This is a genomic window from Streptomyces sp. NPDC107517, assembly GCF_055582645.1.
Map to the genome: position 1 here is coordinate 226,247 of NZ_JBVJPM010000013.1, position 57,671 is coordinate 283,917.

Here is a 57,671-nt window from a genome sequence, read left to right on the forward strand (position 1 = left end):
GGTGGCCGGCTGCGCGTGGCCGATCGTCGGATGCGCGCCGGCGCGTTCGGCGAGCAGGGCGCACAACTGGGCGCAGCGTTCCAGGAAGCGTCCGTCGGGGTCGTGATGGAGGACGAAGACGTGGCCGGAGTCGAGGTGCCCGAAGAGGTCCTGCCGGTGACCGAAGACCGAGCCGGCGGCGCGGAGCACGGCCGCCGGTGAGACGTCGGGCGCCTCGGCCCCGCCCGCGGCGGCACGGGTGCCCAGGAGCAGCGCGCGGCGGGGCAGTGCGGGGCTGAAACCGAGTTCGGCCATCCGGGAGGACAGCGTGGCGGCGTCCACGAGATCGGGGTCGTAATAGGCGATGCCGCGCAGGAGGTCGTGGACGGCGCCCGCGTGCAGCATGCGGCTGCGAGTGGCGGCGGCTTCCTGGAGCAGGATCTCGGTCTGCCTCTGGACCACCAGGCCGAACTGGCGTACTCGGGCGGGTGCCCCGGTCAGGCCGACCGTACCGACCGCCTCGTCCCCGAGGAGCAGCGGAAGGCTGACGCCCGGGCGCACCCCGCTCAGCGGGCGCGCCTGGGCGGCGGTGTGCGCGGTGGGCCGCAGGGTGCGCAGCACCTCGAGCGAGGCTTCGTGCACCGCGCCCAGGCGCGCCGGGTCGCCGCTGCCGATGACCACGGCGTCCGCGTCGGTGATCAGCACATTGAAGCCGACGATGCGGCTGATGTCCTGGGCGATCTCGTGGGCGAGCTTCGGGGTCAGCACGGCCGAGGCGGCAACAGGCAGGGGGAGGCTGTCGGACTTCATCGTGCGGATCGTACAAGAGCGGCCTGCCGGTGCCTTGTCCGTCCTGGTCGATCCGCACGATGACCAGCGGGAGGGCCGTGACTACCTTCGTCTCCAGCGTTCGGCGCCGCCGACCGTCCCCGAACTCCTCCACCGCTGTCCTTCCTCCCGTCACCCTCTGTCTGCCAGGAGCTGCACATGGCCGCTTCACCCGGTTCCCCGGGCGCCGTCGCCGCACCGTCCCCGGGCGGCGCCTCCCCGAACAGTTCCCGCACGAGCTCGCGTGCCGGCCGGCTCATCACGCTGTACGCCGGCGGCGGTGAGTTCTGCGACGGCTACATCCTCAGCATCATCGGTGTCGCGCTCCCCCTGGTGACCTCGGCCTTCCAACTGGGTCCCGGCGGCGCGGGCTTGATCGGCTCCGCCTCTCTGGTCGGCATGTTCGCCGGCGGCCTCGCCTTCGGGTACGTCACCGACCGGATCGGCCGGCGCAAGGTCTACCTCGCCGCGATCGCCGCGTTCATCGTGCTGTCGGCGCTGCAGTACGGCGCGGACGCGGCCTGGCAGCTGGTGGTGCTGCGGTTCCTGATGGGCGTCGCGATCGGCGCGGACTTCGCGATCGCGGGCACGATCGCCGCGGAGTTCGCTCCGGAACGCTCCCGAGGACCGTTGATGGTCGTCCTCGTCACGATGTGGTCGGCGGGCGCCGCGGTGGCCTACGCCGTCGGCTGGCTGATGCTGCGCACCGGTCTCGACGACTGGCGTCTGCTGCTCGCGAGCAGCGCCGTGCCGGCGACGGTGGTTCTCCTGTTGAGGCTGCGTACACCGGAGTCCCCCCAGTGGCTGTTGAGCCGGGGCCGCGTCGAGGAGGCGCGGGCCGTGCTGCGCAGGATGGGCAGCGACGTCGGCGCCGCCGTGGCGCCGGTCCGGCCCGCCGTCACCCCGCGCTACAGCGACATCTTCCGCAACGGCTACGGACGGCGCACGCTGTTCGTCTGCCTCTTCTGGTGCTGCCAGCTGCTGCCGATCTACGCGATCACGACGTACGAACCGACCATCCTGGCGTCCTTCGGGCTCGGCGAGGGTACGGACTCCTACCTCGGAGCCGTCGCCGTGCAGCTGTTCTTCGTGCTGGGCTCGCTCTCCGGCATGCTGATGGTCAACCGGGGCCGGCGCGCCCTGCTGCTCTGGAGCTTCGGAGCCTCCGTCCTGCCGCTGACCGGCCTCGCCGCGGTGGCCGACCCGCCCGTCTGGCTGGTGGTGCTCCTGTTCGCCCTGTTCGGCGTAACGGCCTTCGCCAGCCAGTGTCTTCAGGCGCTGTACCCCTCCGAGCTGTTCCCCACCGAGGTGCGGGCCACCGCCAACGGTTTCGCCGCCGGTGTCAGCCGGATCGGCGCGGCGATCGGGACCTTCGGCGCACCGGTGCTCCTCGGCCACAGCACGCGCCTTGCCATGCTCGTCGGCGCGGGAATCGCAGCGGCCGGCTGGCTCGCCACGCTGCTGCTCGCTCCGGAGACCCGCGGCCTGTCGCTGGACGAAGCGGCCGCCTCGGGCGAGCCCACCTCGTCGCCCGGCCCGGCCCGCTCCCTCTCCACCCCCACGCCGGCCGGCGCCTCCGCCTCCTCCGTCCCCTCCACCCGTCCCACCGAAGTCACGGATCTCGCATGAACACCCTCCCCTCCCCCGCCCCGCAGTCCGTGATCGTCATAGGTGCGGGCGTCATCGGACTCGCCTGTGCCCACTACCTGCGAGAGGCCGGCCTGGATGTCACGGTCCTCGAACGCGACCGGGTGGGCAGCGGCTCCTCTCGCGGCAACGCCGGCGAGATCTGCCCCGACCTCGTGGAGCCGCTGCCCGCGCCCGGCGTGATCACGAAGGCCCTGCGCGGCATCCACCGCCCCGACAGCGCCCTGCACGTCCACCCCCGCCCCAACACCGAACTGGTCCGCTTCCTCACCGGCTTCGCCCGGCGGGCGAACCGCCGCGACCACCAGCACGGTGCGCAGGCTCTCGCCGGGTTCGCCAAGGACACCTTCGCGCTGTTCGAGGAGCTCGAGCAGCTCGGTGCGGACGGGGCGGCGCGCAAGGACGGCTATCTGTTCGCGTTCCCGTCGCACGAGGACGCGGGCCGTGCGCACGCCTCGTTCGCCGCGCTGGGTGCGCCGCTGTCGGCGGACGGTGTGCTGGACCGTGCCGGTATGGCCACGACGGAGCCGGCGCTCTCGGACACCGCCCGGGCGGGATTCGTCGTCGAGGACCAGTGGTCGGTCGACCCGTCCAGGTTCGTCGACGGCCTGACCACCCGGCTCCGGGACAACGGCGTACACATCGTGGAGGGCGCCCGGGTCACCTCGGTCGACGAGGCGGAGGGCGGGGTGCAGGTGCGGACCTCGGCCGGCACGTACAGCGCGGACCGTGCCGTGGTGGCCGCCGGCGTGTGGTCGCAGACGCTGCTGCGGGGCCTCGGTGTCGACCCCGGCTTGTTCCCCGGCAAGGGCTACAGCTTCTCGGTGCGCTCCAAGCAGCCGCTGCGCCGGCTCGTCCACCTGGGAACGGCACACGTGGTGCTCACCCCGCTGGACGAGACCGGCGAACGGATCCGGGTGGCCGGCACGATGGAGTTCGAGGCCGACGCCGACCGCTACCGCGAGGCCCGGGTCCGGGCCATCGTCGCGGCCGCCCGCCCCTATCTCGAGGACGCCGACTGGGCGGACCGCGAGGAGGAGTGGGTGGGAGCCCGGCCGCTGACGCGTGACGGACTGCCCTTGATCGGTACGGTCCCCGGCACCTCGCGGATCGTCGCGGCGGGCGGTCACAACATGCTCGGCCTGATGCTCGCCCCCGTCACCGGGCGCGCCGTCGCCGGTCTGGTGACCGGTGACCGCGCGGCGGCCGAGGCAACCCGCCCGTTCGCCCTGGAGCGGCTGGCCCGACGGCCTCGTACGAGGCGCCCGGCGCAACGGGCCTGACAGGGCACCGGCCGGCCACCGCTCCCCCCGATCGCTTGATTCACCCCCTACTTCAGCCGGGCGTCGTCGGGCAACGGTGCGGGGGCGGTGAGCAGAGCGCGTACGTCGGCGTAGCCGTCGCCCGTGTCGGAGGACGGGGTGTCGAAGACCCTGGTGACCGGGGCGCTGGAGGTCCAGGGCGTCCATCCGGGGCTGCCGTTGCGGATGAACGCGACCGCCGCGCCGTGGATATCTGCGGCAAGGGCTTCGGGCGGCTCGGCACCGGCTACGGCGGCGACCCCTTCGGCGTCGAGGCAGTCGAAGTGGAACGGCACGTCGAGGCAGTGCGTGGCCAGACCGAGGACGGGAGAGCGCCAGGCGAAGCGGTACAGCCAGGTCGGAGCGGCGGCGCGAGCCCGGGCGACCCGGAGTACCGCGCTGCGGAAGACGTGGTCCGTGACGTACTGGCCGACGACGTCGGCCGTGTCGAGGCCGGAGTGATCGGCTGCGTACGCGGCGGCGACGTTCTCGTCCACGCCGCACGCGGTGAGGACCCGGGCCGGCACCGCCGTGGCCAGTCGGTCCCGCATGGAGTGCAGTGCCATCGTGAACTCGTGGTCGGTGGCCCCGAGTACGAGTTCCTTGCCCGCTCCCACGCCCGCGGCGAGAGCGTCCGGAGTGGGCCGTGGGATCAAGTCGCCATCGACCACGGGGGCGAAGGGCAGGCTCTTGGCGACCAGGCTGGTGATTCCGGCCAGAGCGTCATCCGGCTGCGCGCCGCTCACGGTGTCGGCGTCCGCATCGGGGTCCGCCGCCAGGGAGGACGCCTGCTTCTGCAGATCGAGGATCCGTTCCTCGCTCAGCCGGCCCCAGCCGGTTCGCGTCGGTTGCACGCCGCCCAGCTCGGCCAGCCCGCGCCCCAGACGTTCCGCCTCGGTCATCGACACCTGCGAAACCGGGCCGGACAGACAGTGCACGCGGTGGAACAGGTCCTGCGCGCGCGGCATGCCCAGCAGGGTCAGCACGGCGGCACCGCCCGCCGACTGACCGGCGAGGGTGACCCGGCCGGGGTCCCCTCCGAAGCCGCGGATGTTGTCCCGCACCCATTCAAGGGCCAGCAACCAGTCACGGACGGCGCGGTTGTGCGGTGCGTCGGAGATCCAACCGAAGCCGTCGAAGCCGAGCCGGTAGCCGATCGAGACGACGACCACCCCGTCGCGGTTGAAGGCCGCGCCGTCGTACCAAGGGCTCGCCTGGGCCCCGGCGAGGAAGCCACCCCCGTGGATCCACACCATCACCGGCAGGCCGGCGTCCAAAGAGGGGTCCGGTGTGAACACGTTGAGATTGAGCGTCCCGTCGCCCGGAATGCTCGGCTCAGGGATGAAGGTGACCTCGGCCAGGGGGCGGCGCTGCGCGGTGGGTCCGTAGGCGGTGGCGTCCAGGACGCCGGACCAGGGCTCGGGAGGAACGGGCGCGGCGAACCGGAGTTCGCCGACGGGGGGCTGGGCGTAGGGGATGCCGAGGAATCGGACGCCGGTGTCGCGACGCTCACCGCGCACGGGGCCGTGGGCGGTGCGGACGACGGGCTGCTCCGCGGGGTGGACAGTCACTGGTTGCTCCTCGTTCACTCATGTTGTGGGCACTGGTGGGCAGTTGGACGGCTCAGCGCACGCTCCGGACGCGGCATACACCCAGCGCGCCCACGAGGGAGACGGCCGCGGCGACCGGGAACAGGGCCTCGTAGCCGCCGGCGGCGACGATCCAGCCGGCGAGGGTGGGGGCGAGTATCTGCGGTCCGGCGTTGGCGATGTTGATGACGCCCATGTCCTTGCCCACGTCGGCTGCGCGCGGCAGGACCTTGGTGATCAGGGCCATGTCGACGGCCATGTAGGCGCCGAACGCCAGGCCGCCGACGATGTTGTACGTGAGCATGCCGCCCTGGGTGGGCCACAGCACCGGGAGCGACAGGGCCAGCGCCGCGACGATGCCGGAGACGAACACGAACGGCTTCACCCTGCCGACCTTGTCGGCGAGGGGTCCGAGGAGGACGGTGGCGGCGACCGTGCACAGCGCGTTGACGACCATCAGGAAGCCGACGGTCGGCAGCAGCTCCTGGGGCGGGACCTTGATGTAGTCGGCGAGGAGGTACAGGTTGTAGGTGAGGACTATGAAGTAGCCCAGCATGACCCCGAGTCGCGAGACGAAGGCCCAGGCGAAGTCCGGGTGCCGGCGGGGGCTGACCCAGAAGCCGCCGAGGAACTCCCTGAGTGAGAACGGCTCGCGCGGCAGGGCACGGGCGTCGCGGTCCGGGGACAGGACGACGAACACGAGCGCCGCGACGACGATGACGGCGGCTATCAGGTAGTAGCCGTTCTCGCCGGCGAACCGGCCGCCGAATCCGCCGATGACACCGTCCAGGCCGAACTTGGTGCCGGGCACCCCGCCGATGATCAGTGCCGCGGCGATCGTGCCGAGGGGCACGCCCAGACCGACCAGCGCCGAAAAGGTTCCGTACCGGGCGACCGGGACGCGATCGGGCATCGCGGCGGTGAGGGCGGCCTGGTAGCCGTTCATGATGAACTGCACGACGCCCCAGCTCAGACCGAGCGTCGCGATGCTCGTCGCGTGCGCCTGGGCCACGAGGGCCAGCGCGCCGAGCAGCGCGCAGAGCAGGATCCACGGCGCCCGGCGGCCGAACCGGGACCGGGTGCGGTCGGACAGCTGCCCGAACACCGGGTTGCCGATCGTCGCGAGGACGGCTCCCGTGGTGCTGGCGGCGGACAAGGCGGATGTGTCGTTCGTGCCGGTGATCTGCGCGACCTGGATGGGCAACAGGAAGCTGCCCACGCCGAGCCACAACAGATAGAGCGCGATGTTGGCGGCGGGCAGCGTGACGTAGAGCCGCGCGAGGCGCCCGGGAGGCGCGGGTGCGGCGGCCTCGTTGTCGGTGCCGACGACGGCGGTCGCCGTCGCGTTTTCAGGAAGTGAATGGGTCATGGTGAGGCCCCTTGAAGAGCGATGCCGATGAATGCGGACGCGGTGGGGGCGCGCGTTGAGGAGGACAGTAGGTGACACGTGTAATCAGCGGAAGAGGTCGGACGGCACGAGTTGTGTTCGTCATCGGCTGCGGGATCTCTCAAGTGTTGAAAAGTTGAAGCCATGGATCGGCGCCGGAGCAACGCCTCCGTCAGCCACGACACGGTCACCGCGTGCGGTGACGCTGCTGCCGCGCCCTCTCGCCGACCGCCCCGGCTAGGCGGTTTCCCGGATCACCAGACCGGTTCGGAGGTAGGAGCGGGTCTCCGCAGGCGTGTCGGGGGCGCCGATCAGGCGGTCCAGCATCGCGGCGATCTCACGTGCGGGCGTGAAGTCCATGCGCACGGTCGTCAGCTTCGGGCGGAGCAGCCTGCCGATCAGCAGATCGTCCGCACCCACCACGGCCACGTCCTCCGGGACACGCAGACCGGCGTCCTGCAGGGCGCGTACGGCGACGGACGCGTACTCGTCGTTGTAGGCGAACAACCCGTCGACCCTCGTCTCGACCACCAGCTCGGCCCACCGGGCCGCCGCCCCCTCGTCGAGAGCGAGTTCCTGCCGTACGACGGTCACGGAAGGGTGTACCCGCGCGGCGGTCTGCGCACCGGAGAACCTGGGCTCGGCGAACCCGCGCAGCGACGCGTCGGCGGGCACGATCACCCCGATGTTCCTGCGTCCGACCGCCATCAGGCGCTCCGCGGCCACCGCGCCGACCTGCACCTGGTCCGCCACCAGGGCGTGCGCGCCGGCCACAGGCGCCGGCCCGGCGCTGACCACGACCCCGATCCCGGCCCGGTGCAGCACATCGACAGCGTGCTCATCCAGGCTGTCGTCCATCAACGACAGCACCGCGTCGGGCCGCAACTCGGCCCAGCGCCGTGCGGCCTCCGCGCCCCTGTGGCCCGTCGGGCCGTAGAGGACGGCCGTGTAACCGAGTTCCGAAAGGGCCGACTGCAGCTCGGCGAAGAACTGCGCGAACAACGGCCCCGCGGTCACAGCGGGAGCGGTGAGCAGGACGACCCCGCTGCGCCCCGCGCGCAGGGCCCGCGCCACGGCGTGCGGCACGTAGCCCAGCTGCCGGGCCGCTTCCCTCACCCGCTCCCGGGTCGCCTCACTGATGCGTCCGCCTCGGGCGTTGTTCAGGACATACGAGACGGTGGCCCGCGAGACTCCCGCGGCGCGCGCCACGTCCTCGCTCGTGGGCGGGGTACCGGCCGAACTCTGCGAGGACATCGAGGCCATGATCACCCATCATCGCAGACGAGACGGGTGTCAGTGGCGGTGATCGATCCCGCCTGACATCAGCCGGTGAGAAAGGCTCAACCCGTCTGCTGCGACGCGGACTCGCCGGGTCCTGGCTGCGACGTCAAGGCCTCGGCAAGGCGGTCGACGCCGAATCCGCTGATCAGTAGGCGCTCTTTACGGTTACCGGTAAGCAGTTGACTCCATTGAACGAAGCCGCCGTCGCCGACTTCCAGCTGGTGGCCTCCGACGCTGGTGACGATCTTGAAGCAGACTACGGTGTAGTAGCCGCGTCCGGTGGCCCGGTCGGGGTCCTCGCACACCTGTACTCCTGGCAGCCCGGCCAGGTCGTGGCGCATCCGATCGAGGGTCAGACCGGTCGCGTCCTCGAGAAAGGTCACTCTGATCTGTGTGTCCTGTGCCCCGACATCGGCCATGACCCGGGCGGCGAACCTCAGGTGCTCGGCCAGGTGCCCGTGTTCAAAGGCTCGGCTGCCGGTGTCCCGCCCGGCGGTCACCAGACCGAAGAGCTGGAAGTGGGCGAGGTCCTTCGGACCGTTGAAGCTCTGGGCACGGGCCACTCGCTGGCTGGCCGCCAGCCGGACCGGCGCATTCGAACGCGGATCGGCGGCCAGGGCCAGGGAGCGCCGGTGCGATGCCTCCAGCGCCAGTGCGTTCGTCGGATCGGCGGCCACCTCGCTGCCTCGAACAGTCGCGATCACCTTGCGTGGATCGACGGTCGCCACGGCCGAATGCGCGGCCAGAGGCACGACCGGGGCGAGCACGAGGACCTCGAAGCCGTCGGGCAACGCCGACACCAACGCGTCCTCGGTGCGGCGCAGTGCGGCGAACTCGACGGGCGCTGGGGCCACGAACCGATCGCTGCGATAGCGCGCCATCACCTGGGCCGGCGAGAGCCGGTCCGCCCGGCGCCGGAACACTTCCAGCAGCAACGTGGTCAGATCCGCGCCCGACATCCCGCCAGCCAGCAGTTCCAGCAGTTCCGGGCTGCCGGCCCGTGCCAGAACCCGACGCAACGCCGGGTTGACCGGGATATCTCCGGTGGGGTCATCGCGCGTCATGAACATCGAGTATCGCGGTTCAGAAATCCGCTGGACCAGTGAGTTTCCGGCACTTCGCCGCTCATGCCACCGCAGGCTCAGGACGCTCGACCAGGAGGCCGTTCTACAACCGGGCGCCCGCACGGACGGACGAGGGGCGACCAGCTCGTCCGGGCTGGTCTCAACCCGGCTGACACTGAAGGCGTAAGACCTCCGGGAGCGCTGCTCCCAGAGGCCGCGCGAGTCAGGAATCGCCTCATTCATGAGGGGAGGAGTCCCTCAGGCTGTCGGGACTGCCTCCCCTGTCGGGCCGCCGTCCTGCGGTGAGCTTCCCTCGGGGCCGAGCGGCCGGCCTTCCCACGCAAGCGTCTGCCAGCCGCGGTCGGGCGAGCCGGACAGGACGACGACGCCTGTGTTGCCCAGCGCGTGACTCGACGCGTACGCCACGTCCACGTTGGCCGCCCGCGCGGTCACCCACATCCGGATCGCGGCACCGTGGCTGACCATCGCCACCGTCTCCGCCCCCGAGCCGGCGGCCTCCGCAACCACGGAATCGAAGCGCCCCAGGGCCTCCACGCCGTTCTCGCCTCCGGGCATCCGGCGTTCTACGTCACCCAAGGACCAGGCGAACGCGGTGGACATGTACAGGGCGGCGGCCTCGTCGTCGCCCCGCATCTCCAGCTCTCCGGCAGCCAGCTCCCGAATACCGTCCCGGACCTGGACCTCCAGCCCCGTCGCGGCGGCCAGAGGGGCGGCCGTCAGCTGGGTGCGCAGCAGCGTGGACGCGTACAGGGCATCGATCGTCTCTCCCGCCAACGCCTGCGGCAGTGCGGCCGCCTGGTCCTGCCCCAAAGGCGTCAGTCCCGGGCCCGGCACCGCCGTGTCCAGCAGGTGCTTGAGATTGGACGGGGTCTGGCCATGACGTATGAGCAGCAGGCGCATGCGGGAACTACCTCCTCGGAACGGAACACGTCCTCCCACCCTCCCACCTGGACCTGTGCCCGACCGCAGGGGGAAGCCGTCCCACGCCCACTCCCCGAGCCGCTCGCGGGGATGACTCCGTCCCTGTCGCGGTCGTAGCCGCGGTGGGCGAAGGCCAGGTCAGGGGTCCCGCACGGCCGGGGCGACGACGCGGGCGAGGGGCGAGCTCTTGTCGAGTGGAGACCGTGGATGTGCTGATGTGCCACGTGTCACGGCTGATCACGCCGGACTTCTGGTTCGTCCGCCGCGCCCTTCCCGTTCGTCCTCTGCACCGACATGTCCTCCTCGCCGAAGCTGAGGGGAAGTGTCGGCTGGTAGCCGCCCGCGGAGATCTTGTCCACCATCTCGGCGAGATACCCGCAGGCCCGCGAGATCTCCTTCTGGGACTGGTTGCGTTCGCTCACGGCCGCCGCCACCAGCAGGGCGGTCAGCGCGGAGGAGCCGTTGAAAGCCTGCAGGGTGATCATGTTGACGAGCAGATCGTGACCGGCGAACGGGCCGGACCCCCGGGCGGCGGCGACGATCGCGAAGGTGGACACGGCCAGGGCACAGGGCGCGGCCCCGGCCAGCTGAAAGCGGAAGGCCGCCCAGATCAGCAGGGGGAAGCCCAGGAACATGAGGGGCACACTGCCGGAGCCGAGGAGTCCGACGCACGCGGTGGCCACGAGGAGCAGGAAGCCTTCCGCCCAACGGAGCGGCGAAGCGTCCTTCGGCCAGTGGGCGGAGCGGAGAACGAGCAGGACCGGTGTCACCAGCAGTACGCCCATCGCGTCGCCGGTCCACCAGACCGACCACGTCGGCCAGAACCCGCCGGCGCCCACCACTCCGGCGAGGGCAAGGGTCCCGCTGCCGATCGTCGCGCTGACCAGCATCCCGGCGAACGCGCCGAGAAAGATCAGCGCGAGCACATCCCGCAGACGGGACAGTTCGATGCGGAACCCCACGCGGCGGAGCAGCGCGTACGAGCAGACGGGGGCGAGCGTGTTGCCCGCCACGATGGCGATCACGGCCGGCGGCGACGGGCCGAGGGGGGCGTTGACCAGGAGCGCGCCGAGCGCGATTCCGGGCCAGACTCGCGGGCCGCGCAGGAGCAGGCTCGCCACGGCGATTCCGGTCGGCGGCCAGAGCGGGGTGACCTGGCCGCGCACCAGCTGCTGGAGCAGTCCCAGCTTGGCCGAGCCGTAGTAGGCCGCGGCCACGACACAGATCTCCAGAGCGGCTGCGGCGCCGCGCCGCAGCCGTTCCTGCCGGGCGACAGTCATGGGGACGGCCTCCGCTTCGACATCGCTCCGTGATCCATCATCCGCCGCTTCCCCGGGATCCTCCATGGCACCGTCGCGCCGGCCGTCCCGCGCGGAACCGAGGTCAGGCGGGCGGGGTGCGCAGGGCGAGCACGGCCATGTCGTCGTGACCGTCGCTGGGGTGGTGATCGGCCAGTGCCTGAACGAACTCCGGCAGCGGCAGAGCGGCGTACGCGGTGGCGAGATCGATCAGCTCATTGAGGCTCTCGTCGATGGACCGGGCAGGATGTTCGATCAGCCCGTCCGTGAAGAAGACGACGGTGGAGTCGGGCGGCACGGGCCGGGAGTGTTCGGGGCGGGGTTGTTCAGGGTCGACCCCGAGCGGCAGCCCCGGCTCGGCGAACAGGGATTCCGCCCGGTGCCCGGGGACGATCAGCAGCGGCGGAACGTGGCCTGCCGTACTCCAGTGGAGGCTCCAGCCCGATCCGGCCGGTTCGATGCGCGCCAGCGTTGTGGTGGTGATGGGGCTGCTTGTCATGGCCTGCAGGGTGCGGTCGAGCTGGGTGAGGACGGCACCGGGCGCACCGACCTGTTCGAACAGCAGAGCGCGCAGCATATTGCGGGTGGAGGCCATGGAGGCCGCGGCCTCCAGGTCGTGCCCGACCACGTCACCGATGACGACCGCCACGACGTTGCCGGGCAGCGGGATGGCGTCGTACCAGTCACCGCCGAGCTGACTGGGCTCGGCCGCAGGCCGGTAGATCGCGGCCGCGGTGAAAGGCCGCAGGTCGGGAAGCGTCGGCAGCAGCAACCGCTGGAACTGCTCGGCTCCGACCCGTACGTGCTCGAACAGGCGGACGTTCTCGATCGCGATCCCGGCAGCGCCGGCCAGCGCGACGACGACGTTCTCGTCGTGAGCGTCGAAGGGCTGTCCGTCATTCCGCTCGGAGAGGTAGAGGTCGCCGTAGATCTCGCCGCGGACGCTGATCGCGACGCCGAGCAGAGTACGCATACGCGGGTGACCGGGCGGGAACCCGGTGGACGACGGATGAGACAGGATACCCTCCAGGCGCAAGGGCTCCGGGTGGCGGATCAGATGCTGGAGGACCCCCTTACCGCGAGGGAAGCCGGTGTCGGCCAGATCAGCGCGTTCCTGTTCGGACAGACCGACGGCGATGAACTGCTCAAGATGGTCTCCGGACTCGTCGAGCACGCCCAGTGCCCCGTAGCGGGCGCCCACCAGATCCATGGCGGTGGTGACGATGCGGTTCAGCACCGCGGGCAGCTCCACCTCACGGCTGATGGACACCACGGCGTCCAGGAGGCCCTGCACCCGGTCCATGGCGTCCAGCAGAGACCGCAACTGCTCGTCGATCCGGCCGAGCTCGGCACGCAGACGTGCGTGCAGGTCGGCCGTGTGCGGCTGCCTCGGGTGGATGCCTCGCCCCATGCCCGCCATCACGAGCACCCGGGGGCGGCACGGCTGATCTCGGTCGCCTTCCGTCTGCAGCAGTCGCTCCGCACCGCTGCCGGGTCCGCCCCAATGATCGAGGAGTACATCTCGGCCTCCTGGCAGGACCCTCGGCAGTCGAGGTCGCGGCATGGCATGACAAAAAGGGCAATACGGTCATTATTTCAAATCTGTGAGCCCGGCGTCGTCGGTGCGTGACCGCACAGGTGCATGGCCGTACGGCTGACAGCGCGGACCGGCTGCCACGCCGGGCCCCGATGGTGGGCGCCACTGACCGCGCCCGCCCGTCAGGCGGCCGGCACCGCCTCCCCGGCGACCGCGGTCTCCAGGTGTCCCGAGTGGTGCAGCCAGGCCACCGAGACCGCGCACCCCAGACCGATCGCGGTCAGCGACACCCACGGCAGCCAGCCGACGCCGGTGTCGAAGAGTGACCCGACGGCCAGGTTCCCGAGCGAGATGGCGATGCCGGAGGCCGTGTTGTAGGCGCCGTAGTAGGTCGCCACAAGGCGGTCGCCGGACAGACGCACGACCATGTCCATCTCGAACGGGTACAGCAGCGCCCCGCCCCAGGCGAGCAGCGCCGCACACGCGGTCAGCGCCAGTACGCCGAAGGCCGGACCGGCTCGGCCGTCGGCCCGCACACCGGGCACGAGCGGCAGGAAGGCGATGCCCATCACGGCGAGTCCGCAAGCGATGGCGCGCGGCGCAGACATCGTGCGTTTCGCCCAGGCCGTCACCTTCAACTGACCGGACAGCGCGGCCAGTGCGGACACGGCGAAGATCGCCCCCGCGACCGTCCCCGTGCGTTCCCGGAACAGCTCGCGGGCACGCAGCGGCAGCGCCAGAGATTCGATGCGTTCTCAGCGGGTGGATGCCTGCTGGCGAAAGCCTTTTGGCGAAAGCCTTTTACGGGTCGAGCCCGTGCCATCTCGAAGAAGGAGCGGGAGGCGCAGGGGGACTGCGCGCCCTGCCGCGGCGCGAAGCCGCTCAGTGACGAAGGCTCTCAGCGACGAAGCACACTCGCGGCCCGGTACCGGGCCACCGTGATCGTGATGTGCCGATTCTGCGTCCCGGAGAGCGCCATGCCGCAGCCGGCTACTGGCCGCCGATGGAGCGGATCACCTCCGCCACATCCCGATTGCTCTTCAGGGCAATCTCCGCCGCGAGAGCCGCCACCTGCCCGGCCATCGCCATCAGCAAGCTGGGCAGAATGCACTCCACATCGGATCCGGCAGCGGCAATCCGTGCGTGAGACGCCCCCAGTTCGGTACTGAACCTCTCCTCGATCTCTGCCCCCTCCTCCTCGGGCGACCGGGCCTGCGGGAGGGTGATGGACTCCATGGCGAGGTCGGCCATCAGGCAGGCCAGCCCACGAGCCTCCCGATCCAGGGCGTTCACGTCGACGTACATGCGGGGCTCCTTCGCAGCGGCGGGTGAGTCCTGGATACCGTTGCCGAGACCGTAGTCAGGTCTCAGCATTCCGGGCATTTCGGCGCGGAAGGTCCGTCACATCACCAAAGCGTGAGGGCTTCGGCTTGAGTACGGTCTCTCGTTTCCGTCTGCCGCTGATGCGGCAGGGTTGCGCCACCTGCCCGCCCCGCCGTGACCTTGCGGCTGCGGCGGGTGGCGCGGGTCTTCTGGTCGGCTCCACGAGGCTTCGACACCAGTGCGGTGTCCCGGTCTCCGGCCACTCCGGTCCCGGTCGTGCGGGCCGCCGCGAGGGCGGCGAGGTTGCGGGCCGCGTTGTCGTCCCGGTCGATGACCAGGCCGCAGGCGTCGCAGTGGTAGGTCCGGACGTGCAGCGGCAGCTTGGCTTTCACCGCGCCGCAGCCGGAACAGGTCTTGGAGGACGGGTACCAGCGGTCGGCTGTGATGGTGCGGGTGCCATGCCGCTGGCTGGTCTTGCAGGTGAGCTGGCGTCGGATCTCGCCGAACCCGGCGTCGGCGATCTTGCGGGCCAGACGCCGGTTGCGGAGCATGCCGGCGACGTTGAGGTCTTCGACCACGACCGTGCCGTACTCGGCCGCGAGTGCGGTGGTGAGCTTGTGCAGGGCGTCGGCGCGGAGGTTCGTCACGCGGTGGTGCACCTTGTTGCGGGCGGTGTTGGCTTTCTCCCACCGCTTCGACGGCTTGCGCCCGGTCCTGCGGTCCGGTCCCTGGCGGCGGGAGACGGTGCGGGACGCGCGGCCCAGTTGCTTCAGCGCCTGGTCGTAGTGCCCGGGGTTGGCCACGGTGCGGATCTCGCCGGTCGAGTCGGCCATCACCGCGAGGGTCTTCACGCCGAGGTCCACACCCACGGCGGCTTCAGGGCGGGCGACACGTACGAGGTCCCGCCTGGCCTCGACTTGGAAGGAAGCGAACCAGCGACCGCGTTCGTGCCGGACGGTCGCGGACAGGATGCGGGCAGTCCCGGCCTGCACGCGGGCCAGGAGCTTGCCGGTGGGCTCGTGGGTGCGGATCGTGCCCAGCCTGGGCAGCGTCACGTGCCGGCCGTCGGCGTCGACGCGGATCGTGCCGGTGGTGAACCGGCAGGCCGGACGCGCCTTCCGCTTCTGCTTGAACCGCGGCACACCCATCTTCCGGCCGCGACGCTTGCCCTGCTTGGACTTGGCGTAGTTGTCGAACGCGGCAGCAGCGTTCGCCAGGCCGGTGTTGTACGCCTCCTTGGAGTTGTCCTCCCACCAGTCGGCGAACCTCGCATCGGTGTGCTTGGCGGCGTTGAACGCCTTCCTGAGGGAAGGCAGCGACCACGGCCGCCACTGCGTCAGCTCCGCCTCGGCCACGCCGTACGACGTCTCTGCGGCGCGCTGCCACCACGACGCGCTCACCCACGCCACGGCCCAGTTGTACGCCGCGCGCGCGGCGCCGCAATGCGAGCGCAGCGCATGCTCCTGGGCCGAGTTCGGGTCAAGCGCGAACCGGTACGCCTGCACCACGAACCCGGGCTGCGGCCGGAACTTCTTCACTCGGCGGCCTCGCCCATCGCCACGGCCACCGCACGGGCCGCACGGTGCTTCGCAGCCCGGCGCCCGTACAGGCGCGCGCACATCGAGGTCAGTACCTCGGTGATGTCCCGCACCAGGTCATCGGTGGTCTCGGTGGGGTCGAGGACGACCAGTCGCCGCCCGGACGCCGACAGGGCGGCTTCGAGGTGCTCGACACCGAACCGGGCCAGCCGGTCGCGGTGTTCGACCACGATCACAGCGGCGTTCGGGTCCGACAGGAGGCGGTGCAGCTTGCGACGCCGCCCGTTCAGCCCCGAGCCGACTTCGGCGACGACTTCGGCGACGGCCAGGCCCAGCCCGTTCGCGCCGGCCACGACCCGAGCCGTCTGCCGCTCAAGATCTGTCTTCTGGTCGGCGGACGACACACAGCAGTACGCCACCACGCGCTCGGACGGCTCGACATGGGGCTCATCGACCAGCCACGTCCCAGACGGCGCCTGGCGGACAGGGACGGGCATCTTCCCGTCCTTCACCCACCGCCAAGCGGTCTGGTAGCTCACGCCCTGCTGACGCGCCCACTCCGAAAGCTTCACGCGATCAACATAAACGACTACAGATGGCTATGAATGACTAGAAAATCTGTAGCAGTTGTCCCCCGTTATGTTTTCCGCGGCTCCGCAACGGGGCCGCTGGCCTCCGGGCCCGGCATGACTGTTGCCCCCTGTCGAAGGCATGACCTGGGGGGTGGTGTTCACCGGGCCCGGGAGGTGTCCGTCGGAGACGCTGATCAGAGGTCCGGCCACCGTCCGGTCCGGCGCAACGCCGGGCGGTTCGCGGGCGGCAGGTCTGCATAACGTGGATGCGCGAGCACGACACCCAAGCCAAGGCCGGCACTGTCAACACCCCGGAAAGAGAACGATGTTCGAGACCGAAGATGTGGGCGTGTTCCTGGGCCTGGATGTCGGTAAGACCGCCCACCACGGCCACGGGCACACCCCCGCCGGGAAGAAGGTCTTCGACAAGCCCCTGCCCAATAGCGAACCCAGGCTGCGGGCGATGTTCGACAAGCTGGCTGCGAAATTCGGCACCGTCCTCGTCGTGGTCGACCAACCCGCCTCCATCGGCGCGCTGCCGCTGACAGTCGCGAGGGACGCAGGCTGCCGCGTCGCCTACCTGCCCGGCCTGGCCATGCGCCGGATCGCCGACCTCTACCCAGGCGAGGCCAAGACCGACGCCAAGGACGCCGCCGTGATCGCGGACGCGGCCCGCACCATGCCGCACACCCTGCGCTCGCTGGAACTGACCGACGAGATCACCGCCGAACTCACGGTCCTCGTCGGCTTCGACCAGGATCTCGCGGCCGAGGCCACCCGCACCTCCAACCGCATGCGCGGCCTGCTCACCCAGTTCCACCTGTCGCTGGAACGCGTTCTGGGCCCCCGCCTCGACCACCAGGCCGTGACCTGGCTGCTGGAGCGCTACGGCTCCCCATCCGCCCTGCGCAAAGCCGGCCGCCGCAGACTCGTGGAACTGATCCGCCCGAAAGCCCCGCGCATGGCCCAACGGCTGATCGACGACGTCTTCGGCGCGCTCAACGAACAGACCGTCGTGGTCCCGGGCACCGGCACCCTCGACATCGTCATCCCCTCTCTGGCCGCCTCCCTGGCTGCCGTCCACACCCAGCGCCGGGCGATGGAAGCCCAGATCAACTCCCTGCTGGAGGCTCACCCTCTTTCCCCAGTCCTGACGTCGATGCCCGGCGTCGGCGTCAGGACCGCCGCCGTTGTGCTGGTCACCGTCGGCGACGGCACCAGCTTCCCCACCGCCGCCCACCTGGCCTCCTACGCCAGACTCGCCCCGACCACGAAGTCATCGCGCACCTCGATCCACGGCGAACACGCACCCCGAGGCGGAAACCGGCAGCTCAAACGGGCAATGTTCCTGTCCGCCTTCGCCTGTATGAACGCCGATCCGGCTTCCCGCACCTACTACGACAAGCAACGAGCCCGCGGCAAAACCCACACCCAAGCCCTTCTCCGCCTCGCCCGCCGACGCATCAGCGTCCTGTTCGCCATGCTCCGCGACGGCACCTTCTACGAGCCCCGGACGCAGAAGAACATCGGGCTCGCCACCGCATGACCCCAGCAACCCCGAACCACCCCAAACCCGACAGAGATGCCTTGACGAAAGACTGTGAGGCACCCCCCCCCGCACGTGAGCTCACTCGTGCTCGACTCGCCAGCTGACGTACGCAGCCACGCCGATGCCCCACTCGTTCAGCGGCCCGTGCAGTCGGCGCAGAACCGACCAAGTCGGAGGCCGGATCCGCGCGACGCGCAGCAGGTCCACACGTGCCGCCAACTGACGTGTGCTCAGCCGGCGTCCGGTGAGGTGGGCACCGCGCCGGTGGCGGCCGGTGACGGGGCCACCCGGTCGAGAAAGCCGTCCACCAGAGCGTGAGCCCGTCGGCGCGCTTCCCCGCGCAGCTCGCGCGTACGGACCAGCAACTCGTCCGGATCAAGCCCCAGCCCCCGCGCCTGGTCGGACAGGCCCAGGTCGAGCCACAGCCGCAGGGTCGACTCGGTGATCTCCGGGTGGAACTGGACGCCGAGCGAGCGGCCGGTCCGGAACGCCTGCGGACCGGCCGCGCTGCGCGCCAGTTCCTCGGCACCGGGCGGCACCACGAACCGGTCGAAGTGGGTCTGGAACCAAGGACCGGCGGGAACCAGCTCAGGAGCGTCGGTCTCCACGCTCATCCACCCGATCTCCGGGTACGGCGCACGCTCCACGGCCCCGCCCAGCGCGGTGGCGAGCGCCTGAGCCCCGAAGCAGATACCGAGAACGGGAACGCCCAGGTCGTGCGCCTCGCGCAGGAGAGCCAGTTCGCCGCCGACCCAGCTGCCGATCGTGGCGTGGTCGTCGACGGACCAGGGCGAGCCGAGCGGGACCACAAGGTCGTAGCCGCGGGGGGAAGGAAAGTCGAAGTGCACGCCGGGCGCGCGATAGCGCTCCGGCGGAACGACGGTGATCGTGTCGAGTTCGAAGCCTCGCTCGACGAGGCGCTCGCCGATCAGGCCGGACAGCGACGCGTGGTCGTGTCCGATGATGAGGGCACGCAACGTGGGGATCTCCATTTTCTCGGGCCCGCCGTCCGCGGGCCGTTCGTCCAGGGCACGCTCGCGACGGCCCGCGCTCCGTGACGACGTCGGGCGCGGACCGCCGGGAGGGGTATTCAGCGGTGGCCGCTGCCCAGTGGCACCTCGTCCAGGTCGTCACCCACGACCACCCGGCCGCGGAAGCCCTTCTGGGCGCGTCGGCGCCAGGAGTCGGCCGACACGATCTTCTTGTCGGCAGGCACGATGTGGCTGAGGACCAGCGTCTTGACTCCGCAGCGCTCGGCCAGCGGGCCGATGTCCTTGACGTCGGTGTGCGAGACCTTCAGGTGGTCCAGCAGCGTCGCCGGGATCCCGAAGTCCTTGTAGGCGTCCAGGTCGATGACCTCGTGCACCAGGATGTCCGCTCCGCGCGCCAGCCGCACGACGTTGTCCGAGAGCGAGGTGTCGCCGGAGAAGACCACCGAGCCCGCCGGGGTGTCGAAGCGGTAGGCGAAGGACGGGAAGACCGGGCCGTGCGGCACCAGGATCGCGGTCACCCGCACCGTGCCGTCGTCCATGACCTCGAACGGCTGCATGTCCGGTGCCGTCCTGCCGAGCGGGTCGGCACCGACGTCGGGCACGTCGATCTCGTGGACGCGGACCAGGTCCCGTACATCGGGGATGCCGGAGTCGCGCACGAAGACGTTGGTGCTGTAGGCGAACGCCTCGATCTGCTTGTCCGTGAGGACCTTCAGCCCGGGAGTCGGGTTGTCCGGCGCGACCGTCGGGGCTTTGCCACCCTTGAAGTTCGGGGGCAGCGCTCCGGCCGGTCCGGGGCCGTGCACGTCGACCGTGCTGGTGATCCCGTCATTGCTGTCATTCACTCCGAAGCCCGCCAGCAGCAGGAAGTTGTGGTAGTCGGCGATGTGGTCGGCGTGCAGGTGCGTGATGAACACCGACTTCAGGCTGCTGTACTTCAGCCCGGCGCGCCCGTACTGGGTGACGGCGGAGCGCCCGCAGTCGACCAGGTACACCCGGTCCCGGACCACCAGCGCCGAGGCGATACCGGTGCGGTCGACCTCGGGGGGCGGGCCGCCGGCCGTACCCAGGAGCACGAGCCGGTTTCCCTTGCGCACGGCCCTGGTGCTCACGGCCGCCGCCGTCGCGGCGGCCGCCTGCTTCCCGGATCCTGCCCGGTCACTCGCGCAGCCGGCCAGCACCGCCCCGATCCCGCCGACGGCTACGGCCGCGGCCGAAGCGCCGAGGAAGCGGCGCCGGGAGGCCCCGGAGAGGTCGCCGTGCCCGGACGAGCAGCAGGGCGTGGCACCGGGCGGCAGGGCCGCCTCCGGTGTCGAGTGCTGCGGGTGTGTTGCCATTCAGCGACTCCCGGGGGTGAGGGTCGGTCGCACCGTGCGGGACCGAAGTCGCCTGCGGGCATGACGGGGGAACGGTGCGTGAGAACAGGGACGAAGAAACTTGTTTGACCCCGAACGATATTGGGATGTCGGCAGCGTACGGCCGGAACGTCCCTGCTACAAGAGGCCGGGCCGCCTCGCCCGCCGGCGGAGAGGAGCGGGAGGGGCGCTGCACGGCGTCGGCGCGCACCCGTCCTCGTATCGGCGCCGATCAGCGCAGCGGATGCAGGGCTGCCGGCCCACCGGTCCGTCCCCCACGAAGCGGATGATCGCCTCACGATACGAATGGACCGTGGCGCTCCCGATACGAACGCGCTCCGCGTCCTCGAAGTCGTTGATGTCAAACATCAACTTCCGTTCCGGTGAGGCGAGCAGACGGAAGTTCAGCAGGTGGGCATCCCCGCACAGTTGGGCCGTGAGTCCCAGCGGGTCCGGCCTGACGGGAGCCGGCCCGTACAGGGCGTGGCTCGACCGTGGAGAGCGGCGAGGCGCCTCCTTGCCGAGGGCCGCGCGCTCTACGGGGGTGATGTGGGGGGGGGACGCACGCATCGCCGTGGACGCTCTCCGGGAGATGGAGACCCTCCTGCCTGCTCGCCCTACTGCCTGCTGGCCCTGCGACCGCGGGCACGCCCGGCGCAGAACACATCGGACGGAACGGCGAACTCGTCGCCCTCCGCCCGATGCCTGTTCGCGCGGACGATCGATCCCGGGGGAGCGTCTGCTCTCAGCCCAGGGCGTCGGTCTCGGCGTCCGCGACGGCGATGGCGATGCCGAGCGCCGTGGCGATGTTGCCCGCTGCCGTCATGACACGGGCGGTGCCCACGATGGGCGCGATGGCGACCAGGACGTCCTGCACCTGGTCGGAGGTGAGGCCGGTCTTGAGCGCGGGGTCGATATGGGCCGCGTAGGAGATGGGCGGGGCGTCCGAGGCGGCGAGCGCCGCGATACGCGTGAGAAGGAGCATGTCCGGCGCCAGCCCGCAACGGTCGATCGAATCGGCCGTCATGGCGGCGAGGGTGTCCATGACAGGGGTGTCGGATGCAGTGGACATACCGCATGACCTCCTGGTGAGTTTCGAGCCCGGGGAGACACGAGGCGCACCACAGAGTCCGGGTGCGCCAGGCTCACTTCAACTCTAAAACCCTTCCAGGACCCGCGCACGGGGCGCATGGATCGTCGTTGCGCCTGGTCGGTGTGCCTATTCCGACCTGCACAGATGAAATATGAGCTGCCCATTGGGCACCCCCGGCCGGACACTCCGAGGTGCGAAGCGATCGCGGTGGGCCGAGATTGGAAGTAGCCCGATGAGCCGAGCGTGACCGCGCGGTTGTGCGGGGTCCGCGACACCAGGGAGCCGGCGATGGTGATCACCGCTCTCGCGTCGCAATACAGCCCGGCCTCCGGGCTGTGTCGGGATCGGAGACACCCATGAGAGATCTCAAATTCGAGCAGAAACGCACGCTGTCACGCCTCGAGGCGGCTGACCAGCTCACCGCGCTCGCGGACGCGCTGAGAAAAGGTGGGGATGCCGAACTGGAATTCGGCGCCGGAGCGCTGAGCCTGCGGCTCCCCGACGACCTCCGCAGTGAGATCGAGGTCGAGGTCAGTGACGGGGAGATCGAGCTGGAGATCGAGTTCAAGTGGCCGACGGCGTCGGCCCGGACAGCGTCATCGCGGACGGCCGCGAAGACCCGGGAGGCCACAGGACGCAAGAGCATGCCCGCCAAACCGAGGCGCAGCACCACGGGCGCCGGCAGAAGTGAGAGCACGAAACGGTCTACGAAGAGGGCCGCGAAAACGTCCTGATCCGCGCCGAGCAACGGGCTTCAGGCGCCACGCCACTTTGCCACCGGGTGGGCCGGCACCGTTCTGCTACCGACACGTGGTGCCAGTCGCTCCCGGCGCCCGTACCTTCGGGCGAGTCGGTCCGCGAGATCGGCGTCAGCGCCGCGCTCGACGGCGCGCGATGTACAGGCCGAGCAGGATCCCCACGATGAGGGTGACGCTGAGGACGGTCCAGAGAGGGAGCGTCACGTTCGGGATCCACAACCTGATCGTGACAGACCCCGTATTGGCCGCGATGAACCAGATGGTCAGTGCGGCGAGAACGACGAAACCGATGGTGCGCAGCCGCATGGCGCGCCCTTTGACCGTCACGGTTGACGGGCCATGCCCCTGCGTGGAGCTGTGGGTCATGCACCCATTCTCTTATGGCTGGCCTGATCGGTCGACTTGTGGCCGATGCCGCGTCATCGCAGGCCGATGCGGCTCCCGGCCGTCAGCGCAGCCCCTCGAGCGCCCAGTGGTCCGGGGCTCCTCAGCCGTGTATCCACGCCGCTCCCGAGGACGCTCCCCAGGAAGGCCGACGCTGAACGTGGCTCAGCAGGGGCCGGCGTTCCCCGGAACGGCTTCGCCTTCGGTCTCCCGATTGCATCGGCTGGACGCTATGGTCTGCGCCCCCGGTGGGAGTCGCCGGTTCGCGAGGGTGAAGTGCGAGGGATCCGATGGCCACAGAGCCGTGGAGTACGGGGCGAGGGGCGCCACGCGGCGGTCACGAGTGGTGGCCGCGCATCTGGAGTCACCGTGACCGGCTCCTGGAGGTGGCGCGGCGCGGATCCATGAGTGCGGAGGACGCCGAGGACGCCGTGCACGAGGCGATGCTGCGTGCCGTGGAGGGGCCCGAGCTGGACGACGCGCGGCTCGGCGACTGGCTCAGGTCGGTCACCGTGCGGCTCTGTGCCGACCGGCACCAGCAACTCCGCCGGGAGACGGAGGCGGGCCGCCGGGCCATGGCCGCGACTGCGGGCGCGGCCCCGCTCGACGAGGTGGTCTGCGACCGGGAGGAGGCGAGGTGGCTGGCGCGCCGGAGCGGCGGGCTGCCGGCCCGGCAGGCCGAGGCTCTGCGGTTGAGGGCCGAGGATCTCGACGTGGGTCAGGTGGCCCGGCGGATGGGGCTGAGCTGTCGCACGGTGGAGTCTCTCCTCGCCCGGGCCCGGCGCACCCTGCGCCATGCGCTGGCGGGCACGCTGGCCGTCTGGTCGTGTGCTTATCCGGTCCGGCGCCTTGGCGTGGCCGGTCAGGCGGCGGTCGCCTCCACCGCGGCGGCCGTGGCAGTTCTCGGTCTCGCCGCGCCGGCTCTGTCCCGGCTGCCCGCGCCGTCGCGTCCCGCTCCGTCCGCCGCTCGGCAGACGCACCCGGCGCAGGTCTCGTCCGTGCCCGAGAGGGGCGAGGTCGCCAGGGGGATGCCTCCCGCGACCGGTTCCGCGACCGGTCCCGGCCGCGGCGCGCGCCCGGGCCTCGGGAACCGTGCTCGCCCCATGGCGGGACGCACCGGCCTGGGCTCCGGGCTGTTGGGGCTGCCGGTGGACTCGGTGATGGCCCGAGTGAGCGTCCCGGCCGGGCTGCGTCTTCTGTCGCTCCGCTCGCTTCCCTCACCGCCTTCGCCCCCCTCGATACCCTCACCCCCCTCGATGCCCTCGCATCCGTCGTATCCCTCGCTGCCCTCGCTTCCTGAACGGCCTTCCGCCACGAAGCTCGACCTGCCGTCGGTGTCCCCGGCGTCCGAGGTACCCAAGACACTGCACTCCGCCCGGCCTTCCGATGCACTGCCTTCCGATGCACTGCCCCGCGACGCGATTCCGCCGCCGCACTGAGTGGGAGAGGGCGCGACGAGCCGTCGGCGCCGTGTGAGCCCCGCGTCCTACGACGGCTTGGGTGACGGGAACAGAGGGGAAGGGCTGTACCCGGGTGACGGCAGCAGCAGGGAAGGCAGCGGGATCGGTTTCGGATCGTCGGACGGGGGCCGCTCCGTCGGAAGCCCGGGCAGCGGCGGCTTCGACTCGTGCCCTTCCTTCCCGTCGCCGCCCGGAGGGCTGCTCTGCCCCGAGGGCGGCGTGGTGGGATGCTGCGCATCGTGGTCGTGGCCGTCCTTTGCCGGCTGGTGCGACGGTTCGCTTTCACCGGGGTGTCCCTCGGTCGGGACGGCCTGGTGCGCGTAGACCCGCATCCAGCTGAGCACCAACTCCAGGTAGGAATCGGAGTGGTTGTAGGCGAGCACGGCCTTGCGGATGCCGGCGTCCTGCGACAGGTCGCCGCCCGCCGTGCACAGATACCGCCCGGCGGCCAGCCAGGCGTCGTCGATCTGGTGCGGGTCGCGGACCCCGTCGCCGTTGCCGTCGCTGCCCCAGCGCCGCCAGGTGGACGGGATGAATTGGGCGGGCCCGACGGCGCGGTCCCAGACCTGGTCTCCGTCCCAGACACCGTGGTCGGTGTCGTGGATGGCGGCCACGCCCGGGCTGCCGTCAAGTCGCGGGCCGAGTATCGGACTTCGTGTACGGCCCTGCGCGTCCAGGGCGCCGCCGCGGGCATGCCCGGACTCCACTCGGCCGATCGCCGCGAGCAGCGGCACGGCGATCCCGCACCCCGGCGCCTCGGACGCCAGCTCCTTTGCCGCGCTGCGGTATGCCGCGAGGACCCGGCCCGGAATCCCGTACGCCGCCGGTAGCACCGGCAGCGCTTCGGCAGCGCGGCCCTTGCCCGTGTCCTTGTCCTTGAACGGGACCGGGCGCGTGCCCGGGATCACCGCCGGCGCGTCGGGATACAGGGGCGGGCTGCCGCCACTGGCCTGGGACGGCGCGGCGGACGGGCTTTCGGCCGCGACCGGTGACAGGTCGGCCAGCTGCCAGAGGGTGACGGTCGCCATGCCGCCGGTCGCGGCGACGGCGACCGCCCCGCTGAGGATCTGGTGCCAGAGCAGTGTTCTGCGCTTCCCGCCGCGGGCGCGGGCGCGGCCTGTGTCCCGGCCGTCCTGTCCCGTGCGCCGAACCGTACGGAGGCCCGTCGGGCGAGCTGTGGCGCGATCCCTGGGGCGGCTCACCAGCAGAACGCCTTTCCTCCGGACATCGCCGTCCATTTGCCGCCCGAACCGCGCATCCCGAAGGCGCACTTGGTGTCGGTGGTCCCCTTGCCCGCGACGTAGGTCAGCGGGACGGTCAGGCCGTCGAAGCGCTGCCCGCGGAAGGTGGTGAGTTCCTTGATCAGACCGGCCCTGCTGATCTCCCCCGCGTCGCGCGCCGCCTTCTCGAACACCTTCGCGGAGGCCCAGCCCTGTGCGGCCGCCGGACCGGGGGCCTTCCCGCCGCCGTACTTCTTCCAGGCGGCGTTGAACTGGCCGAACCCGGCCGCTGCCGAGCCCGTGAAGGGGAACGTGGGTGTCACGGCCAGTACATTCTTGAGGCCGGGCTTGGAGGCGGTGGCGCCGTCCACCGTGGCGCCCGGCTGCAGGAACTGCGGGGTGAAGTTCTGCCGGCTGCAGGACGAGGCTACCCTGTTCACGGTGTTGGGGTCACCGGTGACGAGCATCAGGTCGACGCCCGCGTTGCGTGCCTGGATGCACTCGGCCGTGAAGTCCGGCTGGGTCACCGAGATCTTCGCGTTGTACACGGGGTCGAGGCCGTAGCGCTCGGCTGCCTTGCCGCTGCCGAAGAACCGCTCCTGCACATGCGTGCACGCCTCGGAGTCGGTGCAGAAGAGAGCGCCGAGCTTCTTGCCCTTGCCGTACTTCGCGCCGACCTGGGCGAGGCCGTCGAGCGCGGAGTTGGTGCCGGGGCACTCGCTGAACAGCATCGGGCTCGCGGTCCACGCGGTGGTCGAGCAGTCGCCTCCCACGACGGGGACCTTCATCTTCTCGACGTAGCTCTTCCAGGCGTTCATGGTCTGCGTGGTGGTGAACGAGGCGACGATCGCGACGACCTTGCGCTGTTCGACCAGCTCCTGCATCTGGCTGCGCCCCTTGGACGCGTCGGCGCCGTCGTCCATGACGATCACCTGGACCTTGCGCCCGTTGATCCCGCCCTGGGAGTTGATGGTCGCCGCCCAGGCCTGCAGGGCGCGCGGGCCCTGCGCGAACGCGACTCCGCCGGGCCCCGAGGTCGTACCGACGCTGCCGATGACGATGGGCCCGCCGCCGCCCTTGGCCGTCTTGCCTCCGCCGCCCGAGGCGGAGCCGCCACCGCCGCTGCCGCCGCCGCTGGTGCCCGCCCCGCTCCCGGAGGCCGCGTCGTCCGACGCGCCGTCGCCCGACGCGGTATCGGCCGATCCGTCGGCGCCGATGCCGGTGTCCGCGCCGGCGGCCCCGGTGGCGACCTGGCCCCCGCCGCCGACGGAACGTACGACGGTGTCGTGGTCGACCCGGCTGCCGCAGGCGGCGAGAGCCAGGCTCAGCGCCGCCACGGCCGCCGCGGTGGCACGCGTACGGGTTGGGATCATGGTCTCCTCCACGGAGCGGGTACGAAGTCGTGCGGTGCTGGGGTGGGTGGCGGGGCCGAGGGGTTCAGGTGTGGGCGCCGAGGTACTGGGCGACCAGCCGGTCGCTGTCCAACTCGCCGGGCTCCCCGGCGAATTCGATGCGTCCGCGGTTCATCAGGTAGACGTAGTCGGCCAGTTCGAGGGCGCGTGCCACGTACTGCTCGACGAGGAGCAGGGCGCGGCCGTCGTCGGCCAGCCTGCCGAGAAACTCGAAGATCTCGTCGACGACCACGGGGGCCAGGCCCATCGACACCTCGTCGAGCAGCACGTAGTCGGCGTCGGTGACATAGGCGTGGGCGAGCGCCAGCATCTGCTGCTGGCCTCCGCTCAGCGACCCGGCGAGCTGGCCGAGCTTGTGACCCAGGACGGGGAAGGCCGAGACGGCACGTTCGACGGCCTCGTCGAGGTCGCCGCCCGCAGCCTGGATGAGGATGTTCTCCTTCACGGTCAGGGTCGGGAACACCCCGCGCCCTTCGGGGACGTGGCAGACGCCGTTGCGGGCAAGGGTGTGGGGGCGCTTGCCCGTGAGGTCCTCGCCGTCCACGCTCAGGCGTCCGGCGGTCGGTGCGAGGAGGCCGGAGGCCACCCTCAACAGGGTCGTCTTTCCTGCGCCGTTGGTGCCGAGCAGCGCCACCACGGACTGCGGAGGGAGCCACAGGCTGACGTCGCGCAGGACGCGTGTGCCGCCGTATCCGGCGCTGATGTGGTCGAGTTCCAGCACTACGCGGCCTCCGATCCCAGATAGGCGGCGCGCACGGCGGGGCTGGCGCGCACCTCGGCCGGGGTGCCCTCGAAGATCATCTGGCCGAAGTCGAGTACGTACAGGTAGTCGCAGACCGACATGACGAGGCCCATGTCGTGCTCGACGAGCAGGACGCCGCAGCCGCGTTCGGCCACGACCTCGGTGACGATGGCGCCGAACTTCTCGGTCTCGGCGGTGTCGAGGCCGGACGACGGCTCGTCGAGCAGCAGCATCGAGAAGTCGCCGGCCAGGACCCGGCCGAGGTCGACGAGGCGGCGCTGCCCGGTGGAGAGGGAGCCCGCGATCTCGTGGCGCAGGGCGCGCAGGCCGCACAGTTCGAGGACCTCCTCGGTGGCGGCGCGCACGGCCTTCGTCTCGGCGGGGGTGGACAGGAGCTGTTTGAGGGGGTGGCTGCGGGCCAGTCCCGCCTCGCGCCCGAGGGCGATGTTCTGCTCGACCGTGAGGGAGTCGAACAGGTCCATCCGCTGGAAGGTCCGCCCGAGGCCGAGCTGGGCGCGGGCGGCCGGCGGGCGGCCGGTGATGTCCTTCCCGAAGAGGCGGATCTCCCCTTGGGAAGGGCGCAGCAGCCCTGAGCAGGCGTTGAAGGTGGTGGTCTTGCCCGCGCCGTTGGGTCCGATCAGTCCGGTGACGCGGCCGAGCGGTGCGTCGAAGGTGGCCGCGTCCACGGCGGTGTTGCCGCCGAAGCGGATGGTCAGGTCCTTGACCTGCAGACCCGTCGGCTGTGCGTCGGCCGTGGTCTCGGCCCCGGTGGCCTGCGCGGCAACCGCTCCCCCGGTCGTGGCGGACTGCGTGGTGGCCGCTCCCCCGGCCGTGGTGGCCGCGTTCCCGGTCTCCGTCGGCTTCGTGAAGGCATGGCCTTCGTTCATCGCGTGGCCTCCTTCGTCAGTCCCGCGCCGACCCGGATCCTTGTGGTCCCGGCCTGCGCGCGACGCGCCTTCCTGACGGCGACCAGACGCTGGGCCGCGGGGCCGGGTGCGTCGAGGCGCTCGTCGGACCGCGAACCCGCCGGTTCCTCTGGCGGCTGCCCGGCGCCGCGGCGCCGGGCCGCGCCCGCCTCGTGCAGCGCGACCAGGAGCGCCCCGATGCCGAAGAGCACGGGCAGCGCCTGGGCGAAGGTGTCGTCGGTGAGGTATGCGGGGACCACCGCGACCAGCACCGCTGCCAGGGGCGGGCCTGCCGAGCGCAGACCGGAGCACAGGACCAGGACGGTCAGCCAGGTCAGTGAGGTGTACGAGAGGAAGGGCGCGCCCGTCGCCGACTGGCCCTGGGCCGCGTACAGCGCTCCCGCGACTCCGGCGACGAACGCGGAGATGGCGAAGACGGTGACCCGGGTGACGTTCACCCCGAGGCCGAGGGTGGACAGCGTCGTCGGTGAGTCGGCCATGGCGCGAAGGAGCCGCCCGAGCCGGCTGCGGCCGACGAGTGCGATGAGGAGGGATCCGGCGACGGCGAAGGCGAGCAGGACGTAGTAGAAGGCTTCGTCGCTCTCGAAGAGGCCGGGGCGCGGCGCGGGCAGCGTGTTGGTGGCGCCGAACATCCAGGACGTGCCGTAGATCGCCCGTTCCAGGAGCAGCCCCAGTCCGAAGGTGGCCAGGGCGAGATACAGGCCGGAGAGCCGGATCGCGGGGATCGCCACGAGCATGCCGACCGGGACGGCGACCGCCCCGGCGAGGAGCACGGCGAGCAGCCACGGCAGTCCGGCGCCGACCGCCAGATGCGAGAACGTCGATGCGCCCACCGCGACCAGGGCGGCGTGCGCGAGCGAGACCTGCCCCGAGGTACGGACGAGGAGCTGCAGCGAGGCGAAGATCAGCACGAACACCAACGCGGAGGAATACACGGGGAGTTTGGACGCGGCCACGATCGGTATGCCCGCCGCGAGCACGACCGCGGCGACTGCCAGGATCCGCGCGGTGGCACGGCCGACCAGCGGCCTGGACGCCGGCGCCGGGCGGTGGCCGCCGATCTCGGCGAGTCTGCCGCGGCCGACCAGGAGGAGCGCCACGAACAGCACCACGAACGGCATCGCGGGCGGCAGCCCGGAGAACGTCTCGGAGTGGGACACCCACTTGGTGGCGAGGGCGGCGAGGACGCCGATGAGCAGTCCGCCGGCGTAGGTCAGCGGGAGGCTGGAGAAGAGTCCGACAGCAGCGGCCCCGTACGCCTGCACCACCAGCAGGGTCAACAGGAGCACGTCCAGGCCGAGTTGGGGGGCGAGCAGCACCCCGGACGCGGCGGCGAACCAGCAGCCGATGAGCCAGGCGCGGCTGCGCACGGCGAACGCGCTGGTGCCGGAGAGCTCCAGGAGATCCGGGTCGTCGACGACGGCGCGCATCCGCACGCCCATCGAGGAGAGCCGGAAGAAGGCGAAGAACCCGAGTGCGCAGACCGCGGCCACGACGGCCGAGGTCAGCTGGTCGATGCCGACGTTGACTCCGATCACGGTGACGGTGTCGGTGGGCAGGAAGCCGGGGAAGTCGAGGGCGGCGCCGCCGTAGCCCGCGAGCAGCGCGCTCATGATGATCAGCTGCAGCCCGATGGTGGCCACCATTTTCGTGGCCGCGGTGCCTGCGGCCAGCGAGCGGGTGACGCGTTCCATGAGCAGCGCGATGAGTGGCGGTACGACGATGACGGCGACGGCGAGCGCGAGGGGCCAGGGCAGTCCGCGCAGGGTGCGCAGGTCGTAGTAGACGAACGCGGACACGGCGGCGATGGCACCGTGCGCGAAGTTGAAGATGCCCGATGTCTTGTAGGTGAGCACCAGGCCCATGGCGGCGAGGCCGTAGACGGATCCGGTGGTGATGCCGACGACGAGGAACGGCAGCAGGTCGTTCACGCTGCACACACCCCGCAGGGGTCGCCCTCGCCGACACCGACGGGTGTCACGTCCTTGCCCGCCACCAGTGGGCAGTCGGGGTGGTGTGCGCGGTCCATGCCCTCGGCCCGCACCAGCGGCAGGGTGAGCGTGGTGTCCGTCGGCCCGCCGCGGTGGGTGCGCGTCGGGGGGAACGCGTCCTCGTCGTCGTCCACGGGAGCGAGGGCGATCAGCGAGACGCGGCGCTCGCCGAGCGTGCGGCGGGCCCGCAGCAGCCACAGGCAGAGGCCGCCGGCACAGACCGCGAACCCGGCGACCCCGAGGTTCAGCCAGGCCGCCTGCCGCGCCGTCGACACCGTGCCCCCTGCGCCGAACCAGGCGGTCACGATCAGGGCGAGTCCGGCCAGGGTGGTGGCGCAGACGGTCACCACGTCCCGGTCGCGCCAGGGCACGGTGCGCCCGTCCACGCCGCTCATCGGACCTCCCCTTCGCCGAGGTGAGTCGGAGCGGACCGCTCGGGCTCGGCCGGGGAGGCCGCCGAGCCCGGGGAGACCGAAGCGGTCCGCTCGCGTACGGGTGATGCCACGACGGCACCGTTGTCGTGCCGGTCCCCGGCGAGGGCGGGAGCGGTCCCGTCGACGCCGCCGGCGGCGCGCAGCGCCTGCTCGATGCGGTCGAGTTTGCGCCACTCGTCGCGCAGGTCCGCCGAGAGCCACAGCGCGGTCGAAATGCCGAGCAGGAACAGGCTGCCGAGCCCGGCACTGACGACGTACGGCAACTGCTCGGCGGGATACGGCGTGCCGCTCACTCCGCGCCAGCCGACGACGAGAATCGCGGCGCCCGCCAGTGCGGTGACGGCAGCGGTCAGCCGGTCCCACTGACTGCGTATCCGGGTCACGATGTCCATCGAGTCTTCACTCCCAACAGGCGCAGCAGGGTGCCGGCGGCAAACGTGGCCACGGCGCCGAACGCGAGCACGATGTAGAGGCCGGTGACGCCCATGTCGGTCGGACTGGTGGCCAGTTGGACGGGCCTGGTGTCCTCGGGCGTGGGCGAGCCGTCGTCGGACGGCGTTTTCGGTGCGGCCGGGCTGTCGTCGGCCGGTACCTGCGAGTCCGCGGCGTCCCCGCCGCCGCCCGCGTCGGACGGCACCTGCGGCACCTGGGCGGGAGGCATGCTTCCGGTGCCGGGCGGCGCCTCGATGCGGCCGACGGCGGCGGAGGCGCGGCCGAACACGTACGTCACGGTGTAGACCGCCCCGGACTGGGTGTCCTGCTGCTGTGCCTGCACTTCGAGGCCGGCCGACACGACGCCCTGCTTGGTGCGCTTCTCGTCCAGGTAGTGGATCTTGATTCCCGCGGCCGCCAGGGCCTTGACCGGATCGGCGAGGTCGGGCAGCGGTGCGGTCTGCCCGACCACCTTGAGTCCGTCCGGGGTGATCTCCACACCCTGGCCGGCGATCTCGGTGCGGCCGATGCTGAGTTCGGAGTCCCGTACGACCTTGCCGTCCCGGTCGACCGCGGCGGTCGCGGAGCTGAGCACCCGGCCGATCTCCAGGACGCCGTTTACGGCCCAGGGTCTGGTGTCCGAGGTGGCCGTGGCCTTGCCCGTGAGGGCGTCCGGGTCCACCGACGTGTGGGCCGTCGCCGTGGTGGACGCCGCCGCGGCGTCCTGGCCGAGGACCGTACTGGCCTCGGCCGTGGTGGACGTCTTGGTGCTGTGCGAGCGCATGACCAGCGGATCCTTGCCGCTGGTGGCGCTCTCGTCGGAGGGGTACGTCGAGGCCGCGTACGCCGGGTAGTCGGGGAACTTCTGCCCGGTCTGGCTGCCGATCAGTGCGGGCGCGGAGATGACCGTCTCACCGGGGTAGGGGCTGCTGGCCCACCCCGACGACTCGCCCACCGCGTAGTTCACGCAGGCCCGGGCCACCGGAACGCCCACCCCGGTGGGCGCCTGCAGCAGCGTGTCGTTGCTCGCGCTCACGGTCACCTGCACGCCCTGCGCCGTCGCGGTCACCGGGCAGTCGCTGCCCTCGGAGTCTTCCGGATCGGCCGCTTGGGCCGCCGCCGGCAGGCACACCAGGAGCGCGACCGTGCCCGCCCCGCAGAGCGCGCGGGCCCGCAGCGGGAGGGAGAGGGATCCTCGCACGGACATCGATGCCCTTCGCCTAGATTTGACGGACCGTCATATTTGGCTGACCCGCCGCACTCTCTGCGCACGTACCGAGACTCGGAAGGGGTCGCATCGCCACATCCCGGTGAACGGACCTGCCACTCCCGCTCAGTGGGACTCACCGACGGACGCCGCGGGGCTCCCCGGACCAGCGGCGGCGTACCCGAAGGTGAGGATTCTGTAGGTGCACGGCAGGGGCCTCGCAAGGGACACCCATCACGGCCGACGGACCGTCAACACTGTCGGCGTCCGGGTCGGTTCGATCGCGGACCCGTGCGCAGGACACGGCCCGGACCCCTCACGACACGGCCCCCGGCTCGCACTCCCGCGCTCACTCTCGGTGGAGGCGGACATGACGGCACCGGCAAAGGCCGGCGGACACGCGAGCGACGTCCCCGCCCCGAGCTCCATGATCGAACGTATGACGCTCATCCTCGACGCGTTCGACCCCCACACGCCCAGCCTCTCCCTGCTCGACCTCGCCGAACGCACCGGCCTGCCACGCTCCACCCTGCATCGCATCCTCGACCAGATGATCCGGCTGCGCTGGCTCACCCACTCCACGGGCGGCTACCGGCTCGGGATGCGCCCGCTGGAGCTCGGCGGGCGCGCCGCGGGACACAACGAGATCAGGGACGTCGTCACGCCCCTGCTGCACGAGATGTGCCGGCACACCGGCCTGGCAGGGCATCTCGCCGTCCTCGACGGACGCGACGTGGTCTTCCTGGAGAAGGCGGGCGGCCGGTCCGCCGCCCAGTTGCCCACCCGGCTCGGCGCGCGGCTGCCCGCACACACAACGGCGGTGGGCAAGGCGATCCTCGCCACGCTCGACCCGGGCCTCGTCGACTCGGCCTATCGCGGACAACTGCCCATGAGCACCCCACGCACCCTGCGCACCGCCACCGATCTGCACCACGAACTGTCCAGGATTCGCAGGCGGGACGGCCTGGCCATCGACAACGAGGAGACGCTGACGGGCTTCCGCTGCGTCGCGGCCCCCTTGCGCAGTGGCGGCCCGGCAACGGCCGCGCTGTCGCTCTGCGGCGACTACCAGGCGGTGGATTTCAAGGAGTTGGCCCCCCTGGTGCACGACCTCGCGGGCGAGGCGCGCCGTGCGCTGTTCCCGCGTCCACGCCATCATCGGACGGGGTAGCGAGGGGCGGCAGGGACGCAGACATGTGAACCGCTCCGCCCCGGCCCTGCGGAGTTGTCAGCGACCCGAAACGGGCCGGGCGCAACAAGGGCGGGTGAGTCACTGCCCCCTCTTCGCCGGCTGCCGGTTGTGCGTGCCTTCGCGTCCCACCGCCTTCCAGGTGGACGCGGACGAGGCACCGGGCCACGCGGTCAGCGGGAGGCCGTGAGTCTCCCGGACTCCGCGTCGACCGCACTTTCCCCGCGCGCCCGCAGCGTGAAGTCCGCGTCCACCGTCTCGCCCGCCCGCAACAGCTTGCGGAGGGCCAGAGGGTGCCGCCCGGGCGCCGACGCCACGATGCCGAGGTGCCCTTCGGGCAGACCCGCGACGGCGTAGCGACCCTGTACGTCCGTGACAGTGCTGACCAATTGCCGCCCTCTGCTGTCCAGAACGACCACCACCGCGCCGCGCACCGGTTCCTGGTCGACGTCGCGGACCGTGCCGGCCAACGCGGGCACCGGTTCGCCGAAGTGGTGCCGGTGCACCGGGAGTGCGGTGGGTACGGGCGTCTCGAGAGCGGGGTCATCCGCGGGCGGCTCGGCGACCGCTTCCTCGAGCGCAGCACGCTTGTGGCGCCAGTGGTCCAGTGCGAGGAGCGCCACGCCCCCGGCGATCCAGCCGCACAGCACGAGGACCGGCTTGAGTACGCCCGCGCCGCCGAAGTACAAGATGCCGCGCAGCGCGTCGACGGCGTTCGCCAAGGGCATGACGGCGTGCACGTGCTGATAGAACTCGGGCAGCAGCGGTGCGGGCACCGCGCCGCCGCTCGTGGGGATGGACATGACGATGAAGAGCGTCATGCCGACCGCGGGCAGGAACCGGCCGGTGAAGGCCGCGAGTCCGGAGGCGGTCGTGGCCACCGCCGTGGTGAGCAGGAAGGCGACGGCCATCACGGACGGTTCGGGGTTCAGGTAGCCCAGGCCGGCCCCCACCGCGTAGCCCACGGTGCTGAACACCGCGGCGACGACCGCCAGGGCCAGCAGCTTGCGGCGACGGTCGAGGGTGACCGCGCGCAGCAGCGTCGTGGCGAGGATGTAGGCCGGGATGTTCCATGCGATGCCGAAGTAGAGCACGGCCGAGCCCATCGGGTCCTTGGCCGTGGTCGGAGCGACGTCGCGAACCGTGAGCGGATGGGCCGTCCCGGCGACCTTGCCGAAGGACGTGATCATCATCTGTTCCAGCGACGCTCCGTTCGCCTTCGCGACGTAGAGCACGGGGTGCCCCCCGTCGACGGCGTAGCCCGCGAAGGCGTCCCGGTCCAGGACGGCCTGCCGCGCTCGCTCCCGGTCCGCCACGGCGGTGACGTCGAATCCGCCGGCGGTCTGCACGCGCAGGTTCGCGTCGACCCGGTCCGCCTCGGCGCGTGTGGCCACGACCACCTTCACGTGGTGCGGCCCGGGCGCGTGCAGGGCGGGCGCGAAGAAGAAGATCACGCCCAGGAAGAGGACCGCGGGAAACCAGGCCGCCTCTGCCAGGGCCTTCGCCGCCGCCCCGCGCGGTCGTGTGCCGTTGTTCACCGTGTCGCGCTCCGTTCCCGCACCCATAGATGTACCGATCGGCACACAAACAACGACTGGAAGATACATGTACCGTGCGGTACGTTCAAAATGTGTCCCGTCCGATGAACACTGAGAAGCGCGCCGAACTCCTCGGTCAAGTGGTGGAGTACGTGCAGCGCCACGGCCTCGCGAACCTGTCGCTGAGCCCGCTCGCCGAGGAGATCGGCACGACGAAGCGCATGCTGCTCTACTACTTCGGCAGCCGGGGGAACCTGCTGGCCCGGGCCCTGGCGGCAAGCCGACCGGATGCCCACGCCATGTTCGACACCGTCGAGGACGCCGCGGACCTGCGCCAATCGGCCCGGGCGCTGTGGAAGGCGATCACCGTGGGCGAGCAGGCCGGGCCCATCCGGATACTGCTGCAGCTTCTGAGTCTGGCCGCGACCGACCCGGACGAGTACGGAGACCTGGCCCGCGAGACCGTGGAGGTCATGATCGGCCCGATCGCGGACGCCGTCGGCCGCCTGGGCCACCCGAGAGAGGTGGCCCGCGAACGGGCGACCCTCCTCGTCTCCGGCCTACGAGGCCTGTGCCAGGACCGCCTGGTGACGAAGGACGCGGCCCGCACCGACGCGGCGGCCTTCCATCTCATCGAGACGGTGGTCGAGCCCGGGCGGTGACCGGTGCGCCATCGTGGAGCGGACCGGCAGAGCCTCCGAACGCAGAACGGCGCTCGGCGCCGGGTGACGGGCCCCGGCGCGAGCACCTCCCCCTCCGGCCCCACCCCCTCCGGCCCCACCCCCTCCAGCGCCTGCTCCTCAGGCGGGACGCTTGGCCATGACGACCAGACCCGGCCCGCCCTGCTCATCTGCGGGGAGCCGAAGTTCGGCGACCGGGAAGGCGAGGCGCCGTTCCGCCGGCGTGAACGCGGCTGGGCTACCCTCACCGCGTGATCGGCAACCGGATACGCGAGCTCCGCCAGTCCCGCAAGATGACCGTACGGGACCTGGCCGCGCACGCCGGGGTGTCGACCGGTCTGGTCAGTCAGGTCGAACGCGGACTGACCGATCCCAGCCTGGAGACGCTGCGCAGGCTCTCCGCCGCGCTCGGGCTCCCCCTATTCGACCTGTTCCGGCAGGACGATCCTGACGACGTCATGCTGGTGCGGCGCGACCGCCGGATCGTGGTGCGTTCGCCGCAGGGCGGGATCGAGTACACACGTGTGTCGGCCGGCTCCGCACGCCTCGAAGTACTCGAGGGCGCACTGGAACCGGGAGGCGCGTCCTCGGAGCAGCGCTACAGCCACCCCTCGGAGGAGTGCGTGGTGGTGCTGAGCGGCAGTCTGGTCGTCGAGGCCGGCGGCGGCCGCCACGAGTTGCGGCCCGGGGACAGCTGCACCTTCGACTCCCGCGTCCCGCACCGCTACGTCAACGAGGGCAGCGAGCCCGCACGGTTCCTGGTGAGCGTGACACCGCCGAGTCGGTGACCTTCAGCCGGCAGACGGGCGCCCCCAGGGCGACAGCCGGCCTCCCACCCATTGACGGGCACATGACTCGACTGCTTCGATCACCGGCACTGAACAATTTCACCGTGATTGAAATGCGAGGCGCCCCGTGTCCATCGTGCCCCTCGACGCCACCGAGCGTTTCCGTGCCCGCTTCCCCTCCCTCAAGGACACGGTCCACCTGGCCAGTTGCAGCCAGGGGGCGGCATCCGAGCACGTACTGACGGCGCTGCAGGAGTTCCAGTGGTCCATGCGCAGCCAGGGCGCGCCCTGGGGCGCCTGGATGGCCCAAGTGGACGCCGCGCGCGCCGCGTTCGCCGCCCGCATCGGCGCGCAGCCGGACGAGATAGCGGTGGTCGGCTGCGCCTCCGAAGGCGCCTACCAGGTGGCGTCCACGCTGGACTGGTCGCGCCGCCCCGGCCTGGTCACCACCGACATGGAGTTCCCGTCCATCGCCCACGTCTGGCTCGCGCAGGAACGACGCGGCGCTCGGGTACGCCATGTCCCGGAGCGGGAAGGGACCGTCCCCGCCGAGGGGTACGCCGCCGCGATCGACGACTCGACCGGCCTGGTCTCCGTACCGCTGGTCTCCTACCGCAACGGCGCCCGGCTGCCGGTCACCGAGACGGTTCGAGCGGCGCATGCGGTCGGCGCACGGGTGTTCGTCGACGCGTACCAGGGCTTGGGCGTACTCCCGGTGGACGTAAGGGAGTTGGACTGCGACTACCTGGTGTGCGGCGCGTTGAAGTATCTGCTCGGCGTCCCCGGCATCGCGTTCCTCTACGTACGCGGCGGCCTGCGCGACGACGTGGACCCGCAACTCACCGGCTGGTTCGGCCGAGTCGACCCCTTCGGCTTCGACCCACGCTCCCTCGACTTCCCGGACACCGCGCGCCGCTTCGAGACCGGCACCCCGTCGATCCCCTCCGCGTACGCCGCCGCGGCCGGGCTGCGCACCCTGGCCGACATCGACCCGAAGGACATCGAGGCGCACGTCGGCGCGCTCACCTCGTACGCCTGCACACGCCTGACCGAGAGCGGCGAGACGCTCGCCTCACCCGCCGACCCGGAACTGCGCGGCCCGCAGGTGGCGATCGCCGACCCCGCCCCGGACGCGCTCGCTGCCGCGCTCGCCGAGCGCCGCATCGTCACCAGCCCGCGCGGCACCCTGCTCCGCGTCTCCTTCCACTACTACAACAACCCGTCCGACGTCGACGCGCTGATCGACGCGCTCGGCGAGATTCGCGCCCAGTAGCACGTCCAGGAACACCGCACCCCACGGAGCGAGTGACATGCCCGACGACGCCGGAAGCAGCCCGACGGCCGCCCCCTCCCCCACCACCGGCCCGCACCACGGCCATGACGCAGACAGCCAAGATCAGGGCCTGAGACGGGCTTTGACCGGACGTCAGCTCAGCATGATGGGCCTGGGCGGCGCCATCGGAACGGGCCTGTTCCTCGGCTCGGGTCTCGCCATCTCCGCGGCGGGCCCCGCAGCCGTGATCGCCTACGTGCTCTGCGCGCTGATCGCCCTGGTGATCGGCTGGGCGCTGGCCGAGATGACCGCCGTACACCCGGCGACCGGCTCGTTCGGCACCATCGGCCGCCACTATCTGGGCCCGCTGGCCGGCTTCGTGATCCGCTGGACGTACTGGACGATCCAGGTGATCGCGATCGGCGGCGAGGTCATCGCCGTCGGCATCTATGTCCGTTTCTGGTGGCCCGAACTGCCGCTGTGGGCACCGGTGGTGGCGTCCTCACTGCTGCTCCTGGCCGCGAACGCGCTGACCGTCGGAGTGTTCGGCCGCCTGGAGTACTGGTTCTCCACCATCAAGATCACGGCGATCGGCGTCTTCGTCCTGCTCGGCTGCGCCTACGTCTTCCTCGGCCTGCCCGGCCACGCGGCGGTCGGCACCTCGAACCTCTCGGGTCCCGGCGGACTCCTCCCGCACGGCATGAGCGGCCTGGGCACCGCCTTCGTCTTCGTGATCTTCAGCTACATCGGCACCGAAATCATCGCGGTGACCGCCGCCGAGTCCGAGAACCCGGTGCAGGACATCCCCCGCGCCGCCCGGCGGATGGTCGTCCGCCTCGCGCTCTTCTACGTTCTGGCCATGGCGGTGGTGGTCACCGTGGTGCCGTGGTCGCGCACGGCAGCAGGCGGAGACGTCACCGCGAGCCCCTTCGTCCAGCTCTTCGATGTCGCCGGGATCCCGGCCGCCGCGGGCATCATGAACTTCGTGGTCCTGACCGCGGCGCTCTCCAGCGCCAACGCCAACACCTATCTGGCCACTCGCATGATCCACTCCCTCGCGGTGGACCGGCACGCGCCACGGATGTTCGCACGGGTCGGCCGCGGCGGCGTCCCTCACCGGGCCCTCGCCGTTTCCGGGCTCGGCCTCGGCGCCGCCGCGATCCTCTCGGTCCACTCCGAGAACACGGCATACGTCCTGCTCTTCGGCATCTCGGTGTTCGGGGCACTGGTCGTGTGGATCCTCGTCCTTGCCACACACCTGATGTTCCGCCGGCACCGCGCCCGCCACGGCCTCCCCTCCTCACCGGCCCGGCTGCGCGGCGCTCCGTTCACCACCGTCGCGGCGGCGCTCGCACTGGCTGCCATCCTCGTCTCCACCGCGTTCATCGAGGGCCTGGAGGACTCCTGGAAGGCCGGAGTGCCGTTCTTCGCGCTGCTCATCGTCGTGTACCACTTCGGCGCCCGGCGCCACGAGACGGCGGAGCCGTTGCCGGACAGCACGCTGCCGCCGGAAGCTTCCGACGCCCACCTCCCCGGCACCCGCCTTCCGGGCACTCACGGCGAAGCACCGCTCACCGATGAGCCGTCCGGTGCCGAAGCAGGGCCGAACTAGGCCGAGCTGAGCCGCGCAAGGCGGGAGCCGCACAAGGCCGGCTACGGGCGGCGGGCGGCGCCAGGAGACGGGCCAGCAGTGATCCGGCGCACCCCCCCCGGTCACCCTCCCGCGCACCGGCTCAGCCGAACGGACGGTCCCCGGCGATCGCGACACGTTCGGCGACCCGGGGGTACGGCGCGTAGTCGTTGACGGCGTAGTGCTGGGTCGCGCGGTTGTCCCAGAAAGCGACGTCGCCCGCCTGCCAGCGGAACCGCACCTGGAACTCCGGGACGTGGGCCTGCTGGAAGAGCAGCCGGAGCAGGCGGTCACTCTCCGGGCGCTCGAGGCCGATGATCCGGGTGGTGAAGGAGGTGTTCACGAACAGCATCCGGCGTCCCGTCTCCGGGTGGCGACGCACCACGGGGTGCTGGACGGGCGGGAACTGCTCCTGGAACGGGGCCAGTTGCTCCGGCGAGTAGAAGCGTGCGAAGCCCGGCAGGAAGTCGTGGACGGCAGTCGCGCCGTCGATCCGCTCGCGCACCTCGACCGGCAGGTTGTCGTACGCGGCCGCCATGTCCGCCCACATCGTGTCGCCGCCCACGGGTGGCACCTCCCGCAGCTGCAACACGGCGCCCAGGGCCGGGCGTTCACGGAAGGTGACGTCCGTGTGCCAGACGTTCTCGTACGTGGGAACGGCGCCGGCCGACTTGTCGAAGCGGACCACGTCGTCGCCGTCGCCCGGGGCGAGCAGCGGATTGGTCTCCAACTCGCCCCAGTTTCGGGCGAATCGGCGCTGCGCGTCGGAGGTCAGGTGCTGGCCGCGGAAGAAGAGCACCTTCCAATCGAGGAGCGCGCGGTTCAGTTCCTCCCGCACCGCGACGGACACGGGCCGCGAGAGGTCGAGGCCACGGATCTCCGCTCCGATGACGCGGCCCTGCGGAACGAGTTCGAACCGCTCGTACGGCTGCTCTCGCACACCGTCCGGCAGGCGGTTCAGGATGCGAGTGCCCTCGTACAGGCCGTCGGCGGGAATGCGGTGGTCGCGCAGGGCAGATGTGGGGGCGACGTCGTGGGTGAGCGACATGGCGAACTCCTTCGAAGCTCAGGAAGGGACCGGCGCCGGACGGCGCGACGCGACGTTTCCGGAACCCGGTACGGGAAGGCTCAGGCCCGGATACGGAGGCCTGCGGCGGATTCAGCGACAGGAAGACGCCGGGGGCGAACCCACCCGGCCGCGGCGGCGCAGAAAGCCGTATCCGCGGGGCGCGCACTCACCGCGGGGGCCGCTGTGCTGCGGCTCATCCTCACGGAAGTTCGAGTGCGTCTGCATGCCGGCCACCCTAACGCAGAGACCTGCGGGCCGACACCACGCGTCCCTACGGCGGAGACTCGGGCAACAGACAGGGTCCGCAAGGGGAGAACTCGCTGCTCTGGCTCCCCCTGCTCCCTCGTCCCTCAGGAAGCCGCGGCGATGCGCGTCAGGAGGGCCGGTGTCCAGTGGCCGCCGTAACGGGTTCGGAGCTCGGGCAGCTGCCAGTCGCTGCCGGTGACGGTCTCCCGGCACTGCTTCGGTGCACCGCACTCACAGGCCAGACGGAACGCGGGATCCCAGGTGCTGGTGGCGTAGTCGTTGGTCAGCTCCTCGTCCCCACGGATGTCGCGACGGGCTACCAGGGTGTACGGACCGTCCCACCACAGGTTCGGATCGCAGCTGTGGTTGCTGTAACCGATGGACTGCTCGCTGCGGGGCGGCAGGACTAGGTGCGAGGTTTCGGCGAGGGAGACGGTGTCGATGTAGGGGTGGTCGGGCCGGCGCGCTGCCGTGGCGAAGAGGTCCTGCAGTTCTTGCTGTGAGACGAGGCGCCCGCCCAGCCGGGCCACTGTCGTTCCGGCCGGCATGGGGGCTCGGGCGAACAGGCCCCGACCCGCGATGGAGGACGGGCGAACCTCGGCATATGGGTGCAGGCGGCAATGCGGTGCAGGTGTGGATGCCATGGGCCGATCGTGCCGCGCCATGGCCGGTGCTGTCAGTGTCTGGTGATTCGCGCGGGCAGTGAGCCGGTCCTACAGCCCCAGATCCCGAGCGACGATCTCCTTCATGATCTCCGTGGTACCGCCGTAGATGGTGCTGATGCGAGAGTCGAGGTAGTCGTGTGCGATGCGGTATTCGAGCATGTAGCCGTAGGCGCCGTGCAGTTGCACGCAGCGCCCGACGATGTCGACGTAGTTCTCCGTGGCCCAGAACTTCGCCGACGCGGCGTCAACGGCGCTGAGTTCGCCGCGGGAGTGCCGGGAGAGCAGATCGTCGATGTAGGCGCGGCCCACGCGGGCGGTGGTGACCATGTCGGCCAGTTGGAAGCGGGTGTTCTGGAAGGAGCCGATGGTCCGGCCGAACGCCTTGCGCTCCCTGACGTACTCCACGGTCCGCTCCAGTACGCCTTCGATGGAGGCCATGGCGTTGGCGGCGATCGAGATCCGCTCCTGGGGAAGGTTGCGCATCAGGGCCTTGAAGCCGGAGCCCTCCTCTCCGAGCAGGTTGGCGGCGGGTACGCGAAGGTCCTGGAAGAACAACTCGCTGGTGTCCTGGGCGTGCAGGCCGACCTTCTCCAGGTTGCGCCCCCGCGAGAAGCCGGGCCGGTCCGCCTCGATGACCAGCAGGCTGATCCCGCCGTGGCGGTCCGGGCCGGTCCGTACGGCGGTGACGACCAGGTCGGCGTTCTGGCCGTTGGAGATGAAGACCTTGCTGCCGTTGACCACGTAGTCGTCGCCGTCCCGGACGGCGGTGGTGGCGATGCCGGCCAGGTCGCTCCCGGTTCCGGGCTCGGTCATGGCGACCGCGACGATGAGGATGCCGGCGGCGATGCCCGGCAGCCAGCGGGCTTTCTGCTCGTCGTCCGTCAGGTCGGTGAAGTAGGGCACGACGATGTCGCTGGAAAGACCCACCCCGGCGAGGCCGTCCGACACGGGATGGCGGGAGAACTCCTCGCCGATCACCGCGTTGAAGCGGAAGTCGGTGATCCCGCCGCCTCCGTACTCCTCGGGGATGTTGAAGCCGAGGATTCCGGCCCGGGCGGCTTCCTGGAAGAGTTCGCGGTCGACCTTGCCCTCGGCCCTCCAACGCTCGGCGTGCGGCGCGGCGTGCTTGTCGACGAACGCGCGAACCGTCCCTCGCAGGAGTTCGTGGTCGTCGTCGTAGAGGGACCGTTCGCCAAAGATCGCACTGGTCATCGGGACTCCGATCTGAACTGATCTCGTACATGCGGCAAGAACTGAGCAAGAGGGACGGTCAATGGGATGCGCCGTTCGCGCTCGGCCGACGTATCGCCGCTCATCGCACCCGCAGCCGACGCAGCAGGGCCAGCTGTCCGTTGGTGCGGCGGACGAATCCTTCCACGGCGCTCTGCCCTGGCTTCGGCGGTCCCAGCGGCAGGAGGCGCTGTGTGGCGATCGTCTGGCTCTCGGTGTACTTGCGGATTCCCTCGGCCCCGTGGCGCCTGCCGAGTCCGCTGTCGCCCATGCCGCCCATCCCGGCCTCGATGCTGCCGGCCGCCGCGGCGGCACCGTCGTTGATGTTGACCGACCCGGCGCGGATCCGCGCCGCCATCCGGCCCGCTTCGCGGGAGTCCTTCGACCAGATCGACGACGACAGTCCGTAGGTTCCCTGGTTGGCCAGGCTCACCGCTTCGCTGTCCGCGGCGTAGGCGTAGAGCGAGAGCACCGGACCGAAGGTCTCCTCGCCGCACACGGCCATCTCGGGCGTGACGGCTTCGAGGACGGTCGGTTCGTAGAAGAGCGGGCCGATGTCGGGTCGCGCCCGGCCACCCGCGAGTACGGTCGCCCCCTTGGCCACCGCGCCGTCGACATGTGCCTCGACGGCCGCGAGCTGCGCTGCCGACGTCAGTGACCCGATGTCCACGGAGTAGTCGTAGGACGGCCCGAGCCGAAGCGCCAGCGTCGCCCGGACGAGCTCGGTGCGGAAGGCTTCGTAGACCTTCTCGTGCACATAGACGCGTTCGATGTGGATGCACATCTGGCCGGTGTTGGCGAAGGCCGCCACCACCGTGCCCGCCGCCGCGGCGGCGACATCGGCGTCCTCCCGCACGATCAGTGGGTTCTTGCCCCCGAGTTCGAGAGAGACCCCGATCAGTCGCCGGGCGGCACGCTCCGCGACGGTGCGCCCTGTGGCGGTCGATCCGGTGAAGCAGACGAAGTCGACTGCGTCGACCAGGGCGGTCCCCACCACGGCCCCGGGACCGGCCACGATCTGCCACAGATCGGCCGGCAGCCCGGCCTCCGCCATCAGTGCCCGCGTCCAGAGCATCGTCAGCGCGGTCTGGGAATCCGCCCTGGAGATCACGGCGTTGCCGGCCAGCAGGGCCGGCAGCACATCGCCGACGCCGAGGTAGAGGGGGTAGTTCCACGGGGAGATGACGCCGACGACGCCCTTCGGCACCCGCACCTCCTTGACCTTCGTCAAGCCGGGCACCATTCCGCGCACGTGGCGGGGGGCCAGGTAGTGCCGGGCTCGCCGCGCGTAGTGGCGGGCGATCGCCGCGACCTGGGCCACCTCCTGCCAGGCGTGATACCGCGCCTTGCCCGTCTCCCACTGGATCAGGTCGAGTACCTGGTCCTGCCGCTCCAACAGGAGGTCGTGGAAGGCGAGTACGACATCGCCGCGGCGCCTCAGCGGCGTTCCCGCCCACTCCGGCCGGCCCGCTCGGGCACCGGCCACTGCCGCCTCGACGTCCTCCGGGGTGCACGGGGGAACGGTCGCGATCGGCACCAGGTCGAACGGTGCGACCGCTGTCACGGCCTCGGCGCTGTCAGGCCCGGGACGTGTCGCGTCCCGGCGCACCCACGTGCACCACTGCGCGATCAGCTCGTCCGTCACCCAAGGGGGTCGTGAAGTCATCGTCACAGGGCTGTCGGGCGCGTGACTGTCAGGTGCAGGCATGTCGGGCGCGGGGGTGTCCGGCGTCGAGCCGTCAGACGCTGGACTGTCGGGCGCGGGGATCTGGTCCTGCTCCGTGGTCATGCGGGCTCCTCGGTCGTACGGGACTGGTTCGAGCCGGGAGGCCTCGGCCCTGCGTCCGGCTCGCCCGGTGTGGATCCGGCGGGCCGGGTGCCTGAGAGGCGGCGTCTCCTCGGTCACGTCGATGCCCTTGTCGACGGCAGCGTGCCTCGCTATGTTAATCAGAAATCACATCCTGGAACAAGCTTTGAAACGTGCTGGCAACGCCAACTCCGCGCCGAACAAGGCGAGATGTGTCGCACGCCCTACCAGGAAAGCGAGCAAGTCAATGCCAAATCTCAGCCGCAGAAGAGTCCTGTCCCTCGGTGTCGCGCTGGGCCTCGTGGGCGCGAGCAGCACCACGCCCGCGTGGGCGTGGTCACCGACGGGCTCGGTCGCCGGAACCGGCACGGGCACCGACCCGGAATACGTGTGGGACGACGAGGTGGACCAGCTGGTGGCCTCGCTCTTCGACAACGGCCAGGTCCCGGCGGTCAACACCGCGATGGCGTCGTGGGTGAACAACAACGACCCGCTGCCCAGTGGCCTGCCGGCCGACCTCACCGCATACCTGCAGAGGGTCAACAAGCTGCCCTCCTGGGCGGATCCCGGCAAGCTGGCTCGCGCCGCGGACTTCAACCGGCGCAAGGACACCTACCTCTTCATGCTCTACGGGCTCGGCAGCGGGATCATGAGCACCGTCATCCCGCGCGAGGCCAGGAGCGTCTACTGGTCCGCGGGCGGCGCCAACATGAAGGACCGCGCGGCCAAGACGTTCACGTTCGGCTACGACCTGGCCCAGCTCAAGGGCTTCGAGCCGACGGGCCAGTTCGTGGTCACCGCCAACAAGACCCGTGTGGTGCACGCCGCGGTGCGTCATCTGCTGCCGCAGTCGCCGCATTGGACGGCGGTCACGGACGAGAAGACGCCGATCAGCAACGCCGACATCCTGGTCACCTTCCACAGCCTGGGCACCTTCGTGCGCAGGAAGCTGCTGGAGTGGAAGGTCCCGTTCTCGGCCGAGGACCAGGATGCCTTCCTGCACAGTTGGCAGGTCGCTCTGCATCTGCTCGGCGTGCGGGACGAGTACATCCCCAAGTCGTGGGCCGACGCGGAAGCGCAGTCGGGGCAGGTGCTCACTCCGATCCTCGCCCCGACGACCGAGGGCATCGAACTGGCCGAGGATCTGCTCGGATTGACCGCGCAGGTCGACCTGGGCGTCACGCGCGGGTTCCTCAACGAGTTCGTACGCTACGTCCTCAGCAACGAGATCGGCGACTGGCTGGGGCTGAAGCGCGACTACGCCTCGGCGGCACTGATCCGCACCGCGTGGCCGGCCTTCATCCTGTTCCGTGAGGGGCTGTCACCCGTCGCGCCCGGCGCCTTCTACATGTTCGACCAGTTCGTACGCGCCTTGGCCATGGCGTTCCTGAACAACGGTTCCTCGGGGACGACCACCCCCATCGTGATCCCGACGGGGAACAGGCCGGCCTCCTGAATCCCCGGACCGATCGCGCGCAGGCCCGTTCCGTGGCGCACCCGCCACGGGGCGGGCATCTGCACGGTCTGCTCACAGACCCAGAGCACCCACGACCAACCCCGTCACGGCGGCCCGGTGTTCAGGGCTGTCCCGCCATCGCAGGCTCCGCCCGGCCTCGACCACCACGCCGAACCCGGCGTGCACCAGCACCCGGGCCTGACGCGGGTCCAGCTCCGGACGGGCGAGCCGCAACTGCTGCTCCCAGACGGCGATGTGCTCACGCTGCGCAAGGACCAAGGGGCGCTGCAGATCGGCCGGCAGGCCGGCGACCTCGGCTTCGGCGACGCTCGTGAGTGCGGTGTGGCCGAAGCTGTAGGCCACGTACGTCGCCGCCAGCGCCACGACGGCGTCATGCGGATCGGCGACCATCTGCAGACTCCGGTCCACCGCCTGTGCCAGCAGCCCCGCCGCCTGGAGGCAGGCCGCCGCCAGGATGTCGACCTTGCCCGGGTAGTGACGGTAGAGCGCGGACGGGGCCAGCCCCACCGCCTGTGCGATCTGGCCGTTCGTGACGTTGGCGAACCCGTCCCGGGCGAACAGCGGGACGGCGGCGGCGAGGATCTCCGCGCGCCGTGAGCGCGGCACCGGCAGGGTCGGCAGCTCGACGGGGTGTGTGCTCCTCGTGGCCGGTACGGGGTCGCTCGCGATCACGCGCAGCGTGCACGCCAACAGCAGTTCCTCGACGCGACGTTGAGCGATGGAGGTGCGGTGCATCGTGATGGACCCGATCGCACCGAGAGCCGCCGTGACCCGCAGCTGCTCGTCGGACCGTGGTTCCTCGCGCCGCACCGCCTCGGTGACCCGCCCGACGACGTGCCCGAACTTGGCTCTGAGGAGGCGGCGATCCTCGCAGTCGAGGTACCTGGCCTCCCATCGGTACACACCGCCCGACGCGCGATGCGCGAGGGTGACCCGGATGAGGGCGGTGAGCACGTCCGCCGGGGCCGCCTCGGGCGGCAGCTCGTCGAGCGCGCCGACGAGACGGTCCACCATGGCGTGCGCGCACTCGGCGAACAGTGCGTACTTGTTCGGGAAGTGCCGGTACAGGGCCGTGGCGGTGATGCCCACACCGGCGGCGATCTCCTCCATGGACGCCGCGTGGTAGCCGCGCTCGCTGAAGAGCCGGCCGGCCGCCTCGACGATGAGCTGCCTGCGGTTGCGGGGGCGGGTGGCCGCGCTCGGTTCGGCGGTCATGAACACACACACGCATGGGGAGACGGGGCCATACGGCCCAGTCAATCACACGTCGAGCAGGCCCCGGGGCCGGGCGCACGCGGCCGCGCGACAAGGGGTACCGACACCTCACCCATGTGATTTTCCATTAACAAAATTCGTCAGGACGCTTCTCGAACCGCAGCATGGAACGACACAATGCGGCAGTGGCCACCGCTCGACACGACACCTGAGGAGTCACCCATGCCGACCGACACGGCACCCGCCTGGTCCTTCCGGCACCACTGGATGTCCCAGGCAGCCACCCACGCGATGACGCGGCCCGACAAGCCCGCACTGCGGTATCTCGGGGAGACCACGACCTGGGCACAGTTGTCACGGCGGTCCCTGCAGATGGCAGCCGCGCTCGCCGGCCGAGGCGTCGCCGAGGGTGACCGCGTGGCCCTGCTCACGCTGAACCATCCGTGGTTCGTGGAGAGCGTGTTCGCGGCGAACAGCCTGGGGGCCATGGCCGTGCCGCTCAGCTTCCGGCTCGCTCCACTGGAACTCGACCACATCCTGACCGACTGCACCCCTTCGGCGATCGTCATCGACGCACACCTCCTGCCGCTGCTCCAGGCCGCGCCGAGCGCCGCGTCGATCGGCACGGTCGTCGTCATCGGCGAATCGAGCGAGGCCGACTCCCCGGCCGAAGGCGGCATCACGTACATCGCGTACGAGGATTTCCTGTCGGCACACGAGCCGATGGAACTGCCCGACATCAGCGAGGAGTCGACCGCGCTGATCATGTACACCTCGGGCACCACCGGCCGGCCGAAAGGGGTGATGCTGTCCCACCGCAACATGCAGGTACAGGCGGTCACATGCATCCGCGCGATGGAGATTTTCGACGACTCCGATGTCGGCTTCCTGACGGCGCCCTTCTTCCACATCGCGGGTCTGGGTTCGATGGTGGCGAACTTCGTGGTCGGCAGCACGGTCGTGATCCATCCACTGGGCGCGTTCGACCCACAAGCAGTGCTGGACGCCTATGAAGACGAAGGCGCCACCGTCGTGTTCAACGTTCCGCAGCAGTGGGACCTGATCTGCGCCCAGCCCGACATCGACAAGCGTGACCTGAAACTGCGGATCATCAGCTGGGGTGCCGCCCCCGCGAGCGACACGACCCTGCGTGCCATGGGCGAGAAGTTCCCCGACGCGCTCAACGTGGCGGTGTTCGGGCAGACCGAGACCTCACCCATCACCTGCGTGCTCCGCGGCGAGGACTCCCTGCGCAAACTCGGGTCTGTCGGCCGGCCGATCCCGAGCATCCAGTACCGCGTCGTCGACGCGGACATGAACGACGTCGCCGTGGGCGAGGTCGGTGAGATCGTCTACCGCGGCCCCACGCTGACGAAGGGGTACTGGAAGAAGCCGCAGGAGACAGCGGAGGCATTCGAAGGCGGATGGTTCCACTCCGGTGACCTGGTCAAGCAGGACGACGAAGGCTTCGTCTGGGTCGTCGACCGCAAGAAGGACATGATCATCAGCGGCGGCGAGAACATCTACTGCGCCGAACTGGAGAACGCCGTCGCCACGCACCCTTGCGTAAGGGAGGTCGCAGTGATCGGCAGGGCCGACGAGCGCTGGGGCCAGGTGCCGGTCGCCTACGTCACCGTCACCCCGGGAGCCGGCCTGTCGCTGCGCGAACTGACGGAGTTCCTCGAAGGAAAGCTCGCCTCCTTCAAGTGGCCGAAGGACCTCGTGCTGGTCACCGAGCTTCCCCGTAACGCGGGCGGCAAGGTGGTCAAGCCCCTGCTCCGCACCCGGGACGCGGAGGAGGCCGGCGTCAGTGAAGGGTGATCACCCGCGTGACGTGACGTCACGCGGGTGATCACTCCCAGGCCTGCCCCCGCACGACGCGGTACGGCGACCGCCCGGCCCGCGCCGCGGCAAGCACCTCCTCGACCGGCGGCAACGCGTCCCAGTTGCTCGCCGACCAGCTGTCCCCCGTACACACGACCTCCCGCCCCTCCCCGGCGTCGACGTGTACGAACGTGCCGGTGACCACGGCGACCACCACATCGTCCAGCGTTTCCAGCAGGTCGGCGGAACCGCTGTCACAGGCATCGCAGCCACAGTCCGGAAGTTGCTCAAGAAGCACAGCGGGCTCCCCCGCCCCCACCACGAGAACCGTCCGGGGAACCTCGTCGATGGCCGAGAACCCGAACACGAGAGGTACGGCGTCCGCGCGTACCGGGCGCAGCCGGACAGCACCGCTCACGGCCACGCCCGGCCCTCGCCGCCAGATCGCCGCCGGATCCGTGACCGTCTCCGCCTCGGCCGTCCCGAGTCGGGACAACGCCTGTGTCCAGGCGTCGGCCCGGGCGGCGAGCACGCGGTACTTCTCCGGCTCGGCACACCGCGAGTACTCCTCGTCCCGCACTGCGCCGTGAGGATGCGGATCGGGCCAGGGAGGGGTGTCCACCCCGGTAACGGCGAATGCCTCGTCGACAGCCCGGCCAAGTCTCACTCGATCCATACCGGCGACCCTACGGCGCGGAGCCGGGACGGCAGCCGCCACCTACCTGGGGTACATCCGCAACGGTGAGCGCGCCGCCACACCTCCCCGGACACCACGTACCTCGCCACGTTCCTCGGCGAAACGGCCTGTGCGGCGCTGAACCACGAGGGGGACAGCAGGCCGCCTACTCACGGGGAGCGGTGACGCGGGTGATCGCGGACTCGACGGCGGCGATGCGGTCGGCCACCAGTCCCAGCGCGGCGACCGCGCGGACGGCCGGGTCGCCGTCGGCGCCCCCGAGCGTGCGGGCGCGGACGTGGGCGGCCTTCAGCTGCGACCAGCGTTCGGTCTGCTGGGGCGTGAGGGTGCCGCGCAGTTCGGCGAGTTTGAGGAGGTTGGCCTCGGCGCCCGTGGTGAGTGTCTGGGCCTGGGCCGCGTAGTGGTCGTCGAGGACGGCGGAGAGTTCGGCGTCGTTCATCGCCGGGTCGATGCGGGCCGCGATCCTGTTCATGTCGCGGTAGGAGCCCTGGAGTTGGAAGCGCGGTTCGGTGCGGGCGTCCTCGGACTGCGCCGCCGAGGCGATGTAGGCGGCGTTCACCGTCAGGACGGTCGTACGGGCGGTGAGCAGATGGCGCAGCACCGCGACGATCCGCTCGGTCTCGGCCGGGGCGAACGGGTGGCTGAGCCGTTCGGTACGGGCGACGGGACCTCCTCCCCTGTGCGCGCCGGTTCGAGAGCTTGAGGAGAGGTCGTCGGCGGCTTGGCGGAGGAGGGCGTCGAGGTCGGCACGGTCGCGGCCGGCGAGCGGCGCCAGGTGGTCGTTCGCGGTGAGCGCGTTCTCGACGAAGCTGACCGCGAAGGCGTCCTGTCTGCCGGTCAGCACGTCGCCGAGGTTCCACACGTCGGCGCGGTTGGCGAGCATGTCGGGGATGCGGAAGAGGGCTCCGGATTCGGTGTAGGGGTTGCCGGACATGCAGACGGCGAACCGTTTGCCGCGCAGGTCGTACGTACGGGATACGCCGTTCCGGACGCCGTCCATGCGGCGTTGGGCGTCGCAGAGCGCGATGAACTTCTGGAGGAGTTCGGGCGAGGTGTGCTGGATGTCGTCGAGGTGGAGAAGGACGTTGTTGCCGGCCTCCAGGGCGAAGTTGATCTTCTCGACCTCCTGGCGTGCCGTCGCGTTCGGGGCCTGGGCGGGGTCGAGGGAGGTGACCTGGTGTCCGAGGGCCGGGCCGTTGGCTTTCACCAGGAGCATGCCGAGGCGTTCGGCGACGTACTCCACGAGGGTCGTCTTTCCGTAGCCGGGCGGTGAGATGAGCAGCAACAGGCCGCCCGCTGTGCCGAGTTGTCGGGTGAGGTTGTCGCCGATCAGCGGCAGGTACACCTCGTCGATGAGGCGGCTGCGGACGAAGGACGGCATGACGTGGGGGCGGTGCTCGTCCAGGCGCAGCGCGGCGCGCTCCGCGGCGACGAGGGCGGCCCGGCGGGACTGGTAGGTCCGGAAGCCGGGGACGACCTGCTCACGGAACTGACGGGTGCGGGTGAGGAGTTCGTCGAGGCGGAGGGTGAGGCGGCGGCCGTTCAGGCGAGGGTGGGTGCCGAGGAGTCCGTCGACGGTCGCGGTGAGGGGAGCATCGTTGTCGTAGCGGACGAGTCCGGGGCAGAGTTCGACGGCGACGGCCTCGGGGAGGTCGGCGTCCCCCTCTCCGGTCGAGGCGGCGTACGAGGACAGCCAGGCCTCGGCCAGGGAGCGGCGGGCGGCGTGGTCGGTGACACCGGCGAGGTCTTCCTCGTAGGCCGAACTGTCCACGGCACGACGGAACTTGTCGAGGAAGGTACGGGTGGCGGCCGATGTGACGAAGCCGTCGGGTGCGGACGTCAGCTCCTCGAAGAGGTAGTCGGCGGCCGGGGCGTCCCCGATGCGGGCGGCGAGTTCGGCGCACCAGTCGGCGATGGCCGGGGCGAGGCCGAAGGTGTCGCGGGCGCGGGCGAGCGAGACGGCTCGGCGGGTCCACTGCTCGCGCTCGCCCTCGTCCGCCCCGAGTGCCCAGAAGTGCTGGGCGGCGGCGCGGGCGGCGGGTGTGTGGCGCAGCAGTCCGGCGCCGGAGCGCAGGCGCAGCAGGGCGGTGAGGATCAGGGTCGCGTCGTGGTCGTGCACGCCGCGTTCGTAGCCTTCGTCGTACGCCTTCTCGGCCGCGGTCCGCACCAGGGTGCGCAGGTCGTCGGCGGCGAGGAGCGCGTCCGCGCCGTGGTCGGCGAGCAGGCGGGCGGCGAGGTGCTCGGCGCGGTAGACCGTCTCGTTCTCCGAGGGGAACAACTGGGGCCAGTAGGGGCGCAGTTCGGCGAAGGAGGGGTCGGTGACGGGCGCTCGGTAGTCGGTGCCGCCCAGGGCGAGGGCCATGCCGTCCCTGTGGGGGACGAGGGTCAGCTCCTGGGGCTGGGTGTTGACCGGGAAGCGGTGGCGGCCGAGGCGGATGGCGCTGCCGCCGTCGGTGTAGAGGTCGGTGCGGTCGCGCAGGGCGCGCTGGGCGTGCCGGCGGGCGACGGCCAGGCGGCCGTCGAGTTCTTCGGCGCGTACTTGGTCGTCGAGGGCGCGCAGTTCGTCGATGGTGCGGCGGACCTTGGCGACCATCGGGTCGGACGCCAGGTAGGTGGTGATGTCGTCGGCTGAGGCGAGGGCGGCCAGACGGCGGGTGACGGTCTCCATGACGCGGTGCGCGGCGACCGCGAGGCGTTCGGTGTGCCGGGCGCGGGCGTCCGCGAGGGTCTGTTTGCGGGCGGCGAACGCCTCGTGGATCTCGGTGCGCTGGGCGTCGAGATCGGTGAGGAAGTCGTCGGAGTCGGCGAACCGGCCCTCCAGGGATTCCAGTTGGAGGAGCAGGCGGGCGATGTGGTCGTCGCAGGACTGCGGGGTGTCGGCGACGGCGAGGGCGCCGCTGACGGCCTGGCCGAGCAGCGAGAACTCGGCGGCGAACTCGGCGCGCCCCTCGTTCACGGTCAGCTCGCGGCGGCGCGCTTCGAGTGTGGCGCGGGCCCGGTTGACGCCGGCGAGGACTTCGGCGATGCGCTCCAGGATGCCGGTCCGCACGGTCGCCTCGCCGACGTCGAGGCCCGTGACGACGTCGGTCACGGTCTGCAGCTGCTCGGCGAGGCCGGCCACGCGGGCGGCGAGCGGGGTCGCCTCGGCGGCCGTCTGCAGCTGAGCGGCTTCGGATGTGAGCTCTTCGATGTCGGCATGGTGGGCGGCGAAGGCGTCCGTGCGCGCGAGGAAGGTGACGGCGCGGGCGGCGGCCGCGGCGATGTCCCCCGCGAGGTCGTCGGCGAGTGTGTCGATGCGGTCGACGTCCGCGTACCTGAGGTCCTTGAGGGTGAGCAGCCGGCCCTGGGCCCGGCGCAGTTCGGTGATGCGGCCGACCCACTCGTGGGCGCTTCGCGGCACTTCCCCGCGGATCCTGCGTACCAGGCCCGCGATGTGCGAGGCCGCGTCGGCGAGGGCGTCGGCGGCCTGCCGGGTCAGCGTCCGGACCGTCTCGTACTCGGTCAGAACCTGGCGCGCCGTGGCCCGCATGTCCCCCAACGGAGCGTCCAAGCCACCGAGTTCCGGGTCGGCGAGCCAGTGGTAGAGGTCGGCGGCGCGTTCGCAGGACGCGCCGAGCGACTCGTAGGCGTTCGCGGTGGGAGCGTGCGCGGTCTCGGCGACGGCGCGGGCGACGGACAGGCAGTCGGAGATGCCCCGTACGAGATCGGCGTTGCCAATGCGGATCAACGTCTCGTCGTCACCCGGCACTTCGGCAGCGTAGGTGTCGGCCGTGAACGGGGTGCGCCACGTCTGGACCGGGTGCACGCGTGCCGGCTCATCGGCCTCGTCGGACCGGAGCAGCATGAGGGTACCGTCGTCGAAGACGGCATGGCCGCGGCAGGTGAGGGGGGCGGCGACCTCTTTGCGGATGACGTTGTAGGGGAGCAGCAGGGTGCGGCCCGCGGCCCGGGCGCGGAAGACGTACAGGACGTCCTCACCGTTCGGCGAACGCACCGTCCTGTCGTAGACCAGGCCCGTGGTGTCGAGCGCGTCGAACGTCTTGTGCGTGCCGGTGGCCAGGCAGTAGCCACCGGGGAAGAGGATGCCCTGGTCGTCGGGGAGGGCACGGCAGCCCTGGCCGATGCCGTCGAGGCGGGCGACGGTCCTGGTGAGGGTGCTGAAGACCAGGTGGCGCCATGCGTCCTCCTTGTACGGGCGGATGCGCAGCAGGAGCAGGGGGCCGACGCGGGCGTGCGCGATGTCGGCGTCCGCGAGGGACTGCAGCGGTTCGTCGACCGGTTCGGAGTGGATGCAGCCACCGGTCTCGGTGTCGTCCTCGGCCTTGACGGTCAGGGCGCCGCCGACCGTGGACACGTACACCTCGCCGCCGATGGAGACGTGCGGGTGGCGCCCCGGAGCGTGGTCCTCGCGGGTCGTGTCCCGCCAGATGACGTCGTGCGCGGGCGGCAGTACGTCATCGCGTTCGCCGCGCGCGTCGAGGAACCGCACGCCGTCCCGGCCGTCGTGCTCCCAGCGCAGCACGCGGATGTCGTCGGGCTTCTCGCCGATCTGGAAGACGGCGAGCAATTTGCCGTTGACAGCGCGCAGTTGAAGGAGTCGTGCCTGGCGGTAGTAGCGGAAGAGCGCGGCGAACTCCGTCACGAACGCGGGGTCGTCGAGGAGGCCCGGGACGGCGCCGTCGGGCAGCCGGGCCAGGTCGCGGTCGTGCAGGGTGAAGACGTCGCCGATGTCGGGCGTGCCGGTGCCCGGGGAGGTGCGCAGACCGAGCAGCAGGACGTCCCCCACGGCGACGATGTCGCGTGCGAGCCGCGGCTCGTCGGTGCGTACGGCCCGGCTCGCGGCGAGCGTCAGACCGGTGGAGCCGAACACGGCGACGCGGCGGTCGTTGAGCGCCGTGGCCCGGTCGGTCAACTCCCTGGCCCGTAGGGCGAGTCGGTCGCGCAGGACTTCGTACGTGCCTGCGTCCAGGCCGGTCCGCGGTTCCGTTCCGGTGGCCATGCCCGGTCTCCCTTTCCGGCTCTGCTGCTACGTGTGCGGGTGCCTTGCGCGCCCGGACCCGCGGACCCCCGTACGGCGGGCCCGGGTGCGCTTCCCTGGGCGGATCAGTTCCTGCGTGATCCGTTCAACTCGGCGAGCGGCAGATCCGCGATGCCCAACTGGGTCGCCCTGTCGAGCAACTCACGTACCTGCCCGGCCTGGTCGCCGCCGCCCTTCATGAGCTTCATCAGCAGTGCGGAGACGGTGAGGTTCTGCACGGACGAAGAGAGGGAACCGAGAATCTTCGATGCGTCCTCGGTGAAGCTCTCGGTGCCGTCCAGCCACGGCTTGGCCAGCGTCTGCGCGGTCTCGGAGTGCTGGACGAAGGCGTCGACGCCCTTGCCGAGCGCGATCGAGGACACGAGCCGGTCGAAGAAGACGGACTCGCCGCCGACGATGTTGATGTCCGCGTTCTCCAGGCCGGTCGCAAGGACCGTTGCCTGGGCCTCTGCGACCTGCCGCTGCACGTCCAGGCCCGCGAGCCGGATCTCCTTCTCGGCCTGCAGGCGCAGCCGGTACTCCTCGTGCCCGCGTGACGCCTCGTCCAGGGCCGCCATCGCGACGGCTTTCTGGTTGATGCCCTCGGCCTCCGCCTTCAGCTTCTCCGCGATGGCGGTCGCCTCGGCCAGCGCCTTCGCGCGAGCCCCCTCCGCCTCCGCGCGCATCCTGGCCTCGGTGGCCTCCGCCTCGGCCCGGCCGGCCTTCTCGGTGACCTCGGCCTCCTTGTCACGGACCTGGACCTCGGCGAGCCCGGCGGCCGCGCTCTCCGCCTGAATGCCCGCGGCGAGCTTGAGCTTGGCCTGCGCCTGCAGATCTGCGGACTTCAACTCGGCTTCTGCGAGGGTGAGTTGTTCGGCCGCCCGGTGAGTGGCAGCCTGTTCGGCCGCCTCCGCGGCCTTGATGTCCTTGACGAGCTTCTCCTGCGCCTCGGCCTCCGCCGCGATGATGACGGCCTGCCGCCCGCGTTCGGCCTCCTCGACCGCGCGCAGCTTCTTGATCGACTCCTCCTGCTCGGCCACCGTGCGGTCCACGGCGACCCGCTCACGCACCACCTCGGCGATCTCCCGCTTCTCCGCCTCGACCTCCTTGTCGGCGGCGATCTTCGTCAGCTGCGTCTCCCGCTCCCGCGCGATGACCTCCAGCAGGCGGTCCTTCTCGATGCGCTCGTTCTCGACGGCGATGACGCGCTCGCGGTTCTTCTGGGCCACGGCGACCTCACGGGCCTGGTTCTCGCGCTGCACACCGAGCTTCTCCTCCGTGGCGAGGAACGCGCCCTGCGAGCGCAGCCGCTCCTCCTCCACCACCCGTGCCGTCTCGGCCTCCTCACGCGCCCGTACGGTGTCGATCTCCCGCTTCTGCTTGATCTCGGCGTCGGCCTGGCGGCGCTCCAGCTCCAGGATGGTCTCGCGGGCGTCGACGTTCTGCCGCGTGATCTCCTTCTCCTCCGTCCGCTGGAACTCGTTCGTGCGGACGTGCTCGATGGTCGTCAGCTCGGTGATCTTCCGGATGCCCTGCGCGTCCAGGACGTTGTTCGGGTCGAGCTGGGACAGCGGCGTCTGCTCCAGGTAGTCGATCGCCGCGTCCTCGAGGTGGTAGCCGTTCAGGTCGACACCGATGACCTCGATGATGCGGAACCGCAGCTCCTCGCGCTTGGTGTACAGATCGGTGAAGTCCAGCTGCTTGCCGACCGTCTTGAGCGCCTCGGAGAACTTCGCGTGGAAGAGCTCCTGCAGCGTCTTCTGGTCGCTCGCCCGCTGGGTGCCCACGGCCTGGGCGACTTTGATGACGTCCTCGACGGTCTTGTTGACCTTCACGAAGAACGAGATGCGGATGTCGGCACGGATGTTGTCCTGGCAGATCAGCCCGTCCCGGCCGGTCCGCGTGATCTCGATGGCCTTCACCGAGATGTCCATCACCTCGGCCTTGTGCAGCACCGGCAGCACGACCTGCCCGGTGAACGTCACATCCACCTTGCGGATCTTCGAGACGATCAGGGCCTTGCCCTGCTCCACCTTGCGGAACAGCCGGGTGAACACGAGCAGCAGCGCGGCGACGACGATCAGGACAACGACGACGGACACGCCGATGCCCACGGTGGTGGCATCCATGATGAAGTCCTTTGGCTTCAGGGGAAATTGACGCCCCTGGATGAAGAAGGAGAAAGACATGCCGAGGCAGCGGTGCGGCACTGCCCGGACGGGACCCACAGGACAACGGGGCGGGCCGCACCCGGCACCTCAGCGGCCCCGCTGCATCAGGGCCCCGTCGCCATGGAGGTGTCCCTCACGACCGCCGGCCGCGGCCCCGGCACCACGCCGGAACGGGCCGGGTTCATCAGCAGCTTGGCGCGCGAGCCCATGAGGCGGCGAGCCACCCGCCGGCCGACCACGGGCGAGCCGATCAGCAGCACCAATTCGAACACCGCATACGTCATTCCACCCGGCGCGACCAGATCGGCCAGCATCGACCCGGTCACCGTCGTGAACCACGCGACGGCGACCACCAACGACACGGCGCCGGCAACGGGCACTCCCCCGAGCCCCCATGCCTCCAGCTCGACATCCGCGTCGAACGCCCCGGCCCCGACCCTGCCCAGCGCGACCCACACCCAGAACCCGCAACAGACAACGAGCGCAGCGGTGAAGAGCAGCCCGGGAAAGCCAACCACCGCAGCGACGAACTCCCCCATCCCCCGCCCCCCGTTCAGTACCCGCTAGGCTCCACCCTGGCGCCAGACCTCGCTTCCGAAGCCCGGCACCAGGGCTTGGCCCCCGTTCCTGCCACACCCATCCTGCGACGTCCGCGACACCCAGCGCATTGCCGTCCACCGGCAATCTTTATGACTCCTTAATGCCGGTACCCGACGTACGCGACGCCCCGGCTGCACCCGGCCAGTCCGCTCCGACCGGTGCGCCGCCGAGGACGGCACCGTCGCGGACCAGGGGCCGACCGTGTTTTCCACGGCCTCGGCCACTCCCCGGGCCACCCGTCCAGGGCCACCCTTCCCACGCGATCCACCCCCGTCGGTCCCGACGCACCGGACCGGCCCGGATCCCGCGTCTGC

46 protein-coding genes and 1 pseudogene (1 of these 47 cut by a window edge) are annotated in these 57,671 nt (G+C 70.8%); 12 read left to right on the plus strand and 35 right to left on the minus strand.

Annotated elements, in window-relative coordinates; genetic code table 11:
- A protein-coding gene (locus ACZ67T_RS28255) for a CdaR family transcriptional regulator (RefSeq protein WP_469987792.1) crosses the window boundary here: on the minus strand, positions 1-789 show its 5' portion. The gene continues 402 nt to the left of window position 1, outside the view; the window shows 789 of its 1,191 coding nt (coding positions 1-789); it begins with the start codon at positions 787-789; the stop codon falls past the left edge of the window.
- A 177-nt stretch (positions 790-966) separates the two neighbouring features.
- Here ACZ67T_RS28255 and ACZ67T_RS28260 point away from each other — a divergent pair, with 177 nt between their 5' ends.
- Positions 967-2,436, plus strand: a complete 1,470-nt coding sequence (locus ACZ67T_RS28260; protein ID WP_469987793.1) for an MFS transporter — start codon at positions 967-969, stop codon at positions 2,434-2,436.
- Positions 2,433-3,737: an NAD(P)/FAD-dependent oxidoreductase gene (locus ACZ67T_RS28265; RefSeq protein WP_469987794.1), complete on the plus strand. Its 1,305-nt coding sequence runs from the start codon at positions 2,433-2,435 to the stop codon at positions 3,735-3,737. The genes ACZ67T_RS28260 and ACZ67T_RS28265 overlap by 4 nt, the downstream gene beginning before the upstream one ends.
- 47 nt (positions 3,738-3,784) lie before the next feature.
- Here the strand turns inward: ACZ67T_RS28265 and ACZ67T_RS28270 are convergent, their stop codons facing one another.
- The 11 genes from ACZ67T_RS28270 to ACZ67T_RS28320 all read right to left on the minus strand — a co-directional run bounded on the left by ACZ67T_RS28270 (position 3,785) and on the right by ACZ67T_RS28320 (position 16,286).
- A complete protein-coding gene (locus ACZ67T_RS28270; protein WP_469987795.1) occupies positions 3,785-5,326 on the minus strand; it encodes a carboxylesterase/lipase family protein in 1,542 nt (513 codons plus the stop codon).
- Positions 5,327-5,378: 52 nt separating this feature from the next.
- Positions 5,379-6,713 (minus strand): MFS transporter, encoded by a 1,335-nt coding sequence (locus tag ACZ67T_RS28275; protein WP_469987796.1) that lies wholly within the window; start codon positions 6,711-6,713, stop codon positions 5,379-5,381.
- 255 nt (positions 6,714-6,968) lie between these two features.
- Entirely contained in the window at positions 6,969-7,994 is a 1,026-nt protein-coding gene (locus ACZ67T_RS28280; protein ID WP_469987797.1) for a LacI family DNA-binding transcriptional regulator, read from the minus strand.
- Positions 7,995-8,071: 77 nt separating this feature from the next.
- Positions 8,072-9,076 carry a hypothetical protein gene (locus tag ACZ67T_RS28285; RefSeq protein WP_469987798.1) on the minus strand — a complete coding sequence of 335 codons (1,005 nt, stop codon included), beginning with the start codon at positions 9,074-9,076 and terminating at the stop codon, positions 8,072-8,074.
- Positions 9,077-9,334: 258 nt separating this feature from the next.
- On the minus strand, positions 9,335-9,997 hold the full coding sequence (locus ACZ67T_RS28290) for a histidine phosphatase family protein (protein ID WP_469987799.1): 663 nt from the start codon (positions 9,995-9,997) through the stop codon (positions 9,335-9,337).
- Positions 9,998-10,245: 248 nt separating this feature from the next.
- The gene (locus ACZ67T_RS28295) at positions 10,246-11,298 is read right to left on the minus strand and encodes an MASE1 domain-containing protein (RefSeq protein ID WP_469987800.1); all 1,053 of its coding nucleotides are present in this window, start codon (positions 11,296-11,298) and stop codon (positions 10,246-10,248) included.
- Positions 11,299-11,401: 103 nt separating this feature from the next.
- Positions 11,402-12,736, minus strand: coding sequence for a PP2C family protein-serine/threonine phosphatase (locus ACZ67T_RS28300; RefSeq protein ID WP_469987801.1), 1,335 nt, complete (start codon positions 12,734-12,736; stop codon positions 11,402-11,404).
- 299 nt (positions 12,737-13,035) lie between these two features.
- On the minus strand, positions 13,036-13,521 hold the full coding sequence (locus ACZ67T_RS28305) for a hypothetical protein (protein WP_469987802.1): 486 nt from the start codon (positions 13,519-13,521) through the stop codon (positions 13,036-13,038).
- A gap of 322 nt (positions 13,522-13,843) precedes the next feature.
- The gene (locus tag ACZ67T_RS28310; RefSeq protein WP_469987803.1) at positions 13,844-14,158 is read right to left on the minus strand and encodes a hypothetical protein; all 315 of its coding nucleotides are present in this window, start codon (positions 14,156-14,158) and stop codon (positions 13,844-13,846) included.
- Positions 14,159-14,259: 101 nt separating this feature from the next.
- Positions 14,260-15,714: an IS607 family element RNA-guided endonuclease TnpB gene (gene tnpB, locus ACZ67T_RS28315; RefSeq protein ID WP_469987804.1), complete on the minus strand. Its 1,455-nt coding sequence runs from the start codon at positions 15,712-15,714 to the stop codon at positions 14,260-14,262.
- Positions 15,711-16,286 (minus strand): IS607 family transposase, encoded by a 576-nt coding sequence (locus ACZ67T_RS28320; protein WP_469987805.1) that lies wholly within the window; start codon positions 16,284-16,286, stop codon positions 15,711-15,713. The genes tnpB and ACZ67T_RS28320 overlap by 4 nt, the downstream gene beginning before the upstream one ends.
- 325 nt (positions 16,287-16,611) lie before the next feature.
- Between ACZ67T_RS28320 and ACZ67T_RS28325 the strand changes: the two genes are divergently transcribed.
- Entirely contained in the window at positions 16,612-17,832 is a 1,221-nt protein-coding gene (locus tag ACZ67T_RS28325) for an IS110 family RNA-guided transposase (protein WP_469987806.1), read from the plus strand.
- 233 nt (positions 17,833-18,065) lie between these two features.
- On the opposite strand, the gene ACZ67T_RS28330 is transcribed toward ACZ67T_RS28325, so the two are convergent.
- The 4 genes and pseudogenes from ACZ67T_RS28330 to ACZ67T_RS28345 all read right to left on the minus strand — a co-directional run bounded on the left by ACZ67T_RS28330 (position 18,066) and on the right by ACZ67T_RS28345 (position 21,254).
- Positions 18,066-18,812 carry a type 1 glutamine amidotransferase gene (locus ACZ67T_RS28330; protein ID WP_469987807.1) on the minus strand — a complete coding sequence of 249 codons (747 nt, stop codon included), beginning with the start codon at positions 18,810-18,812 and terminating at the stop codon, positions 18,066-18,068.
- A gap of 113 nt (positions 18,813-18,925) precedes the next feature.
- Positions 18,926-20,164, minus strand: a complete 1,239-nt coding sequence (locus tag ACZ67T_RS28335) for an MBL fold metallo-hydrolase (RefSeq protein ID WP_469987808.1) — start codon at positions 20,162-20,164, stop codon at positions 18,926-18,928.
- A gap of 291 nt (positions 20,165-20,455) precedes the next feature.
- Positions 20,456-20,776, minus strand: a pseudogene (locus tag ACZ67T_RS28340) (DUF2252 family protein); the annotation flags it as partial.
- 151 nt (positions 20,777-20,927) lie between these two features.
- Positions 20,928-21,254, minus strand: coding sequence for a carboxymuconolactone decarboxylase family protein (locus ACZ67T_RS28345; protein WP_469987809.1), 327 nt, complete (start codon positions 21,252-21,254; stop codon positions 20,928-20,930).
- 356 nt (positions 21,255-21,610) lie between these two features.
- Here ACZ67T_RS28345 and ACZ67T_RS28350 point away from each other — a divergent pair, with 356 nt between their 5' ends.
- On the plus strand, positions 21,611-22,009 hold the full coding sequence (locus ACZ67T_RS28350; protein ID WP_469987810.1) for an amphi-Trp domain-containing protein: 399 nt from the start codon (positions 21,611-21,613) through the stop codon (positions 22,007-22,009).
- Between the two features lie 135 nt (positions 22,010-22,144).
- On the opposite strand, the gene ACZ67T_RS28355 is transcribed toward ACZ67T_RS28350, so the two are convergent.
- A complete protein-coding gene (locus ACZ67T_RS28355) occupies positions 22,145-22,399 on the minus strand; it encodes a LapA family protein (protein WP_469987811.1) in 255 nt (84 codons plus the stop codon).
- 308 nt (positions 22,400-22,707) lie between these two features.
- Here ACZ67T_RS28355 and ACZ67T_RS28360 point away from each other — a divergent pair, with 308 nt between their 5' ends.
- Positions 22,708-23,856, plus strand: a complete 1,149-nt coding sequence (locus ACZ67T_RS28360; RefSeq protein ID WP_469987812.1) for a sigma-70 family RNA polymerase sigma factor — start codon at positions 22,708-22,710, stop codon at positions 23,854-23,856.
- 47 nt (positions 23,857-23,903) lie between these two features.
- Here ACZ67T_RS28360 and ACZ67T_RS28365 read toward each other — a convergent pair whose 3' ends face one another.
- The 8 genes from ACZ67T_RS28365 to ACZ67T_RS28400 form a co-directional block, all read right to left on the minus strand.
- The gene (locus tag ACZ67T_RS28365; protein WP_469987813.1) at positions 23,904-25,079 is read right to left on the minus strand and encodes a lytic transglycosylase domain-containing protein; all 1,176 of its coding nucleotides are present in this window, start codon (positions 25,077-25,079) and stop codon (positions 23,904-23,906) included.
- Complete coding sequence (locus ACZ67T_RS28370; RefSeq protein ID WP_469987814.1) at positions 25,076-26,470, minus strand: ABC transporter substrate-binding protein; 1,395 nt, start codon at positions 26,468-26,470, stop codon at positions 25,076-25,078. The genes ACZ67T_RS28365 and ACZ67T_RS28370 overlap by 4 nt, the downstream gene beginning before the upstream one ends.
- Before the next feature lie 64 nt (positions 26,471-26,534).
- The gene (locus tag ACZ67T_RS28375) at positions 26,535-27,230 is read right to left on the minus strand and encodes an ABC transporter ATP-binding protein (protein WP_469987815.1); all 696 of its coding nucleotides are present in this window, start codon (positions 27,228-27,230) and stop codon (positions 26,535-26,537) included.
- Positions 27,230-28,138 carry an ABC transporter ATP-binding protein gene (locus ACZ67T_RS28380; RefSeq protein ID WP_469987816.1) on the minus strand — a complete coding sequence of 303 codons (909 nt, stop codon included), beginning with the start codon at positions 28,136-28,138 and terminating at the stop codon, positions 27,230-27,232. The genes ACZ67T_RS28375 and ACZ67T_RS28380 overlap by 1 nt, the downstream gene beginning before the upstream one ends.
- Complete coding sequence (locus ACZ67T_RS28385; protein ID WP_469987817.1) at positions 28,135-30,108, minus strand: branched-chain amino acid ABC transporter permease; 1,974 nt, start codon at positions 30,106-30,108, stop codon at positions 28,135-28,137. Before ACZ67T_RS28385 ends, ACZ67T_RS28380 begins: the two co-directional genes overlap by 4 nt.
- Complete coding sequence (locus ACZ67T_RS28390) at positions 30,105-30,563, minus strand: hypothetical protein (protein ID WP_469987818.1); 459 nt, start codon at positions 30,561-30,563, stop codon at positions 30,105-30,107. Before ACZ67T_RS28390 ends, ACZ67T_RS28385 begins: the two co-directional genes overlap by 4 nt.
- Positions 30,560-30,994, minus strand: coding sequence for a hypothetical protein (locus tag ACZ67T_RS28395; protein WP_469987819.1), 435 nt, complete (start codon positions 30,992-30,994; stop codon positions 30,560-30,562). The genes ACZ67T_RS28390 and ACZ67T_RS28395 overlap by 4 nt, the downstream gene beginning before the upstream one ends.
- Positions 30,982-32,241, minus strand: a complete 1,260-nt coding sequence (locus ACZ67T_RS28400; protein ID WP_469987820.1) for a hypothetical protein — start codon at positions 32,239-32,241, stop codon at positions 30,982-30,984. The genes ACZ67T_RS28395 and ACZ67T_RS28400 overlap by 13 nt, the downstream gene beginning before the upstream one ends.
- A 370-nt stretch (positions 32,242-32,611) precedes the next feature.
- Here ACZ67T_RS28400 and ACZ67T_RS28405 point away from each other — a divergent pair, with 370 nt between their 5' ends.
- Positions 32,612-33,412, plus strand: coding sequence for an IclR family transcriptional regulator (locus tag ACZ67T_RS28405; RefSeq protein WP_469987821.1), 801 nt, complete (start codon positions 32,612-32,614; stop codon positions 33,410-33,412).
- 191 nt (positions 33,413-33,603) lie between these two features.
- Here ACZ67T_RS28405 and ACZ67T_RS28410 read toward each other — a convergent pair whose 3' ends face one another.
- Positions 33,604-34,995, minus strand: a complete 1,392-nt coding sequence (locus tag ACZ67T_RS28410) for a carboxypeptidase regulatory-like domain-containing protein (protein WP_469987822.1) — start codon at positions 34,993-34,995, stop codon at positions 33,604-33,606.
- A 77-nt stretch (positions 34,996-35,072) separates the two neighbouring features.
- Between ACZ67T_RS28410 and ACZ67T_RS28415 the strand changes: the two genes are divergently transcribed.
- The 4 genes from ACZ67T_RS28415 (at position 35,073) to ACZ67T_RS28430 (ending at position 39,321) form a co-directional block, all read left to right on the plus strand.
- Entirely contained in the window at positions 35,073-35,630 is a 558-nt protein-coding gene (locus tag ACZ67T_RS28415; RefSeq protein ID WP_469987823.1) for a TetR/AcrR family transcriptional regulator, read from the plus strand.
- Positions 35,631-35,899: 269 nt separating this feature from the next.
- Entirely contained in the window at positions 35,900-36,436 is a 537-nt protein-coding gene (locus tag ACZ67T_RS28420) for a helix-turn-helix domain-containing protein (protein WP_469987824.1), read from the plus strand.
- Between the two features lie 127 nt (positions 36,437-36,563).
- Positions 36,564-37,709, plus strand: a complete 1,146-nt coding sequence (locus tag ACZ67T_RS28425; RefSeq protein ID WP_469987825.1) for an aminotransferase class V-fold PLP-dependent enzyme — start codon at positions 36,564-36,566, stop codon at positions 37,707-37,709.
- 37 nt (positions 37,710-37,746) lie between these two features.
- Entirely contained in the window at positions 37,747-39,321 is a 1,575-nt protein-coding gene (locus ACZ67T_RS28430; RefSeq protein WP_469987826.1) for an amino acid permease, read from the plus strand.
- A gap of 121 nt (positions 39,322-39,442) precedes the next feature.
- Here ACZ67T_RS28430 and ACZ67T_RS28435 read toward each other — a convergent pair whose 3' ends face one another.
- The 4 genes from ACZ67T_RS28435 to ACZ67T_RS28450 all read right to left on the minus strand — a co-directional run bounded on the left by ACZ67T_RS28435 (position 39,443) and on the right by ACZ67T_RS28450 (position 44,338).
- Positions 39,443-40,387: a TauD/TfdA dioxygenase family protein gene (locus ACZ67T_RS28435; protein ID WP_469987827.1), complete on the minus strand. Its 945-nt coding sequence runs from the start codon at positions 40,385-40,387 to the stop codon at positions 39,443-39,445.
- Between the two features lie 371 nt (positions 40,388-40,758).
- Positions 40,759-41,319, minus strand: coding sequence for an SET domain-containing protein (locus ACZ67T_RS28440; RefSeq protein WP_469987828.1), 561 nt, complete (start codon positions 41,317-41,319; stop codon positions 40,759-40,761).
- A 48-nt stretch (positions 41,320-41,367) separates the two neighbouring features.
- Positions 41,368-42,531, minus strand: coding sequence for an acyl-CoA dehydrogenase family protein (locus ACZ67T_RS28445; RefSeq protein WP_469987829.1), 1,164 nt, complete (start codon positions 42,529-42,531; stop codon positions 41,368-41,370).
- A gap of 100 nt (positions 42,532-42,631) precedes the next feature.
- Positions 42,632-44,338: a succinic semialdehyde dehydrogenase gene (locus ACZ67T_RS28450; protein WP_469987830.1), complete on the minus strand. Its 1,707-nt coding sequence runs from the start codon at positions 44,336-44,338 to the stop codon at positions 42,632-42,634.
- Between the two features lie 265 nt (positions 44,339-44,603).
- On the opposite strand from ACZ67T_RS28450, the gene ACZ67T_RS28455 reads away from it, so the two are divergent.
- Positions 44,604-45,812 carry an oxygenase MpaB family protein gene (locus ACZ67T_RS28455; RefSeq protein ID WP_469987831.1) on the plus strand — a complete coding sequence of 403 codons (1,209 nt, stop codon included), beginning with the start codon at positions 44,604-44,606 and terminating at the stop codon, positions 45,810-45,812.
- A 72-nt stretch (positions 45,813-45,884) separates the two neighbouring features.
- On the opposite strand, the gene ACZ67T_RS28460 is transcribed toward ACZ67T_RS28455, so the two are convergent.
- Positions 45,885-47,048, minus strand: a complete 1,164-nt coding sequence (locus tag ACZ67T_RS28460; RefSeq protein ID WP_469987832.1) for a TetR/AcrR family transcriptional regulator — start codon at positions 47,046-47,048, stop codon at positions 45,885-45,887.
- Positions 47,049-47,270: 222 nt separating this feature from the next.
- Between ACZ67T_RS28460 and ACZ67T_RS28465 the strand changes: the two genes are divergently transcribed.
- Positions 47,271-48,869, plus strand: coding sequence for a long-chain-fatty-acid--CoA ligase (locus ACZ67T_RS28465; protein WP_469987833.1), 1,599 nt, complete (start codon positions 47,271-47,273; stop codon positions 48,867-48,869).
- Between the two features lie 31 nt (positions 48,870-48,900).
- On the opposite strand, the gene ACZ67T_RS28470 is transcribed toward ACZ67T_RS28465, so the two are convergent.
- From ACZ67T_RS28470 to ACZ67T_RS28485, 4 genes are all read right to left on the minus strand, one after another.
- Positions 48,901-49,548: a DUF6226 family protein gene (locus ACZ67T_RS28470; protein WP_469987834.1), complete on the minus strand. Its 648-nt coding sequence runs from the start codon at positions 49,546-49,548 to the stop codon at positions 48,901-48,903.
- A 166-nt stretch (positions 49,549-49,714) separates the two neighbouring features.
- Complete coding sequence (locus ACZ67T_RS28475) at positions 49,715-54,568, minus strand: DNA repair ATPase (RefSeq protein WP_469987835.1); 4,854 nt, start codon at positions 54,566-54,568, stop codon at positions 49,715-49,717.
- A 104-nt stretch (positions 54,569-54,672) separates the two neighbouring features.
- Entirely contained in the window at positions 54,673-56,715 is a 2,043-nt protein-coding gene (locus tag ACZ67T_RS28480; RefSeq protein ID WP_469987836.1) for a flotillin family protein, read from the minus strand.
- Positions 56,716-56,861: 146 nt separating this feature from the next.
- Complete coding sequence (locus ACZ67T_RS28485; protein ID WP_469987837.1) at positions 56,862-57,296, minus strand: hypothetical protein; 435 nt, start codon at positions 57,294-57,296, stop codon at positions 56,862-56,864.
- Positions 57,297-57,671 lie beyond the last annotated feature (375 nt).

What these genes read in the sequence shown, in the direction of transcription:
- ACZ67T_RS28280 (WP_469987797.1), bottom strand. Translation starts at nt 7,994, where the DNA reads ATGGCCTCGATGTCCTCGCAGAGTTCGGCCGGTACCCCGCCCACGAGC.
- ACZ67T_RS28295 (WP_469987800.1), bottom strand. Translation starts at nt 11,298, where the DNA reads ATGACTGTCGCCCGGCAGGAACGGCTGCGGCGCGGCGCCGCAGCCGCT.
- ACZ67T_RS28300 (WP_469987801.1), bottom strand. Translation starts at nt 12,736, where the DNA reads ATGGCGGGCATGGGGCGAGGCATCCACCCGAGGCAGCCGCACACGGCC.
- ACZ67T_RS28440 (WP_469987828.1), bottom strand. Translation starts at nt 41,319, where the DNA reads ATGGCGCGGCACGATCGGCCCATGGCATCCACACCTGCACCGCATTGC.
- ACZ67T_RS28360 (WP_469987812.1), top strand. Translation starts at nt 22,708, where the DNA reads ATGGCCACAGAGCCGTGGAGTACGGGGCGAGGGGCGCCACGCGGCGGT.
- ACZ67T_RS28400 (WP_469987820.1), bottom strand. Translation starts at nt 32,241, where the DNA reads ATGTCCGTGCGAGGATCCCTCTCCCTCCCGCTGCGGGCCCGCGCGCTC.
- ACZ67T_RS28455 (WP_469987831.1), top strand. Translation starts at nt 44,604, where the DNA reads ATGCCAAATCTCAGCCGCAGAAGAGTCCTGTCCCTCGGTGTCGCGCTG.
- ACZ67T_RS28485 (WP_469987837.1), bottom strand. Translation starts at nt 57,296, where the DNA reads ATGGGGGAGTTCGTCGCTGCGGTGGTTGGCTTTCCCGGGCTGCTCTTC.
- ACZ67T_RS28435 (WP_469987827.1), bottom strand. Translation starts at nt 40,387, where the DNA reads ATGTCGCTCACCCACGACGTCGCCCCCACATCTGCCCTGCGCGACCAC.
- ACZ67T_RS28465 (WP_469987833.1), top strand. Translation starts at nt 47,271, where the DNA reads ATGCCGACCGACACGGCACCCGCCTGGTCCTTCCGGCACCACTGGATG.
- ACZ67T_RS28345 (WP_469987809.1), bottom strand. Translation starts at nt 21,254, where the DNA reads ATGTCCACTGCATCCGACACCCCTGTCATGGACACCCTCGCCGCCATG.
- ACZ67T_RS28405 (WP_469987821.1), top strand. Translation starts at nt 32,612, where the DNA reads ATGACGGCACCGGCAAAGGCCGGCGGACACGCGAGCGACGTCCCCGCC.
- ACZ67T_RS28475 (WP_469987835.1), bottom strand. Translation starts at nt 54,568, where the DNA reads ATGGCCACCGGAACGGAACCGCGGACCGGCCTGGACGCAGGCACGTAC.
- ACZ67T_RS28395 (WP_469987819.1), bottom strand. Translation starts at nt 30,994, where the DNA reads ATGGACATCGTGACCCGGATACGCAGTCAGTGGGACCGGCTGACCGCT.
- ACZ67T_RS28290 (WP_469987799.1), bottom strand. Translation starts at nt 9,997, where the DNA reads ATGCGCCTGCTGCTCATACGTCATGGCCAGACCCCGTCCAATCTCAAG.
- ACZ67T_RS28480 (WP_469987836.1), bottom strand. Translation starts at nt 56,715, where the DNA reads ATGGATGCCACCACCGTGGGCATCGGCGTGTCCGTCGTCGTTGTCCTG.
- ACZ67T_RS28390 (WP_469987818.1), bottom strand. Translation starts at nt 30,563, where the DNA reads ATGAGCGGCGTGGACGGGCGCACCGTGCCCTGGCGCGACCGGGACGTG.
- ACZ67T_RS28260 (WP_469987793.1), top strand. Translation starts at nt 967, where the DNA reads ATGGCCGCTTCACCCGGTTCCCCGGGCGCCGTCGCCGCACCGTCCCCG.
- ACZ67T_RS28325 (WP_469987806.1), top strand. Translation starts at nt 16,612, where the DNA reads ATGTTCGAGACCGAAGATGTGGGCGTGTTCCTGGGCCTGGATGTCGGT.
- ACZ67T_RS28445 (WP_469987829.1), bottom strand. Translation starts at nt 42,531, where the DNA reads ATGACCAGTGCGATCTTTGGCGAACGGTCCCTCTACGACGACGACCAC.
- ACZ67T_RS28460 (WP_469987832.1), bottom strand. Translation starts at nt 47,048, where the DNA reads ATGACCGCCGAACCGAGCGCGGCCACCCGCCCCCGCAACCGCAGGCAG.
- ACZ67T_RS28335 (WP_469987808.1), bottom strand. Translation starts at nt 20,164, where the DNA reads ATGGCAACACACCCGCAGCACTCGACACCGGAGGCGGCCCTGCCGCCC.
- ACZ67T_RS28355 (WP_469987811.1), bottom strand. Translation starts at nt 22,399, where the DNA reads ATGACCCACAGCTCCACGCAGGGGCATGGCCCGTCAACCGTGACGGTC.
- ACZ67T_RS28265 (WP_469987794.1), top strand. Translation starts at nt 2,433, where the DNA reads ATGAACACCCTCCCCTCCCCCGCCCCGCAGTCCGTGATCGTCATAGGT.
- ACZ67T_RS28310 (WP_469987803.1), bottom strand. Translation starts at nt 14,158, where the DNA reads ATGTACGTCGACGTGAACGCCCTGGATCGGGAGGCTCGTGGGCTGGCC.
- ACZ67T_RS28380 (WP_469987816.1), bottom strand. Translation starts at nt 28,138, where the DNA reads ATGAACGAAGGCCATGCCTTCACGAAGCCGACGGAGACCGGGAACGCG.
- ACZ67T_RS28275 (WP_469987796.1), bottom strand. Translation starts at nt 6,713, where the DNA reads ATGACCCATTCACTTCCTGAAAACGCGACGGCGACCGCCGTCGTCGGC.
- ACZ67T_RS28415 (WP_469987823.1), top strand. Translation starts at nt 35,073, where the DNA reads ATGAACACTGAGAAGCGCGCCGAACTCCTCGGTCAAGTGGTGGAGTAC.
- ACZ67T_RS28285 (WP_469987798.1), bottom strand. Translation starts at nt 9,076, where the DNA reads ATGACGCGCGATGACCCCACCGGAGATATCCCGGTCAACCCGGCGTTG.
- ACZ67T_RS28410 (WP_469987822.1), bottom strand. Translation starts at nt 34,995, where the DNA reads ATGGGTGCGGGAACGGAGCGCGACACGGTGAACAACGGCACACGACCG.
- ACZ67T_RS28470 (WP_469987834.1), bottom strand. Translation starts at nt 49,548, where the DNA reads ATGGATCGAGTGAGACTTGGCCGGGCTGTCGACGAGGCATTCGCCGTT.
- ACZ67T_RS28370 (WP_469987814.1), bottom strand. Translation starts at nt 26,470, where the DNA reads ATGATCCCAACCCGTACGCGTGCCACCGCGGCGGCCGTGGCGGCGCTG.
- ACZ67T_RS28430 (WP_469987826.1), top strand. Translation starts at nt 37,747, where the DNA reads ATGCCCGACGACGCCGGAAGCAGCCCGACGGCCGCCCCCTCCCCCACC.
- ACZ67T_RS28450 (WP_469987830.1), bottom strand. Translation starts at nt 44,338, where the DNA reads ATGACCACGGAGCAGGACCAGATCCCCGCGCCCGACAGTCCAGCGTCT.